Source organism: Corynebacterium sp. KPL4072, assembly GCF_037908395.1.
GTDB classification, from domain to species: domain Bacteria; phylum Actinomycetota; class Actinomycetes; order Mycobacteriales; family Mycobacteriaceae; genus Corynebacterium; species Corynebacterium kefirresidentii.
In genome coordinates this window covers 170,867-228,537 of the sequence record NZ_JBBMGE010000004.1, presented here as the reverse complement: position 1 = coordinate 228,537, position 57,671 = coordinate 170,867, and the positions used below count along the sequence as shown (strand labels likewise).

The 57,671-nt window shown below is 56.2% G+C and carries 50 protein-coding genes and 4 tRNA genes (1 of these 54 cut by a window edge); 18 read left to right on the top strand and 36 right to left on the bottom strand.

Annotated features, from left to right (window positions below):
* The 9 genes from pheT to uvrA all read right to left on the bottom strand — a co-directional run.
* Positions 1 to 1,357 carry the 5' portion of a phenylalanine--tRNA ligase subunit beta gene (gene pheT / locus WMP97_RS06050; RefSeq protein WP_340440035.1) on the bottom strand. Its footprint begins 1,157 nt before the window's first position, so only the first 1,357 of its 2,514 coding nucleotides appear in the window; it begins with the start codon at positions 1,355 to 1,357; its stop codon lies off the left edge, out of view.
* A gap of 23 nt (positions 1,358 to 1,380) precedes the next feature.
* On the bottom strand, positions 1,381 to 2,427 hold the full coding sequence (pheS, locus tag WMP97_RS06045; protein WP_340440034.1) for a phenylalanine--tRNA ligase subunit alpha: 1,047 nt from the start codon (positions 2,425 to 2,427) through the stop codon (positions 1,381 to 1,383).
* Positions 2,428 to 2,528: 101 nt separating this feature from the next.
* Positions 2,529 to 3,332, bottom strand: coding sequence for a TrmH family RNA methyltransferase (locus tag WMP97_RS06040; protein ID WP_034656460.1), 804 nt, complete (start codon positions 3,330 to 3,332; stop codon positions 2,529 to 2,531).
* 107 nt (positions 3,333 to 3,439) lie between these two features.
* The gene (locus WMP97_RS06035; protein WP_340440033.1) at positions 3,440 to 3,892 is read right to left on the bottom strand and encodes a TM2 domain-containing protein; all 453 of its coding nucleotides are present in this window, start codon (positions 3,890 to 3,892) and stop codon (positions 3,440 to 3,442) included.
* Positions 3,893 to 4,047: 155 nt separating this feature from the next.
* Positions 4,048 to 4,431, bottom strand: a complete 384-nt coding sequence (rplT, locus tag WMP97_RS06030) for a 50S ribosomal protein L20 (protein ID WP_005323264.1) — start codon at positions 4,429 to 4,431, stop codon at positions 4,048 to 4,050.
* A 55-nt stretch (positions 4,432 to 4,486) separates the two neighbouring features.
* Complete coding sequence (rpmI, locus tag WMP97_RS06025) at positions 4,487 to 4,681, bottom strand: 50S ribosomal protein L35 (protein ID WP_023021641.1); 195 nt, start codon at positions 4,679 to 4,681, stop codon at positions 4,487 to 4,489.
* Positions 4,682 to 4,717: 36 nt separating this feature from the next.
* Positions 4,718 to 5,239, bottom strand: a complete 522-nt coding sequence (gene infC / locus WMP97_RS06020; protein ID WP_080970442.1) for a translation initiation factor IF-3 — start codon at positions 5,237 to 5,239, stop codon at positions 4,718 to 4,720.
* 270 nt (positions 5,240 to 5,509) lie between these two features.
* Complete coding sequence (locus tag WMP97_RS06015; protein ID WP_239205582.1) at positions 5,510 to 6,358, bottom strand: hypothetical protein; 849 nt, start codon at positions 6,356 to 6,358, stop codon at positions 5,510 to 5,512.
* Positions 6,359 to 6,366: 8 nt separating this feature from the next.
* The gene (uvrA, locus tag WMP97_RS06010) at positions 6,367 to 9,207 is read right to left on the bottom strand and encodes an excinuclease ABC subunit UvrA (RefSeq protein WP_023021644.1); all 2,841 of its coding nucleotides are present in this window, start codon (positions 9,205 to 9,207) and stop codon (positions 6,367 to 6,369) included.
* 65 nt (positions 9,208 to 9,272) lie between these two features.
* Between uvrA and WMP97_RS06005 the strand changes: the two genes are divergently transcribed.
* From WMP97_RS06005 to WMP97_RS05990, 4 genes are all read left to right on the top strand, one after another.
* Positions 9,273 to 9,875, top strand: a complete 603-nt coding sequence (locus WMP97_RS06005) for an MBL fold metallo-hydrolase (protein ID WP_200287571.1) — start codon at positions 9,273 to 9,275, stop codon at positions 9,873 to 9,875.
* Between the two features lie 77 nt (positions 9,876 to 9,952).
* A complete protein-coding gene (locus WMP97_RS06000; protein ID WP_023021646.1) occupies positions 9,953 to 10,969 on the top strand; it encodes a DoxX family protein in 1,017 nt (338 codons plus the stop codon).
* Between the two features lie 157 nt (positions 10,970 to 11,126).
* Positions 11,127 to 13,352: a HelD family protein gene (locus WMP97_RS05995; RefSeq protein WP_340440032.1), complete on the top strand. Its 2,226-nt coding sequence runs from the start codon at positions 11,127 to 11,129 to the stop codon at positions 13,350 to 13,352.
* 20 nt (positions 13,353 to 13,372) lie between these two features.
* Positions 13,373 to 14,389: an App1 family protein gene (locus WMP97_RS05990; RefSeq protein ID WP_301716133.1), complete on the top strand. Its 1,017-nt coding sequence runs from the start codon at positions 13,373 to 13,375 to the stop codon at positions 14,387 to 14,389.
* Positions 14,390 to 14,456: 67 nt separating this feature from the next.
* Here the strand turns inward: WMP97_RS05990 and WMP97_RS05985 are convergent, their stop codons facing one another.
* From WMP97_RS05985 to rpsA, 7 genes are all read right to left on the bottom strand, one after another.
* Complete coding sequence (locus tag WMP97_RS05985; protein WP_005323273.1) at positions 14,457 to 14,897, bottom strand: universal stress protein; 441 nt, start codon at positions 14,895 to 14,897, stop codon at positions 14,457 to 14,459.
* 83 nt (positions 14,898 to 14,980) lie between these two features.
* Positions 14,981 to 15,433 (bottom strand): universal stress protein, encoded by a 453-nt coding sequence (locus tag WMP97_RS05980; protein ID WP_340440046.1) that lies wholly within the window; start codon positions 15,431 to 15,433, stop codon positions 14,981 to 14,983.
* A 131-nt stretch (positions 15,434 to 15,564) separates the two neighbouring features.
* Complete coding sequence (gene uvrB, locus WMP97_RS05975; protein WP_200287577.1) at positions 15,565 to 17,658, bottom strand: excinuclease ABC subunit UvrB; 2,094 nt, start codon at positions 17,656 to 17,658, stop codon at positions 15,565 to 15,567.
* 40 nt (positions 17,659 to 17,698) lie between these two features.
* Entirely contained in the window at positions 17,699 to 18,061 is a 363-nt protein-coding gene (locus WMP97_RS05970) for a DUF4259 domain-containing protein (RefSeq protein WP_051138343.1), read from the bottom strand.
* Positions 18,062 to 18,128: 67 nt separating this feature from the next.
* Positions 18,129 to 18,737 carry a dephospho-CoA kinase gene (coaE, locus tag WMP97_RS05965; protein ID WP_200287579.1) on the bottom strand — a complete coding sequence of 203 codons (609 nt, stop codon included), beginning with the start codon at positions 18,735 to 18,737 and terminating at the stop codon, positions 18,129 to 18,131.
* An 81-nt stretch (positions 18,738 to 18,818) separates the two neighbouring features.
* Positions 18,819 to 20,867 carry a glucose PTS transporter subunit IIA gene (locus WMP97_RS05960; protein WP_340440031.1) on the bottom strand — a complete coding sequence of 683 codons (2,049 nt, stop codon included), beginning with the start codon at positions 20,865 to 20,867 and terminating at the stop codon, positions 18,819 to 18,821.
* Positions 20,868 to 21,165: 298 nt separating this feature from the next.
* Entirely contained in the window at positions 21,166 to 22,626 is a 1,461-nt protein-coding gene (gene rpsA / locus WMP97_RS05955; RefSeq protein WP_023021654.1) for a 30S ribosomal protein S1, read from the bottom strand.
* Between the two features lie 249 nt (positions 22,627 to 22,875).
* On the opposite strand from rpsA, the gene WMP97_RS05950 reads away from it, so the two are divergent.
* Both WMP97_RS05950 and WMP97_RS05945 read left to right on the top strand, forming a co-directional pair.
* On the top strand, positions 22,876 to 23,607 hold the full coding sequence (locus tag WMP97_RS05950) for a class I SAM-dependent DNA methyltransferase (protein ID WP_340440030.1): 732 nt from the start codon (positions 22,876 to 22,878) through the stop codon (positions 23,605 to 23,607).
* 9 nt (positions 23,608 to 23,616) lie between these two features.
* A complete protein-coding gene (locus WMP97_RS05945) occupies positions 23,617 to 24,087 on the top strand; it encodes an RDD family protein (RefSeq protein WP_340440029.1) in 471 nt (156 codons plus the stop codon).
* On the opposite strand, the gene WMP97_RS05940 is transcribed toward WMP97_RS05945, so the two are convergent.
* The 3 genes from WMP97_RS05940 to polA form a co-directional block, all read right to left on the bottom strand.
* The gene (locus WMP97_RS05940) at positions 24,051 to 24,407 is read right to left on the bottom strand and encodes a hypothetical protein (protein WP_248100361.1); all 357 of its coding nucleotides are present in this window, start codon (positions 24,405 to 24,407) and stop codon (positions 24,051 to 24,053) included. The two genes, WMP97_RS05945 and WMP97_RS05940, sit on opposite strands and share 37 nt — an antisense overlap.
* Before the next feature lie 92 nt (positions 24,408 to 24,499).
* Positions 24,500 to 25,459: a DNA glycosylase AlkZ-like family protein gene (locus WMP97_RS05935; RefSeq protein WP_340440028.1), complete on the bottom strand. Its 960-nt coding sequence runs from the start codon at positions 25,457 to 25,459 to the stop codon at positions 24,500 to 24,502.
* Positions 25,443 to 28,091, bottom strand: coding sequence for a DNA polymerase I (gene polA, locus WMP97_RS05930; protein WP_340440045.1), 2,649 nt, complete (start codon positions 28,089 to 28,091; stop codon positions 25,443 to 25,445). Before polA ends, WMP97_RS05935 begins: the two co-directional genes overlap by 17 nt.
* A 149-nt stretch (positions 28,092 to 28,240) precedes the next feature.
* Between polA and WMP97_RS05925 the strand changes: the two genes are divergently transcribed.
* Positions 28,241 to 28,314, top strand: a tRNA-Leu gene (locus WMP97_RS05925).
* Positions 28,315 to 29,072: 758 nt separating this feature from the next.
* Positions 29,073 to 29,255 (top strand): hypothetical protein, encoded by a 183-nt coding sequence (locus tag WMP97_RS05920; protein WP_239208474.1) that lies wholly within the window; start codon positions 29,073 to 29,075, stop codon positions 29,253 to 29,255.
* Between the two features lie 106 nt (positions 29,256 to 29,361).
* Here the strand turns inward: WMP97_RS05920 and WMP97_RS05915 are convergent, their stop codons facing one another.
* Complete coding sequence (locus WMP97_RS05915) at positions 29,362 to 31,533, bottom strand: LamG-like jellyroll fold domain-containing protein (protein WP_340440027.1); 2,172 nt, start codon at positions 31,531 to 31,533, stop codon at positions 29,362 to 29,364.
* Positions 31,534 to 31,976: 443 nt separating this feature from the next.
* Between WMP97_RS05915 and WMP97_RS05910 the strand changes: the two genes are divergently transcribed.
* The 4 genes from WMP97_RS05910 to WMP97_RS05895 are packed head-to-tail and all read left to right on the top strand — an operon-like array spanning position 31,977 to position 35,410.
* The gene (locus tag WMP97_RS05910) at positions 31,977 to 32,813 is read left to right on the top strand and encodes a DUF368 domain-containing protein (RefSeq protein WP_248098845.1); all 837 of its coding nucleotides are present in this window, start codon (positions 31,977 to 31,979) and stop codon (positions 32,811 to 32,813) included.
* Positions 32,813 to 33,700 (top strand): ABC transporter substrate-binding protein, encoded by an 888-nt coding sequence (locus WMP97_RS05905; RefSeq protein WP_023021664.1) that lies wholly within the window; start codon positions 32,813 to 32,815, stop codon positions 33,698 to 33,700. Before WMP97_RS05910 ends, WMP97_RS05905 begins: the two co-directional genes overlap by 1 nt.
* On the top strand, positions 33,693 to 34,646 hold the full coding sequence (locus WMP97_RS05900; RefSeq protein ID WP_023021665.1) for an amino acid ABC transporter permease: 954 nt from the start codon (positions 33,693 to 33,695) through the stop codon (positions 34,644 to 34,646). The genes WMP97_RS05905 and WMP97_RS05900 overlap by 8 nt, the downstream gene beginning before the upstream one ends.
* Positions 34,646 to 35,410, top strand: coding sequence for an amino acid ABC transporter ATP-binding protein (locus tag WMP97_RS05895; RefSeq protein ID WP_275436463.1), 765 nt, complete (start codon positions 34,646 to 34,648; stop codon positions 35,408 to 35,410). The genes WMP97_RS05900 and WMP97_RS05895 overlap by 1 nt, the downstream gene beginning before the upstream one ends.
* An 84-nt stretch (positions 35,411 to 35,494) precedes the next feature.
* On the opposite strand, the gene WMP97_RS05890 is transcribed toward WMP97_RS05895, so the two are convergent.
* From WMP97_RS05890 to WMP97_RS05855, 8 genes are read right to left on the bottom strand one after another with little or no spacing between them, the layout of a single operon-like run.
* Positions 35,495 to 36,238 (bottom strand): sulfite exporter TauE/SafE family protein, encoded by a 744-nt coding sequence (locus tag WMP97_RS05890; RefSeq protein WP_023021667.1) that lies wholly within the window; start codon positions 36,236 to 36,238, stop codon positions 35,495 to 35,497.
* Positions 36,235 to 36,708, bottom strand: a complete 474-nt coding sequence (coaD, locus tag WMP97_RS05885; RefSeq protein ID WP_023021668.1) for a pantetheine-phosphate adenylyltransferase — start codon at positions 36,706 to 36,708, stop codon at positions 36,235 to 36,237. Before coaD ends, WMP97_RS05890 begins: the two co-directional genes overlap by 4 nt.
* Positions 36,709 to 36,737: 29 nt before the next feature.
* Positions 36,738 to 37,319 (bottom strand): 16S rRNA (guanine(966)-N(2))-methyltransferase RsmD, encoded by a 582-nt coding sequence (gene rsmD, locus WMP97_RS05880; protein WP_340440026.1) that lies wholly within the window; start codon positions 37,317 to 37,319, stop codon positions 36,738 to 36,740.
* Positions 37,320 to 37,532 carry an acetyl-CoA carboxylase biotin carboxyl carrier protein subunit gene (locus WMP97_RS05875; protein ID WP_340440025.1) on the bottom strand — a complete coding sequence of 71 codons (213 nt, stop codon included), beginning with the start codon at positions 37,530 to 37,532 and terminating at the stop codon, positions 37,320 to 37,322.
* 19 nt (positions 37,533 to 37,551) lie between these two features.
* Positions 37,552 to 39,684 carry an ATP-dependent DNA helicase RecG gene (locus WMP97_RS05870; protein WP_248098850.1) on the bottom strand — a complete coding sequence of 711 codons (2,133 nt, stop codon included), beginning with the start codon at positions 39,682 to 39,684 and terminating at the stop codon, positions 37,552 to 37,554.
* 2 nt (positions 39,685 to 39,686) lie between these two features.
* Positions 39,687 to 41,030 (bottom strand): DAK2 domain-containing protein, encoded by a 1,344-nt coding sequence (locus tag WMP97_RS05865; protein WP_340440024.1) that lies wholly within the window; start codon positions 41,028 to 41,030, stop codon positions 39,687 to 39,689.
* Between the two features lie 10 nt (positions 41,031 to 41,040).
* Positions 41,041 to 41,679 (bottom strand): uracil-DNA glycosylase, encoded by a 639-nt coding sequence (locus WMP97_RS05860; protein WP_023021673.1) that lies wholly within the window; start codon positions 41,677 to 41,679, stop codon positions 41,041 to 41,043.
* Between the two features lie 2 nt (positions 41,680 to 41,681).
* On the bottom strand, positions 41,682 to 42,719 hold the full coding sequence (locus tag WMP97_RS05855; protein ID WP_340440023.1) for a thiamine-phosphate kinase: 1,038 nt from the start codon (positions 42,717 to 42,719) through the stop codon (positions 41,682 to 41,684).
* Between WMP97_RS05855 and WMP97_RS05850 the strand changes: the two genes are divergently transcribed.
* Positions 42,667 to 43,566: a DUF3515 domain-containing protein gene (locus WMP97_RS05850; protein WP_023021675.1), complete on the top strand. Its 900-nt coding sequence runs from the start codon at positions 42,667 to 42,669 to the stop codon at positions 43,564 to 43,566. The genes WMP97_RS05855 and WMP97_RS05850 overlap by 53 nt on opposite strands.
* Positions 43,567 to 43,580: 14 nt before the next feature.
* Here the strand turns inward: WMP97_RS05850 and WMP97_RS05845 are convergent, their stop codons facing one another.
* The gene (locus WMP97_RS05845; RefSeq protein WP_340440022.1) at positions 43,581 to 44,642 is read right to left on the bottom strand and encodes a D-alanine--D-alanine ligase family protein; all 1,062 of its coding nucleotides are present in this window, start codon (positions 44,640 to 44,642) and stop codon (positions 43,581 to 43,583) included.
* Positions 44,643 to 44,664: 22 nt separating this feature from the next.
* Complete coding sequence (locus tag WMP97_RS05840; protein ID WP_340440021.1) at positions 44,665 to 45,663, bottom strand: NAD(P)H-dependent glycerol-3-phosphate dehydrogenase; 999 nt, start codon at positions 45,661 to 45,663, stop codon at positions 44,665 to 44,667.
* A 161-nt stretch (positions 45,664 to 45,824) separates the two neighbouring features.
* On the opposite strand from WMP97_RS05840, the gene WMP97_RS05835 reads away from it, so the two are divergent.
* Positions 45,825 to 46,823, top strand: a complete 999-nt coding sequence (locus WMP97_RS05835) for an NUDIX hydrolase (RefSeq protein ID WP_340440020.1) — start codon at positions 45,825 to 45,827, stop codon at positions 46,821 to 46,823.
* Between the two features lie 104 nt (positions 46,824 to 46,927).
* Here the strand turns inward: WMP97_RS05835 and WMP97_RS05830 are convergent, their stop codons facing one another.
* From WMP97_RS05830 to leuC, 3 genes are all read right to left on the bottom strand, one after another.
* Complete coding sequence (locus tag WMP97_RS05830) at positions 46,928 to 47,806, bottom strand: hypothetical protein (protein WP_340440019.1); 879 nt, start codon at positions 47,804 to 47,806, stop codon at positions 46,928 to 46,930.
* A 201-nt stretch (positions 47,807 to 48,007) separates the two neighbouring features.
* Positions 48,008 to 48,598, bottom strand: coding sequence for a 3-isopropylmalate dehydratase small subunit (leuD, locus tag WMP97_RS05825; RefSeq protein WP_340440018.1), 591 nt, complete (start codon positions 48,596 to 48,598; stop codon positions 48,008 to 48,010).
* 21 nt (positions 48,599 to 48,619) lie between these two features.
* Positions 48,620 to 50,041, bottom strand: coding sequence for a 3-isopropylmalate dehydratase large subunit (gene leuC, locus WMP97_RS05820; RefSeq protein WP_340440017.1), 1,422 nt, complete (start codon positions 50,039 to 50,041; stop codon positions 48,620 to 48,622).
* Between the two features lie 52 nt (positions 50,042 to 50,093).
* Between leuC and WMP97_RS05815 the strand changes: the two genes are divergently transcribed.
* The 4 genes from WMP97_RS05815 (at position 50,094) to WMP97_RS05800 (ending at position 56,340) form a co-directional block, all read left to right on the top strand.
* Positions 50,094 to 50,777 (top strand): IclR family transcriptional regulator, encoded by a 684-nt coding sequence (locus WMP97_RS05815; RefSeq protein ID WP_340440015.1) that lies wholly within the window; start codon positions 50,094 to 50,096, stop codon positions 50,775 to 50,777.
* A 190-nt stretch (positions 50,778 to 50,967) separates the two neighbouring features.
* On the top strand, positions 50,968 to 51,261 hold the full coding sequence (locus WMP97_RS05810; RefSeq protein WP_340440014.1) for a hypothetical protein: 294 nt from the start codon (positions 50,968 to 50,970) through the stop codon (positions 51,259 to 51,261).
* A gap of 216 nt (positions 51,262 to 51,477) precedes the next feature.
* Entirely contained in the window at positions 51,478 to 54,129 is a 2,652-nt protein-coding gene (locus WMP97_RS05805; protein ID WP_340440013.1) for a YhgE/Pip domain-containing protein, read from the top strand.
* A gap of 3 nt (positions 54,130 to 54,132) precedes the next feature.
* Positions 54,133 to 56,340: a YhgE/Pip domain-containing protein gene (locus tag WMP97_RS05800; RefSeq protein ID WP_340440011.1), complete on the top strand. Its 2,208-nt coding sequence runs from the start codon at positions 54,133 to 54,135 to the stop codon at positions 56,338 to 56,340.
* A gap of 290 nt (positions 56,341 to 56,630) precedes the next feature.
* Here the strand turns inward: WMP97_RS05800 and WMP97_RS05795 are convergent.
* From WMP97_RS05795 to WMP97_RS05785, 3 genes are all read right to left on the bottom strand, one after another.
* Positions 56,631 to 56,706, bottom strand: a tRNA-Glu gene (locus tag WMP97_RS05795).
* Positions 56,707 to 57,397: 691 nt separating this feature from the next.
* Positions 57,398 to 57,470, bottom strand: a tRNA-Glu gene (locus WMP97_RS05790).
* Positions 57,471 to 57,508: 38 nt separating this feature from the next.
* Positions 57,509 to 57,580, bottom strand: a tRNA-Gln gene (locus WMP97_RS05785).
* Positions 57,581 to 57,671: the final 91 nt, after the last annotated feature.

Here is a 57,671-nt window from a genome sequence, read left to right as displayed (position 1 = left end):
CGACTTCTTCAAGACGGGAAAGAACGGTATCACGGGAGTAGTCAACGCCGGCATATTCACTGGCTTTTGCGGTGCGCAGAGCAATGGGCTCGCGCTTGGCGACGTCCCCGATAAGCGTACGACCCTTTTCAATGGTGCCGCCTGCTAGCTGCTGGAGCAGCGCACATGCGGTGTCTAGGGCGACCTCTACGATCGCCGGATCTACGCCGCGCTCAAACCGGCGAGAGGATTCGGAAGACAACTTATGGCGGCGAGAGGTACGCGCGACGGTAATCGGATCCCAAATAGCAGATTCGAAGACAACGTCTGTGGTCTCCGCCGAGATTTCAGAGGTAGTCCCGCCCATCACGCCGGCCAAGGACTGGATGCCATTGTCATCACAGATGACCACGTCTTCTGCAGAAAGTTCTCGCTTTACATGATCCAGAGTCTCAAACTTCTCCTCCTCCGCTGCGTTACGGACAACAAGGTTCCCCTGAATCACGTTGGCGTCAAAGGCATGCATTGGTGCGCCCAAAAGCAACATCACATAATTAGTAATGTCCGTAGGCAGATTCACGCTGCGTTGGCCGCAGAGCATTAGCTCGCGTTCCAGCCAAAACGGGGTGCGTGCCTGCGGGTCAATGCCGCTGACCTTGCGGAGGCCAAAGCGCTGTGCCTTGGTTTCGGGGGCCACAGTGACGTCGATAAGCGAGCCCTGCGCCTCCGGCACAGCGGAGGTATCTATGCCAGCCACGGAAGGATCCTGGGCAATATCGGCAAACTCCAGATCAAAAGCGGAGGCAATCTCGCGGCTCAAACCGCGTGCGGAAAGTGCATAACCACGATCTGGGGTGATGTTGACGTCAAAGTCGGTATCGTGCAAGCCGATAATCGGGCGCGCATCCTCACCCACTTTATCGGCGACTTCATCGCCTAAGACGATGATGCCGTTGGCTTGCGCGCCCAAGCCGAGTTCAGCGCCGGAGCACATCATGCCATTAGAAATGTGATCGTAGGTCTCGCGTGCCGCGATCTTGAAGCCACCAGGAAGCTCCGAGCCGGGAAGCGCAACGACAACATAGTCATTCAGGCGAAAATTGCGAGCGCCACAAATGATGCCTTGCAGTTCGCCTGTGCCATTAGCCTGGCCTACATTCACCTGGCAGTAGCGAATGGGCTTTTTAAACTGAGTGAGCTCTTCAATCTCTACGACCTGGCCAATAACCAGCGGCCCCGTGCTCTCTGGAACAGCGGCGTATCCCTCGGTCTCAAAACCTACGCGCACGAATCCGGAATCCATATCGGCAGCGGAAACGCTCCAACCGGGGTTCTTAGCACCGAGGATGCGGGTAACCCAGTCTTGGGAAATAAGCATTAGTGTGTCTATCCTTTCTGGGTTTAGGCCTGTACGCCGAACGGTAGAGTAAAGCGAACATCGCCTTCGACCATATCGCGCATATCGGTCAATCCATTGCGGAACTGCAGTGTGCGTTCAAGGCCCATGCCAAAGGCAAAGCCCGTGTATTCCTCTGGATCTACGCCTACGGCGCGAAGAACATTGGGGTTGACCATGCCGCAGCCGCCCCACTCGATCCAGCCAGCGCCGCCCTTTTTATTGGGGAACCACACATCGACCTCGGCCGAGGGCTCAGTAAATGGGAAGTAGTTCACGCGCATACGCGTAGTAGTTTCCGGCCCAAAGAGTACTTTGGCCAAGTGCTCTAGTGTGCCGCGCAGGTGAGCCATGGTCAGGCCTTTATCAACGGCCAATCCTTCTACCTGGTGGAAAACCGGGGTATGGGTGGCATCCAGCTCATCTGTGCGGAATACGCGCCCCGGGCAGGCAATATAAAGCGGCACGTCGCGCTCCAACATGGTGCGCACCTGTACCGGGGAGGTATGGGTACGCAGCACCTGCCTAGAACCCTCGCCCGAGACGTGGAACGTATCCTGCAAGGTACGTGCTGGGTGGTCCGGCTTGAAGTTCAGAGCATCGAAGTTAAAGTACTCTGCCTCGATTTCTGGGCCGTCCGCAATTTCCCATCCCATGCCGACGAAAATATCAGCGATGCGCTCAGACAACGCGGTAATCGGGTGAAGGGCACCGGTCTGGGTACGGGTGGTAGGAATCGTGACATCTACGGTCTCGGCTCGCAACTGCTCCTCGCGAGCTTGTTGTTCCAAGACATCCTTGACCTGAGCAAAGCGCTTTTCCATTTTGCCGCGGGCCATGTTGACGACCTTGCCGGCGCTTTTGCGCTGGTCCTTGGGCAGCTGCCCCAGCGATTGGCGAGCCTGCGGAATATAGCCGCCGTCTCCTAGGTGCTCACGGCGGGCAGCAGCCAACTCATCTAGTGTTTCGGCCGCGTCGAAGGCTGCGATAGCCTTATCGGCCGCGGCCCCAAGAGCCTCTTCGGTCAATTCGATCTGCGGTGTATCGGACACGTATTTCGTACCTTCTTCTCGCGCGAAAACTAACGTGTGCAATCTTACTCTGTTGCGGCTAGCGCGACCGCGCCAGGGACCCCCTTTTCATTCGGGTCACACTAGTTATCCGCTTGCGCCTTAGCCGACTCATAAAGACAAATGCTTGCGGCAGTTGCGAGGTTAAGAGATTCTGCGCGTCCACGCAGTGGAATCCGCACCCGCATGTCTGCTTCCTCCAGCAGCTCGCCGAGCCCGTGTGCCTCATTGCCAAATAGCCACGCTGTTGGCTGGGACAGGTCTGCCTCCGCTAGGTCCACTTCACCGTCGGCAGCAGTTGCCACAATCTGCATGCCCGACTTACGCAGCTGACCCAGCACGTCTTTAATATTGGGGTCCCGCGCTACAGGTACGTGAAACAGCGAGCCGGCCGAAGCGCGCGCTACCTTGCAGCTAAGGGGATCAACGGTTTCACCTGCGAAGATGACACCATCGGCGCCCATTGCATCCGAGGTTCTAATCAAGGTGCCGGCATTGCCCGGCTCAGAAGTCAGCACGGGAACGGAAACGAGGCTTGGTTTGCCGTTCAGGATTTTGCCCGCGGACCAGAGCACCGGCTTGCAAAGCGCAAAGAGTCCCGTAGTCGTGGCTGTATCGGAAAGGTGCTTAGCCGCCTTATCGGTGATGGGATGGACGTACACTCCCATGTAGCCGCACGCAGTGATGATGTCGCCAAAACGCTCTGCCGCCTTCTCAGTAACAAAAACGTCGACTGCAGCGCCGGTAGATACCGCCGCGTCTACCGCATTCTCTCCCTCAATGAGGAATTGCTTCGCCTTCTTCCGGTTAGCCGCACGGTGCAGCTTAGCTGCGTTAACAATGCGCGGAGTGCGTTCAGTAAAGGCAGAGTCAAAATCCAAATTCATGGCTACTACCCTACCTGCCAATTTCTTCTTCTCAGACTCACCCCTGAGTCCCTTATAGGAACGAAAAATCCTGCTGCCGCACGGCAACAGGATCGTATAGGCGAGTTCTACTTAGCGAGCGGGACGCCGCGGGCGTCCTTGTCGTAATCACCGGCACCGGCGATGATCATGATGAACTCAATAAACACCCAAAGACCGAGGATGGCCCAGAAGGCGAATCCGAGCAAGAACCAGAAGGTAGCCCAGCCCAAGATATTGAGCACCAACTGTGACACGCCGAAAGTCGTACGGCCAGTGTAGAAGTTGTGTGCGCCGAAAGAGCCTAGGAAAAAGCACAATAGCAAGGTGGCGATCCACGACTTCTGCTGGCCCGGAGCCACATACTGTTGCTGCACCGGGTAAGCACCCATGTTGGGTTGCGGTGCATAGCCTTGGCCATACTGCGGCTGGTAGTTAGCTTGCTGGTTATAAGGGTTGTACTGCTGACCATGGTTATTGTAATCGGACGGGCCAGAGTACTCGCCATTATCAGGTTGGTAGTCTCCGTCTGGATTCGTCATAGGAAATGTTCTCCTGGGTCTCGGCTTTCACGGGGTCTGGGATAAATCTAGCATGTGAGGCCGAGCACCCTAGTTAAACAAAGGTAACGAAAACCAAAATGCCCGCATACCCCGGTTAACAAGGCCGGAGAATGCGGGCACAAAAGCTTTAATGATTAGGCAGCCTTAGGAGCGTTAACGTCCTCAGGCAGAGCAGCCTTGGCAGCCTCGCACAGTGCGGAGAATGCCTCGAAGTCATTAACAGCAAGCTCAGCGAGGATCTTGCGGTCAACCTCGATCTCAGCCAGGCGCAGGCCGTGGATGAGGCGGTTGTAGGTGATGTCGTTCATGCGGGCAGCAGCGTTGATGCGCTGGATCCACAGCTTACGGAACTCAGACTTACGGGCGCGACGATCGCGGTAAGCGTAAGTCATGGAGTGCAGCCACTGCTCCTTCGCCTTACGGTACAGGCGGGAACGCTGGCCGCGGTAGCCCTTAGCGGACTTCAGAATCGCGCGACGCTTCTTCTTGGCGTTAACTGAGCGCTTTACTCGTGCCACAGTGATACTTCCTTAATTCAGATTGTGATGGCGGATGTGGGTTGATTCGGCGCTACTAAGCGCGGCCGAGCAGACGCTTTACGCGCTTGGTGTCAGGCTTTGCGACTGCCTCGGTGCCCTTCAGGCGGCGGGTACGCTTGGACGGTTTGCCTTCCAGCAGGTGGCGGCGGCCAGCCTGCTCACGGCGCAGCTTGCCGGAACCGGTCACCTTGATACGCTTTGCGGTGCCCTTGTGGGTCTTCTGCTTCATGAGTATTAAGTCCTTAAATCCTACGTGGAATCTGGTCTACTTCTTGCCCTTGCGAACCGGACCCAAGACCATGGTCATATTGCGACCATCCTGCTTGGGGCGCGACTCAACGACGCCAACTTCGGCAACGTCATCAGCCAAACGCTCCAAGAGGCGGAAACCGAGCTCCGGGCGCGATTGCTCACGACCGCGGAACATGATGGTCACCTTGACCTTGGATCCCTTCTCGAGGAAGCGGACTACGTTACCCTTTTTGGTCTCATAATCGTGATCATCGATCTTTGGACGGAACTTCTGTTCCTTCACCACGGTTTGCTGCTGGTTCTTACGGGCCTCGCGAGCCTTCTGAGCCTGCTCGTACTTGAACTTGCCGTAGTCCATGATCTTGGCCACTGGGGGCTTTGCCTTCGGAGCTACCTCGACTAGGTCAAGGTCAGCCTCGTATGCAAGCTTGCGAGCATCATCGGTACGGACGATGCCCACCTGTTCACCACCGGGGCCTACCAAACGGACCTCGGGTACTCGGATACGCTCATTGATGCGAGCTTCAGCGCTGATTGTGGTTCTCCTCGATTAGGGGGTGTATGAGTAAGTAGTTCACCTACCGGGACCACAAACGAAGCAAACCCGGTCTGCCATAGACAGCCGGGAGTTCTCACAGTGCCAAGCATGAATGCTTGGTTACCTTTACCTTTATCCTACGAAGCGTGTTCGCGGCATCGGGTGGGAGAAACTCCGCTTGTGACCCACGAACCTCGACAAGGCGTCATGGGCGGTAGTGCCTTTGACAATAGCAGCTCCTCCCCCTCCTACCAAATTGCTACGTTCCTAGCGGGTTTTACAATGGGCGACTGCTTTAATGTCCCCTGCATCTACCCCAGTATCCACGATATCTACCAGCTGATGGGCGAGGTACTTAACCGCTGGTTCGGCATCGGCGTAGTCCTCCCCGTCCATCACGACAGATAGCGCTACTCCCACGCGCTTTCCATCCACCTCATGAACTCCAAACTGACGGTAGGTGTACTCGTTTTCTTCCTCATCCAGTCCCCAACCACTTTTCGCACGGGTTCGCGGCTGCGCAGACAAACCTACCCTTTGCCAGGACACAATGTCTTTGAGCACCTTGTGGACGTAGTCCGCTTCTGGAATGCACGGCAGTTCAGCGCCAAATACTGCTTGGTCCTTTAACGACCACGTGGAATATCCAAAAGCGGAGTCGTGAATATTTGCGTGTGATCCGTAGTCGTCGAGTAAAGCTTTGACCGCATTTTCTGCCGAGCCCTCGCGCCATTGCACCTGCGACCACAAGGCAAAAGCGGCATCATTATCAGATTCCTTGATAGCCAAGTCCACCAAGCTTTTATCCGCACCGTCTTTGAGCGCCGCAATGGCGATGGGCACCTTGATGGTGGACCACACTGGCCCCTCACCTTTATCGCCCGCCGCAAAAGTGTCTTCACCTGCAGAAATGGCGACCCCTACCTTTGCATGATACTTCTTTGCGGTTTTGTCCACCGCACGGTCAAGCTGAGCACGCACCTCAGCTGGATCCGGCACCGCAGAGGTAGTCGTTGACACTGGGGCATCTTCTATCTTGGGGTCGCTAGAGCAGGCACTCATGGTACACAGACCGAGAGCTGCGAGCAGGCTAACTACAAGGCGGATATTTTTCACGCTTTGCCCTACTTCAACATGCCCTTTAGGTAGCCACCGGTATAGGAGCCATCTACTTGCGCAACGTCTTCAGGGGTTCCCTGCGCCACAACGGTACCGCCGCCCGCACCGCCTTCCGGGCCCATATCAACAATCCAGTCCGCTGCCTTGATGACATCAAGGTTATGTTCAATAACAAGCACCGAATTACCCTTGTCCACCAAGCCTTGGATAACCAGCATCAGCTTGCGAATATCCTCAAAGTGCAGTCCAGTAGTCGGCTCATCCAGAATGTAAATCGTCCTACCGTTGGTACGCTTTTGCAGCTCGGAAGCTAGCTTGACGCGCTGCGCCTCGCCGCCGGAAAGCGTAGTAGCAGCTTGGCCGAGGCGTACATAACCCAAGCCGACGTCGACAAGCGTGGCAAGGTAGCGGTGAATGGAGTTGATGGGTTCAAAGAAGTCCGCTGCCTCAGAGATTGGCATGTCTAGAACCTCGGCAATGTTTTTGCCCTTGTAGTGCACCTCCAAGGTTTCGCGGTTATAGCGTGCTCCTTCACACACCTCACACGGCACATAAACATCTGGAAGGAAATTCATCTCGATCTTGATGGTGCCATCGCCCTGGCACGCCTCACAGCGCCCGCCCTTGACATTAAAGGAGAAGCGTCCAGCCTTGTAGCCGCGGACTTTTGCTTCCTGGGTTTCGGCAAAAAGGTTACGGATTTTGTCAAAGACACCCGTGTAGGTCGCCGGGTTAGAACGCGGGGTACGGCCAATCGGACTTTGGTCAACTTGCACCAGCTTATCTAGGTGCTCCACACCTTCGACGCGCTTGGCACGGCCGGGAACCTGGCGGGCGCGGTTAAGTTTATTGGCCAAAGTCTTAGCCAAAATCTCATTGACCACGGTGGATTTACCCGAGCCAGACACACCAGTAATACATACCAGCACTCCCAGCGGGATTTCCACGTTGATGCCCTTGAGATTATTCTCCCGAGCACCAACCACCTTTAGGGTGCGGTCCTTATCAATCTCTCGGCGCTGGTCCGGTACGGCGAGCACCTTCTTGCCGGAAAGGTATTGTCCGGTGAGGGACTCTTCTACCTGTTCGATTCCGGATGGTTCGCCTTGGTAGACCACTTCGCCGCCATATTCGCCCGCACGCGGGCCTACATCGACGAGCCAATCTGATTCACGGATGGTGTCCTCATCATGTTCGACCACAATGAGGGTGTTTCCGATATCGCGCAGCCGCTGCAGGGTTTTGATGAGTCGCTGGTTATCACGCTGGTGCAGACCAATGGATGGCTCATCGAGCACGTACAGAACCCCTGCCAAGCCGGAGCCAATCTGAGTAGCCAGACGGATACGTTGCGCCTCACCGCCGGAAAGCGTGGACGCGCCGCGATCGAGCGTGAGGTAATTCAACCCGACGTCCAGGAGGAAACGCAGGCGGGCTTGAGTCTCCTTAAGCACTGCCCCGGCAATGATTTCCTCACGGTGCCCCAGCACCAGGGAGTCTAGGAACTCAGAGGCGTCTTCAATAGAGAGCGCACAAAGCCCGGCAATGGACTGCTCACCGTGAGTCGTAGAGGCCAAGCGGACGGCCAAGATCTCCGGCTTCAGCCGGGTGCCCTTACAGGTGCTACACGGCACGCGGCGGGTATATTGCAGCAGGCGATCCTTTTGGGATTGAGAATCGGTAGTTTCCAGCTTGCGGTGAATAAACCCGGTAGCGCCTTCAAATGGGGCGGTCCAATTACGCTGGCGCCCGTAACGGTTCTTATATCGAACCTGGACTTCCTCATCGGTGCCATAGATCAGCGCGTGGCGCTGTTCCTCGGTTAATTCACTCACCGGAGTTTTGGGGTCAAACCCCATAGCCTTGCCTAAACCCTCTACTAACTTGACAAAGTAGCGGGAATTGGGGCTGGAGTGCCAGGGTTGAATGGCATCTACAGCTGGAGCATCTGGATCCGGAATGAGCAGATCAACATCAACTTCCAATTTGGTACCCAGGCCATCACACACCGGGCAGGAGCCAAACGGAGCATTGAAGGAAAAGGCACGGGGCTCGTATTCTTCAATGGTCAACGTGTGGCCATTCGGACAGGCCGCCTTCTCCGAATAGGTATGGGTGAGTTCTTCCCTATCCACGAACTCAATGGTGACTAGACCATCTGCCAAGCGCAGCGCTGTTTCCACCGAATCCGTTAAGCGTTGCTTTTGTGAGGCCTTTACCTGCAGGCGATCAACCACTACCTCAATATTGTGCTTGATCTGCTTCTTCAACTTGGGCGGATCGCTTAGCTGATAGGTCTCCCCGTCCACTCGGACGCGGGAATAGCCCTGAGCGGACAAATCCTGGAAGAGATCAACAAACTCGCCTTTGCGCTTGCGCACCACCGGTGCGAGCACCTGAAACTTCAGTTTCTCTTCCAGCGCCAGCACGGCATCGACGATTTGCTGTGGCGTTTGGCGCTCGATTACGGCATCACACTTTGGGCAGTGTGGCGTTCCGGCACGGGAGAAGAGCAAACGCAGGTAATCATAGATCTCCGTAATCGTGCCCACCGTAGAACGCGGATTATGGTTGGTGGACTTTTGATCGATAGACACTGCGGGTGACAGACCGTCAATAAACTCCACATTAGGCTTGTCCATCTGCCCCAAAAACATGCGGGCATAAGAACTCAAGGATTCTACGTAGCGGCGCTGGCCTTCTGCGAAGATGGTGTCAAAAGCCAGCGAAGATTTACCAGATCCGGAAAGACCAGTAAAAACAACCATTTTATCGCGAGGGATATCGATATCCACGCCCTTGAGGTTGTGCTCGCGGGCACCGCGCACCACCAAACGATCAGCCACTGTGCTCAGACCTCCAGTACTAGGGATTGCAATCTTCCCTCGAATGTACCCGTAGGCTGGGACACATGACTAACGAGCTTCAGTTACATCAGATTTCTGTGTCCGAGATGGACAATAACTGCTACCTTTTGCAGGCGGGCGAAGAAGGCTTGCTTGTCGACGCCGCCGATGACGCCCCCGCACTCCTCGACATGGCCCAGAAGGCCGGCGTTAAAATCACCGCGGTACTAACCACCCACCGCCACTGGGACCACGTACGCGCGCTCAAAGAGGTTCTCTCTGAGACCGGCGCTATCCACTACGCGTCCTTCCTTGATTCTCCGGCTATCCCAGCCGAGGTAGACGTTGAGCTCCGCGAAGGCGACTCCATCAAGTTCGCGGGCCTCGACCTCCCCATCATCATCTTGCGCGGCCACACCCCAGGCGGCGCCGCACTAGTTACAAACATCGATGGCGTAATTAATCTTTTCGTGGGCGATTCACTCTTCCCGGGCGGCTTGGGCAAGACCACCTCTGAAGGTGACTTCGTACGCCTGTATAAGGACGTCACCGCGCGCATCTTTGATGAGTTCCCGGACAATACGATCGTGCGCCCCGGTCACGGCAAGTCCACTACCTTGGGCGAGGAGCGCCCCAAGCTGGAAGACTGGTGGGAGCGCCGCTGGTGATCCAGTGGCCAATTTCCGCGTACAATGGTCTAGCACACGATAGGTCTAAAACAACGAGCTAAGGAGCTTTAAGGACTATGATTCGCAAGCTTGCCCGCCCCATGCTGGCATCTGTATTTGTATGGGAAGGCGTAGACAACCTGCGCAACGCGTCCGAGCATGTAAAGGAAACCGAAGGTTTCCTCAAGACCGTGCGCAAGGCCGTTCCTTCTGAGTACCAGGGCTATATTCCCAATGACCCGGAACTGGTTACCCGCGCTATTGGCGGCGCTAAGGTAGGCGCCGGCTCCACCTTGGCTCTGGGCAAGGCACCGCGCACCTCCGCTGCGGTTCTGGCCGCCGCAACTCTGCCCAACTTGATTGCTAAGAACAACTTCTGGGCTGCAGATAACAAGGAAGACAAGGAAACTCGCCGCAACGGCTTCCTTACCAATACCGCTTTGCTCGGCGCCTTGTTTATCGCTACCCAGGACACCGAGGGCAAGCCATCCCTTCGTTGGCGCGCACAAAAGGCTGGTCAGCGCACGAACAAGAAGATTCAGCAGGCGCTGCCTACCAAGTCTGAGTCCGAGCAGAAGCGCGAAGAGCTCTCCGCCCGTGCCAACGAGTTTTCCACCAAGGCCGGCGACTGGATCAACGAAACCTCTGCAAAGGCACAGGCATATGTAGATGACAACAAGGATGACTGGCAGTCCACCGGCCGCGGGTTGCTCGATACCGCAAAGTCTTACGTTGACGATGCCAAGACTTATGTTGAAGACAATAAGGACGATTGGCAAGAGTCTGGCCGCGATTTGCTGGGCAACGCAAAGTCCTTCATTGAGGACTCTGTCGATAACGCCAAGACCTATGTTGAAGACAACAAGGGTGACTGGCTTGAGTCCGCACAAGCCAATCGCGACACCGCCCGTACCGGTGCTGTAAAGGCCGCTACCAAGGCTCAGGCACGTGCAGATAAGGCCGTCGCCAAGCTGGATGGTGCGAAGTCCAAGCGCGCAAGCAAGAAGGCTTCCAAGCATGCTGAGAAGCTGCAAAAAGAGGCAAATAAGAAGATTGAGGCAGCAATCAAGAAGCTGGAAAAGCGCTCTAAGTAGCCACAACTTCTGCGGCCGAATAACTCGGCAGTGACACACGGCCCAGCCTTATGCTGGGCCGTTGTTCTTTGTCACGGCAGGGTCTAAACTCATCTCTCCCCTTGCCGGACAGCGTGCCCGGCCCATCCCCATCAACGTCCAATTACCAAGGAGTCACGTGAACTCAGCATCCAATAGGCACGCGGCGGCTGCAGGTTCCTCGGAGCGCACAGCCATCGCTACTGAGCAAGATTATGTGGACGGACTTTTTTCGCGCCTCGACGATGAGGTGGCGGCAGCCAATAGAAGGCTTAATGAGGTGCAGGCGGATGTAGATCCTTCCACGCCGGACGCGGACGCCTTGGTGCGCCGTGAAACCGAATACCACGGGCTGCAGGCAAAGCTTGATCGTCTCAATGTGGCCCAAATGGGCTTGGTCTTTGGCCGCATTGATATCGACGCCCCCGGCGATAATCCCACCCCCGAAGGCCTAGACCGCCGCTACATCGGCCGCATGGGACTAGATGCACGCGAAGATGACTATCGCACACTGCTTTTAGATTGGCGTGCCCCAATGGCGCGGCCTTTCTATCTCGCTACCACAGCCCAACCGGAAGGCGTCCACACCCGTCGCCAGATTCGCACCAAGGGACGCACCGTCACCGGAATACACGATGAGGTTCTTTCCGGCCCCGGTGTGCGAGAAGAAGAAGCAGGAGTCGCGAGCGAATCGGCGCTCTACCACGCCATGCAACGGGCACGTACCGGCCACATGGCGTCAATCGTGGAGACTATCCAGCGAGAGCAAGACGAGATTATCCGCGATAACACCCGCGGCGTCATGGTAGTAGAAGGCGGCCCAGGTACGGGTAAGACCGCTGTTGCTCTGCACCGTGTGGCTTACCTGCTCTATACCCACCGCGAACTACTTTCTGCCACGGGCGTCCTCATCGTGGGCCCTAATAGCAGCTTTTTGGACTATATTTCACGCGTGCTGCCAGAACTGGGCGAGACTGGCGTGGTGCTATCAACCATCGGCGGGCTCTTCCCCGGAATCGAACCAGAGCACGAGGAAGACCTCGTCGCTCGCGAAATCAAAGGTAGTGCCGCCATGGTGGAGATTCTCTCCACCGCGGTCAAGGACTATCAGCTTCTTCCTGCCGACCCACGCGAGCTGGCAATTGACGGACTCAGCTTAAGCGTTACGCCCAACATGGTGAAAAGAGCCCGCACCCGGGCCCGGCGCTCGCGAAAGCCACACAATGAGGCTCGCGGTGCCTTTATTGAGCACCTCGTAGAAGACCTTGCATTGCAGATGGCTGAAAAAGTCGGGGCCGATCCGCTCGGCGGGAAGAACCTCCTTTCGCGCGCCGATATCGATCAATTCCACGATGATCTTGCAGAAGATACGGCCGTTACTGCATTGATCGATGAGTTCTGGCCCGAGCTCCACCCCACCGACGTGCTTGCTGGCCTATTCTCCTCACCTGAGCGCATTGCCTCTGCTGCCCGCGGGTACGACGATGAAACTCAAGAGGCGCTCTACCGAGAACAAGGGCGAGCATGGACAGATTCGGATGCCGCCCTCCTAGATGAGCTAGCCGTCCTCATCGGCCTGCCCAACCCTGAGGAAAAGAAGGCAGCTGACGATGCTGCGTGGCGCGAACAAGTGGCAGAGGCAGAAGACGCTCTAGATATCTTGTCTTCTTCCGAGTCCACAGATAATGACGATGACATGTTTGAAGCGGAAATTCTTTCTGCCCATGATGTCATCGACGCCGAGACCTTGGCACACCGTCAGGAGGTACGCGATAAGCGCACCACTGCTCAACGCGCCCGCGAAGACCATACGTGGGCATATGGTCATATCATCGTGGACGAAGCCCAGGAATTAACTCCCATGGAATGGCGGATGCTCTTTCGTCGTTGCCCTTCGCGGTGGATGACCTTGGTGGGCGATACTTCCCAGACCGGCTCACCGGCGGGTGTTGATGATTGGGGCGAGGCCCTGAAGCCGTTCGTCGCGCAGCGCTTCCGCCACCATTTTCTCACCGTCAACTATCGCACCCCGCAGCCCATCACTGAGCTGGCTAATGGACTATTAGAGATGATTAACCCTGATGCCATCCCGGCTACAGGCATCCGTGATGGCGTGCAGGTGCGCCGACTTGCACAGGGCAGCTACACCCCTGGTGTACACAGGGAGGCAGACGGCAGGCTCACAGCAGTTATTGACGCCGCCACGGCAGAACGTTTCAAAGGCTTAGAGTTTGACCATGTGGTGGTACTCGATCCGAAGAGGATCGTCGATGCCTCCCCGCAGGGTTTGCAGAATCTCTATGTCTGCATCACTCGTGCTACCCAGTCGCTTACCCTCGTCGGTGACTGCGGCGAAGTTCTTTAGGCTCCCGTAAGCTTTAGGCCATGGCCTTATCTGACATTGCGCGCAAAACTGAAAGCTCGCTGAACACCTTTACTTTGAAGCGTTCTCTACGGCGGGGATGGAAGCCCCAGATTGTGGGCTATACCGGGTATGGCACCACCGAGCAAGTAAGGGTTTTTGGCCGCGTACTCATGCACGATCCTGATGAAGGCAAAAAGGATTCCTGGGGTGAACGCGGCTACCAGCAGTTTCTTACTATTCAGGTGGGAAACCACGACATTTCAGTGACTATTGGTGAAAAGACCGTCGCGGGCACAACCAATAGCAACGGGTACGTTGACATCCTCGTTCACGAACATGGGTTAGAACCTGGTTGGCATACGGCAACGATCGAGGCCGCCAACGCGCAAGCCGTGGAAGTCCAGGTGCTCATCGTGGATCCGAGCGCCAAGATTGGCATCATCAGCGATATTGATGACACGGTTTTAGTTACGTGGCTGCCACGTGCGTTGACAGCGGCGTGGAACTCTTGGGCTAAGCGCCCCAGCAAGCGACAGGCCGTTGCTGGAATGGCCGAGTTCTATGCTCAGCTGCAACAGCGATTCCCAAAGGCCCCAGTGTTCTATCTTTCTACGGGAGCATGGAATACTTTTGGCTCGCTGAAAAAATTCCTGTCCCATCATAATTTCCCCGCAGGCCCCATGCTGCTCACGGACTGGGGTCCGACCGAGACGGGCCTTTTCCGCAGCGGACAAGAACATAAGCGGGTTCAGCTACGCAATCTACTCATCGCTTACCCGGACATGCAATGGATCCTGATCGGCGATGACGGACAGCACGATCCATTGACTTACGGCGATGTGGCTAACGAGCACCCAGACCGGATTCACTCTGTGATCATCCGCAATCTAAGCCCGCAGGAGCAGCTGCTCTCGCATGGCTCCCTGAGCCCCCTGGCAGATGCCAATGAAGAGGGCCATTTCACAATCCCACTGATTCAGGGCGCAAACGGCAGTGCCCTTGCCGCAGCCTTCAACGCCGCGCACCCCACGGAGTAAGCAGCGCTTAACGACGAAACCCGCCTTGGCCTCTTTAACAAGACCAAGGCGGGTTCAATCACCACATTTAGCTGACAGTGTGAACGATCATCACGTCGCAGTCCGACTGGCGAGCAACGTCTGCAGGTACGGAGCCCAGCAGGCGGCCGGTCAGGGAGTTGATGCCGCGGTTACCCACGATGAGCAGGTCAGCATCGTTGTCATTGACGATGGACATCAGGGCCTGCACCGGAGTACCAGGGCGAACAGCGGTTTCGACCTTAGAAGCACCGAACTTCTCGGCGTGAGCCTTGGCGTCCTTCAGGTTAGCCTCGGCCTTCTCATCGCCCAAAATGGTAACGGAATCCTGGCGCAGGGTCTTGGAAGCCTGCTCCTGGTTCTCGTAGTAAGCACAACCGATGATCAGATTGGAATCGAATGCGGCGGCAATCTTTGCTGCTCGCTCTACAGCGAGGAGGGAAGACTTAGAACCGTCAGTACCGACAACGATCGAGTTGTAGTCGCTCATGATGACCTTTCTTTGTGGGAATGTACCCGGTGTGTTTATTTAGCCTACAGGGGCATTACTGCCAGTGTAACAACGAGAAACGATTAACGTTGCTCGGTGGTATTAACTACGACGACGTCTACCGTTGACTTGTGGGTTAGTTCCGTTGGCACAGAACCGAAGACTCGACCACGGACGGAATTCACGCCGCGGTTGCCCACAACGAACAGGTCCACATCATAGTCCTGGCCTACTTCTAACAAGGCTTTTACTGGGTCTCCAGATTTTCCTACGATTTCAATGTGCTCCGCACCTTCCGATTCGGCGATACGGGTGGCATTGGTCAAATAGGTCCCAGCCATGTCCTCACTTACAACGGGCAGACCGGCTTCGTCGCCCCTCGGAGCGCCAAGCATGGATCCAGCGTGGTTATAAAAGGCTGAGATAATAATTAGCTTGGCGTCGTACGCCCGTGCCATGGACGCCGCTGCGCGAACCGCGCGCAGGGAGGTTTCAGAGCCATCGGTGCCGACGGCAATGTTTTTATAGGTAAGCATCATTCTCCTTGCAGTTGAACCATTTCACAGTGACAACTAAACGGCGCTTCTGGCACCTATTCAGTATAACTAGCGCAGCCGTTTAGAGAAGCACCCGCAGAATCAATCAGCACACTTTTAGGGGGAGAAAACTAAATCCCCGCTTCTTTCAAGCCGCGCAACTCCTTCTTCAAATCGGCAATCTCATCGCGTAGGCGGCCGGCCAGCTCGAATTTGAGCTCACGCGCGGCTGCACCCATTTGGGCCGAGAGGTCGTCGATAAGCGCCTGCACCTCATCGGTAGCCATACTAGAAATATCCCGCTTTTCCACCATGGCGGAAGGATCGGAATTAGCCTCCTCGTCTCCGCCGTCTTCATAGACCTGGTCAAGGATATCCGCGATCTTTTTACGCAACGGCTGCGGATCAATGCCATGTTCCCGGTTATAGGCAATCTGCTTCTCACGGCGCCGTTCCGTCTCCTCAATTGCCTCTTGCATAGAGTCGGTGATTTTATCGGCATACATGATGACCTCGCCAGACACGTTACGGGCAGCACGGCCAATGGTCTGAATGAGCGAAGTTGTCGAGCGCAGGAAGCCTTCTTTGTCCGCATCCAAAATGGCAACGAGCGAGACCTCAGGAAGGTCAAGGCCCTCGCGCAGAAGGTTAATGCCCACGAGAACATCGAATTCTCCCAAGCGCAATTGCCGCAATAATTCGACGCGCTGCAAGGTATCGATATCCGAGTGCAGGTAGCGCACCTTTATCCCCTGCTCCAACAGATAGTCAGTAAGGTCCTCTGCCATACGCTTAGTCAGCGTGGTCACCAACACACGCTCTTGCTTCGATATGCGAGTGCGCACCTCATCAATGAGGTCATCAATCTGCCCTTTGGTGGGCTTGACAGTAACCTTCGGATCCACCAGACCAGTCGGGCGAATTACCTGCTCTACGTATTCGCCATCCGAGGACGTAAGCTCGAAATCGCCTGGGGTGGCGGACATGTATACGGTTTGTCCGACCCGCTGTTCAAACTCATCAAAGGTCAACGGGCGGTTATCCACTGCGGACGGCAAACGGAAACCGAATTCGACCAAGTTGCGCTTGCGCGACATATCGCCCTCGAACATGCCGCCAATCTGTGGAACTGTAACGTGTGACTCATCGATGATGGTGAGAAAATCCTCTGGGAAGTAATCGAGTAGCGTAGCCGGCGCTGAGCCAGCCGGACGACCATCGACGTGACGGGAGTAGTTCTCGATACCGGAGCAGAAACCTACCTGCTCGATCATCTCCAGATCGTATTCGGTGCGCATGCGCAGACGTTGCGCTTCAAGCAGCTTGCCGCGGTTTTCTAGATCCTCCAAGCGCTCAGCCAATTCCTCTTTAATCGCTGCCACGGCCTTTTCCATGCGTTCGGGCCCGGCCACGTAGTGCGTGGCCGGGAAGATGCGAACCTCATCTACTTCCTCTATGACATCGCCAGTCACGGGGTGAATGTAATACAGGGAATCGATATCGTCGCCGAAGAATTCAATGCGCACCGCACGTTCCTCGTAGGCCGGAATGATATCTACCGTATCGCCCTTGGCGCGGAAGGTGCCGCGGGTAAACCCCACGTCATTGCGTTCATATTGGATATCCACCAGCAGTCGCAGGAACCGATCGCGGTCCAGCTCCTCATCAACAGAAATGATTACCGAGCGATCCAGGTAAGACTGTGGAGTGCCCAAGCCATAAATGCAGGACACGGAAGAGACTACGACCACGTCCCTGCGAGACAATAGTGCCGACGTAGCCGAGTGGCGCAGGCGCTCTACGTCCTCATTGATGGAGGAATCCTTTTCAATATAGGTATCGGTCTGCGCAATATATGCTTCTGGCTGGTAGTAGTCGTAATAAGAAACGAAGTACTCTACTGCGTTATGCGGCAAGAGCTGGCGCAGCTCGTTCGCTAGCTGCGCAGCCAGGGTTTTATTGGGCGCCATCACCAACGTGGGCCGCTGCTGCTTTTCGATGAGCCACGCGGCGGTGGCAGATTTACCGGTACCGGTAGCACCCATCAGCACAACATCGCGCTCATCACGGTTGAGTCTGTCATTGAGCTCTGCGATGGCGGAGGGCTGGTCACCAGCCGGTTCATATTCAGAAACGACCTGAAACTCGCCCGGGGTGCGCTCGACCTCGCTGACAACGCGGTGCTCGGAATTTGGAATAAGGGGATGTTCAGCAGCAAAAGCCATACCCACTACTCTACTGTTTAGGTGGCGCGCCTAGCTACGTTCAGGGCAAGGAGTTCTGCGCGGTGCGAAGCCATTCTTCCAACTCGCCAGTGGTCTCCCACAGCGCATAAACGGAAGACGTCTCGGGCCGCATCGCACTATTGATGCGGCGGCGCAGCCAAGCCTTTGACTGCGGCGTGTACAGGGGCGCGAGATCCTCGCGCTCGATGCCTTCCGGCAGTGCATCAGCCTTTAATTTCAACAAGGCGCCGAGTGCAATCATAGTTTCTGCGTCATCCGAGTCGATAGGCTCTGTGGAACATGATTGCTGAAAGCTTTTGAGATCGAAGGAACCATCCCGCAAGCTTGCGAGTAGTTCTCGCGCCGCGTGATTATCAAAAGGCCCAGTATCCCACGTTCCCACGGCGGGTAGCTTAAGCTGCCCAGGTTAACAAGACTTCGAAATGGCGTAAACTTTAGCTACCCAATGGTTAAACCTTCGGTGACTCCGCTTCAATGCGGTCCAGGACCTCAGTCGTTCGCACACGTAGCTGGTCAAGCGTGCCGTTATTATCAATGACGTGCGTGGCCGCGGCAAGCCGCACCTCATCCGGTACCTGTGCCGCAATGCGACGGCGCGCATCTTCCTCTTCTATCCCTCGAAAAGCCACCAGCCGACGAACGCGCTCTTCAGGATCCACATCGACCACAATGACGTAGTCCATGTCTTTGTCCAGGCCATTATCCACCAACAGCGGCATATCATAAACGGCGAAGTCACAGCCATCTCCACGCGCCGTCGCAAATTGCCGCTGTGTCTCCTCTTGGATGCGTGGATGGGTAATAGAGTTCAGCAACTCAGTGTGCTCTTTGTCCGCAAAGGCCCGGCGTGCCAATTCCTTGCGGTTAAGGCTGCCATCCGACAGCAGGATTTCCTCTCCGAAAGCTGCGGCCAACTCGGATAAAGCAGGCTTCCCAGGCTTCACAACGTCGCGTGCAATGCCATCGGCGTCGACCACTCGCCACCCGCGTTCACGGCACAAGGATGCAACTGTTGACTTACCGCTGCCAATGCCACCTGTAAGGCCAATGAGTTTCATGGTCGCCACCCTACGCGAAAAGGAGCCCCACCATACGCGATGGTGGGGCTCTTCATTGCAATTCAGGAGAAAGCGTCTCTTTTACTCTGCGTCCTCCGCCTTTGGAGAAAGGTGCAGCAACACATCGCTCGAGGAAACCTGGCCAGGCTCGCCGGTGACAGTTCCAAACTTGGTGGCGTTAGTAACTACCACAGGGGTAATCAGGTTATAGCCTTTGGAGCGGATAAATTCCGGGTCAAAGGAAAACAATTTATCGCCTGCGGAAACGCGTTGCTTCTTTTCCACATGGACTTCAAAACCTTCGCCTCCCAGCTCCACGGTGTCGAGACCTACGTGAATGAGTAGCTGTACGCCGTTGTCCAAGCTCAGTCCTACCGCATGGCCAGACTTTTGAACGGTGAGCACCTTGCCGTCGGCAGGCGCAAAGACCGCATTGCCCGCCGGCTGGACCGCCATACCCGGGCCCAGCTTTGCCGCGGCGAAAATGGGATCCGGAACTTCCGATAGAGCGACCGCCTCGCCCTCGAGGGGAGATTCCAGCGCAATAGCATCTTTCCCAGCCTGCTTAGTGGCCACGCCGGCAGCAGCAGCGCCTGCGGAGCTGGCGGGAACGGCGCCGCCCTCGATCGCGGAGTCTGTACCATTGCCCTTAAGGAACTTCATCTCTGCGCGAGCAGCTGCATCGTCAACAGTCTCGCCTTGTTCGCGCGCAATGCGCTCCAAGTCAGCTTGCTTTTCTTCTGCCGTGCGGTAGCCGAAGAACAAGGTGAGCAAGAAAGAAGTAAGGAATGCAGTCGTAATACCAAGGACATAGCCCAAATGCGGGGTCATGGCACTGGTGGTCAACGCCGAGGTAAAGACGAAGGCTTCTGCACGGACGTCGAAAAGACCGATGATTGCGCCACCCAAGGCACAACCTGGCAGCAACCGATAGTAGCTGCGGCGGAAGCGCAACAAGATGCCGTACAGGGAAGGTTCCGACACGCCACCTAGGATGCCCGCTGCAAACGCACCGATGGAAACCTGGCGCATAGCATTGTTCTTCTCCTTGAAGGAGATGACCATGACCGCGCCGACGACGCCGAAACAGGCGAAGTTCCATGCGCCCATCGGTCCTTGAATGAAGTCGTAGCCGTAGGTGGCGATGTTCTGGATCATGATGACGTTCAGCGGCCAGTGCAAGCCCATGGGAACGAGGAACGGGTAAAGCAGCGGAACAACTATAGCCAAGATGAATGGAGAGAAATCATTGATTTGATAAAGGACCCAGGAAATGCCGTTGCCCACGCCAATGCCGAACGGGCCAAGGAGGAAGGCCGTTGCCGGAATCATAATTAGCAGGGAGAAAAATGGTACGAAAACCATTTGTACCGCACTTGGGATAATCTTCTTCAGTCCCTTTTCCACCCAGTACAGGCCGATTGCAGCCAGAATCGGGGGAAATACCTGGGAGCCATAGGAGTTAATAACCAACGGCAGGCCAAAGACATTAGCGGTATCTCCTGCTTCGCCCAGGGACAAAAACTCCGGGGTAAGAAGTGCCGCTGGGATAGCGGCGGAGACCCACATGTTCGCACCCAGCTTCTGAGCCGCGGTCGCACCCACCATTACCGGGAGGAAGTAAAAGACCGACTGGAACATGGCGTGAGCCAAACGGAAGCCTTCCGGCTGCTCATCCAGCGGCGCACGGAAGTCCTGAATACCAAAGGTGTCCGCCAAGATCAGCAGCATGATGATGAGCGAGGCGCCCAACAGTGCCCAGAGAACTGGGCGGAAGGTATCAGAAAGAAACTCGAAGCAGTAATCTACCCAGTCGTACTTGCCACGAACGCCGTCGTACTCCTTCTTGGAGGACGCCGTTTTCTCACCGGAAGCGTGTACACCGGGCTGCTTGATGATTTCGTTGTAGTAGTCAGCAACGCCGCCACCCATGACTACTTGGTAGCCGTGGGCGCCTTGTGGCACGGTGCCTAGCACCGCTGGGTCGCTGTCGAGCTTTCCTTTATCAACTTTCCCCGCATCAGCAAGTTGGAAACGCAAGCGCGTCGCACAGTGCGTCAGCGACGTAATATTGTCAGCGCCGCCGATACTTTCAACGATGTGGGCGGAAGTGTCCTTGGTAGATGCCACTTCTTACTCCTCAGTTCAAATACCACTTATAACCAGTGCAGCACTGGCTATAACGTCATAGTTGAGTATAAGAGGATTCCCACATGAACAAAAGCCCGTTTTGTGGGCTTGCCAGGAGATTTTTGCCTCCCCCTTCTTAACTGCGCTGGTCAGCCACTTAAAAACCTCAAATGGCTCAGCAAACGTTTGCAGGGCCTGTCTCAAAGATCACAAAAGCCGCGCCCACCCCGTCTATATGACGAAGTGAACGCGGCCTTGAAGCTTAGCTCTAAACTCAGCAGGGAACTAAGCGGAAGCTTTAGTTGCCAGCGAGCTTGTCGCGCAGTGCGGCGAGCTGCTCGTCGGAAGCCAGGGAGCCGCCAACCTCTGCCTGAGTCTCGGATGCCGGAGCTGCATCAGAGGAATCAGAGGAGTAGTTGGAGGACTCTGCAGACTCAGCAGCCTCAGCGGCTGCGGCGCGGTTGCGCTCGATCTGAGCAGTGTGCAGGTTGAAGCGACGCTCGGACTCTGCGTAACGTGCCTCCCAAGCCTGACGCTGCTCGTCGAAGCCTTCCTTCCACTCGTTGGTCTCAGGGTCGAAGCCCTCAGGGAAGACATAGTTGCCCTGCTCATCATAGGAGTCAGCCATGCCGTACTTGGACGGATCGAACTCTTCGGTGTAGTCCTCGTCTGCCTGCTTAACAGACAGGGAGATACGACGACGCTCGAGATCGATGTCGATGACCTTGACCATGACTTCCTGGCCAACGGTGACAACCTGGTCCGGAACCTCAACGTGGCGCTGAGCCAGCTCGGAAATGTGAACCAGACCCTCGATGCCCTCCTCGACGCGAACAAAGGCGCCGAATGGAACGAGCTTGGTGACCTTGCCCGGAACGATCTGGCCCACAGCGTGGGTGCGGGCGAATACGCGCCACGGATCTTCCTGGGTAGCCTTCAGGGACAGGGAAACGCGCTCACGATCCAGATCAACGTCGAGAACCTCAACGGTTACCTCGTCACCAACGGTGACAACCTCAGATGGGTGATCGATGTGCTTCCAGGACAGCTCGGAAACGTGAACCAGGCCGTCGACTCCGCCGAGATCGACGAAGGCACCGAAGTTGACGATGGAAGAAACAACGCCCTTGCGGACCTGACCCTTCTGCAGCTGGTGCAGGAACTCGGAACGAACCTCGGACTGGGTCTGCTCCAGGTATGCACGGCGGGACAGGACAACGTTGTTGCGCTGCTTGTCCAGCTCGATGATCTTTGCTTCCAGCTCCTGGCCGATGTACGGCTCCAGGTCGCGGACGCGACGCATCTCAACCAGAGATGCAGGCAGGAAGCCACGCAGGCCGATGTCCAGAATGAGGCCGCCCTTGACAACCTCGATAACGGTACCGGTGACAGGCTCTTCCTTGGCCTGCAGCTCCTCGATGGCGCCCCAAGCGCGCTCGTACTGCGCACGCTTCTTGGACAGGATCAAGCGACCTTCCTTGTCCTCCTTGGTGAGAACAAGTGCGTCAACCTCATCGCCGACCTCGACAACCTCATCTGGGTTGACGTCGTGCTTGATGGACAGCTCGCGAGAAGGGATAACGCCTTCGGTCTTGTATCCAATGTCCAGCAGTACCTCGTCGTGGTCAACCTTGACGACGGTACCCTCGACAATGTCACCATCGTTGAAGTACTTGATGGTGGCATCTACAGCTGCGAGGAAGTCCTCTGCGGTTCCGATATCGTTGATCGCAACCTGCGGGGTGTTAGAAGATGGCATATTAAGAAATGCTCCGAATAAATGTAGGAAATCGAAATTGGACAACTGCGCGTCTCTCGAAAAAAGCTTGCTAAGCTGCCCAAAGCAGCAAAAGAAAAGTATTCGATCCCGCCTCGTGATTGCTTAAAGCCTTCCTACAACGGCTTAGAACAACCCGTGGCATAGACACGCCCGTTCAACCCTACATCTGTCCAGCTTAAAGGGCAAATACAAGACGCAACTTTTTCTCCAAGGAGTTCTTCCCCCACTGTGATTTCCCCATCACAAGCAAATCAGGCCTACTGGGATGGCGACGCCGCTACCTACCATGCCGAGCACCCCGACTACCTTTCTTCCTTCTATTGGTGCCCAGAGATGCTCCATGAGGACCAAGTGCACTTGCTTGGCGACGTCTCGGATTCTTCCGTCCTGGAAATTGGCTGCGGGTCCGCACCGTGCACCGAGTGGCTCCAAACGCGTTCCCGCTTTGCCACTGGCTTCGATATCTCTCGCGGCATGCTCAACCACGCTGCTGGTGCACTTCCTTTGACGCAAGCCGATGCGCTGTCGCTCCCCTATGCCACAGAATCCTTCGACGCTGCTTTCTCTGCGTTCGGCGCTTTTCCCTTCCTCGCTAATCTCGACTTAGCTCTACAGGAGGTCTCCCGGGTCCTTAAACCAGGCGGTAGTTTTGTCCTCTCAGTCACCCATCCCATGCGCTGGATCTTCCCCGATGATCCTGCCGATTTAACGGCTGATATTAGTTACTTCGACCGCGCCTATCTGGAGCAAGACCGCGATGGCAACCTCACGTATGCTGAGTTCCATCGCACCATCGCCGACTGGTTCCAGGCCTTGCAGGGCAAAGGCCCGTTCCTTATCGAGGACATCATTGAACCCGAGTGGCCGCAAGACCTTAGGATCACCTGGGGCCAATGGTCTCCGGAGCGCGGCGAAATCTTTCCCGGCACGATTATTTTCGTCTGCCGCAATTCCCGCTAACCTATGAGCATGGTTTTGGACCGGATTGGCTTATTGATACGACGTGGCATTGCCTGGTGGATTGACAGTTTCCTAGCCGCTGCCATCGTCATGGTGGTGCGGTGGGTAGTGAATGCGGCAGCCGACCATCCGCTTACTGGAGAGACCTTAGAACTCTATAATGCCATTGCCGCCGCCGTGGTCTTTTACGTCTATCGAGTATGGATGGAAGCTACGAAATCCACCTCGCTAGGTAAGTGGTCCCTCCAGCTAGAAATCATTGCCACCCACCCAGGATTCTTCACCGCTTGCCTGCGAAATTCCTGGCTATTGCTCACAATGCTGACGCTGACAGGCTGGCCCGGAGTAATGCCGCTACTTTTAGCAGTTCTCAGCATAAGCATGCTCGCTTTTGGTCAAACCCCTTTCGACATGCTCGCCAATTGCCTAGTGGAGCGCCGGCCTCAGATAGACACGCCTTCTTTTCGTGGCCAGAGGTAATAAGCAAGTGCGAAAATAACCAACGCAGCAAACATCCACCCGGACGGAAAGAGAAACGCAAGCGCCGTGGATACGACCATCACCCCAACGGCCGTCAATCGCCTGACCTTAGGGTTTGGCGCCACGCGCGCCATGATCATGGCCATCAAAAAGTAACACCCGGCTAAAACCGGGTACGAAATTGCAGAAACCTTATATTCTTCAAGGAATTGGGCTAGCCCGAGTTCATTAATATCGGCTGCAGGAAGATTCACTTGAATTGCCCACAGGCTTTCAAAAGAGCGGAGATTCCATTTATTTATTTTCTCTTCCGGAGTCACTGTGCGCTTTTCCTTTCTGTCTGAATGTCTATCGGTGTTCTAAGAACCGTATATCCATAACTTTTCTACAATGAACAGGCTATCTAAAAAACTTAACGCGCATTCCGCCAAAGTTTCTGAACCTTCCGCTCTGCGTAGCCGGGTATACCCAGATCCTCGATAGCTTGTTTATTCCACGTCCCACGAACTTGGCCGTCCACCACAACAGCGCGGCGAAATACACCACGGTTTCCAGGGGCAAGTATCTCGTGAACTTCTGAAGTCATTGCAAATGACCGATCTCGGTATCCCAGGATGTACTCGTCGAAAGCTCCCAATAAGAGCACCGAACGCTTTCTTCGCGCCTCGGCCATATCCATTACAACTTTCGAGACAAAGTCCTGGGACTCTTCTCCACACCGCTCGATGTCCGGCGGAAGGCTGTCAGCTGCTGGCCTAATTAGTCTTTGCGGTAGCTTTGTCCACCACGCAAAGTCCCGCAGCGTCGCTGGGCCGTGAGTGCGGAAATATCGGACCATTAGGTCAGCGGTAGCTGCGACCTGGTCTCCATTGAAGGCTTCGTCTAATCCCGGCAACTCAACCGGTGTGATGAGTTGTTCGACTCCGGAGTAGACGGCGTGTCCGCTTTCCATTGCTACACGCACAACATGCCAGAAGGGCACCTCGGGCAACGCTGCGGCAGCCCGCTCCTTAAGCTCGACACGGGAAAGCGGACGATCAATGAGCTTGTCTACCTTTGCCACTAACTCTGCGTCGCCCTTGCGCCGTTTAGCACAGAGTTCAGTTATCCAGCCTATGTCCTTGATAGAGGCCGTAAAAAGCGTATGGCGCATGGGATACCCACGCACAATATTTCCGGCATCTGAGTGGTCTTGTGCCCGCAAGGCCAGCGATCGGCGCACAGAGTGCAGGTCCTGGCCTTGCATAACGCCGAAAGCCCGGATCACTTCCTCCGCACTCTCCCACCGCTGAACGCTTAGGCCTTGCGAGGCGAGCCTAAGGCGCGCCTTTTCCCGGCGAGAGAAAGAAGCCGCGCTAGTGGGCTGCGGCATCCCAATCCTTGCCTGCACCAGCCGAGACCTCCAACGGGACGTTGAGCTCGATGGCGGAGTCCATTTCTCGTTCGAGAATTTCACGGACCTGGTCAGCCTCGCCATGGGCGACCTCGACTACCAATTCATCGTGGACCTGTAGCAGCACGCGGGACTTCATGCCCTGCAATGCGCGGTCCACGCGAATCATTGCCACCTTGATAATGTCTGCCGCGGTACCTTGAATCGGTGCATTTAATGCGGCTCGCTCTGCGTTCTCGCGCGCTAGGCGGTTATCGGAGTTGAGCTCTGGCAAGTAGCGGCGGCGGCCGAAGAGGGTGGCTGTATACCCATCCTTACGTGCCTGGACCACAACTTCATCGAGGTATTTCTTTACCCCGCCAAAACGCTCGAAGTAGCTTTCCATGATGGACTTCGCTTCCCCAGCCGGGATGCCCAATTGCTGGGATAGGCCGAATGCGGACAGGCCATAGACCAAACCATAAGACATGGCCTTAACGCGGCGGCGCAGCTCCGGCGTGACTTGGTCGACGGGGACGTCGAAGACTCGGGAGCCGACGTAGTTATGCAGGTCTTCGCCGTCCTTATAGGCCTCGATAAGCCCGGGATCTGCCGAGAGGTGCGCCATCACACGCATCTCAATCTGCGAATAGTCCGCGGTCATGAGTTCTTCGTAGCCCTCGCCTACGACAAACGCGGAGCGAATCTGTCGCCCAGCCTCGGTCCGCACCGGAATATTCTGCAGATTTGGCTCCGTCGAGGACAAGCGGCCAGTCGACGTCACCGTCTGATTAAACGTGGTGTGGATTCGTCCATCCGGCTGCACGGTCTTGATTAGACCTTCGAGGGTGGTTTTCATCTTTTGGTACTCACGGTGAGCCAAAAGGTGGTCTAAGAACGGGTGGGGATTCTTAACCGCGAGTTGTTCAATCTCCTTGGCCGCGGTGGAAAAGCCGGTCTTTGTCTTCTTGGTCTTGGGCAGATCAAAAGTCTCAAAGAGTACGGTTTGTAGCTGCTTGGGTGAGTTGAGGTTGAGCTTATCGTCACCGGCAAGCTCGCGGGCGGCACGTTCTTGTTCGGCGACCTGCTCTACGAAGGCATCCTTTTGTGTTTCGAGAATGTCTACGTCAACAGCAATGCCGGTAGCTTCCATGCGCGCCAAGATGGTCACAAGTGGCAGCTCCAAGTCGGTATAAAGTTCGAAAGAATCAATCTCCTGCAGCTCCGCGGTCAACCTTTCCGCCAATTCCATAATGGCTGCGGCTTGATCTACCAAGGTGGAATCATCCAGCAAGGAAAGCTGCTCCGTGGCGGCGCCGAGGGTCTTTTGGAGGTGGCGCTGGTAGACGTCGGCAAGCGCGTAAGTGCGCTGACCAGGGCGCAGCAAGTAGGCGGCAATGGCCGTGTCATGGGCAATACCCGCCAGCTCAATGCCGCGGCCGGCGAGCATATGGAACGCGGCCTTGGCCTCGTGGAAATACTTCGGCGCATCGGAGGCCAACCACTGCGCTAGGGCCTTATCGTCCTCGACAGAAAGGTCGCCCAGCTCCACTTGCAGGCCGTGGCGTTCCTGGTCTACGAAGGCAATCGCCGATGCATCACCCTGTCCAGGGTTTCCCTCGCCTTGGACATAGACCGCAACATGCTCTCGACCAGGCAGCCACTGGGACAATGGCTCATCATCGATGACTGTCTCTAGCTCTTGGACCTCCTCGGTCTGCTCCGCTGCCTCAGCGCCGTCATTGGGAATGGCGGCCAGGACGCGATCGCGCAGGTTGGTGCCAAACTCGAGGTCATCGAATTTAGCAGCAACGTCCGCAACCTTCGCCTCCTTGAAAGCCAGATCGTCAGGGCCAACCTCTAGGTCCATATCCGTGATCATTTGGGTGAGCTTGCGATTCATCTGCACCTGATCGATGCGCTCGCGGAAGTTATTGCCCACCACGCCCTTGATTTCTTCGGCGTGCTCAACCAGTGATGCCAAGTCTCCGTATTTAACAATCCACTTAGTCGCCGTCTTCTCGCCCACCTTGGGAATGCCCGGCAAATTATCGGACGGATCACCGCGCAATGCAGCAAAATCTGGGTACTGCGCAGGTGTGAGACCATACTTCTCTTCCACCGCGGCGGGCGTAAAACGGTGGAGAGTGGATACGCCCTTCATGGGATAGAGCACCGTCGTGGAATCGTTTACCAATTGCAGGTAATCGCGGTCACCGGTGACGATGAGGGTCTCATAAGCCTGCGCCTCGGTCGCCAGCGTGGCGAGGATGTCGTCGGCCTCGAAGTTCTCGCGGGAGAGGGTGGTAATCCCCAGCACCTCGAGCACCTCGCGGATGATGTCAACTTGGCCCTTAAATTCCTCCGGCGCGGCTTCACGCTGCGCCTTGTAGTCCGGGAACATTTCGGTGCGGAAGGTCTTTCGCCCTACATCGAATGCCACCGCGATGGCATCGGGCTTCTCCTCCGCCACGATATTGGAAAGCATCGATAAAAAGCCATATACGGCATTGGTGTGCTGGCCGCCCGAGGTAGAAAAGTTATCCACCGGCAGGGCGTAGAAGGCACGAAAGGCCATAGAGTGGCCGTCAATGAGCAGAATTCGAGGCTGTTTAGTAGTCACCTGCCCCATCCTAGAGAAGCGAGCCGACATACGAACACCCCGGTGCACATTTATTGGATGACGTGGGCATTCCCCCGCTTCCCCTACCCAATTAGGAATTCCCCTAGTCCCTGCGCTACTATTTTCACAGTCAAAGGCAGCAAGCCTTGGCACTGTGCGCCCCTGTAGCCCAATTGGCAGAGGCAACGGATTCAAAACCCGTCCAGTGTGAGTTCGAGTCTCACCAGGGGCACAGATAGAAAAGACCTCGCATGTACGGTAAATCGGAATGCGGGGTCTTTTTCATGTTCGCCCCTCCTACCGACGTGTAGTTGAACGGGTAGAAGCTTGCCAGGATTTCAAGCTCTGGAAGCATAGATAGGCCGTCAAAAAGCCGCAAATACTAGCCTGTGTGACCCGTATGGCTTCCAAGCTCGCCAGCTCCGCCCTCAACGCGAGATAGCCAAAGCCGCAGGCAGAGGCGATGGAGTACACCCCCATTAACAGAAATCTCTTTCTAGTCGCCTTAGCTAACGTCTTTTTAAGGTGGAAAAAGGATGTAACCCACGAAAGGGCTGCTAGGGAGCGAATCAGTAGAAGTACACCCATTATCCACCGCCTCACGCGTGCATCCTCGATTCCGTCGAATGAACTGCGGTGAATAACGACAAAAGCGTCGACATAATCGTCGAACCGAACTATGCACAGAACTAAGCCAAGTACGGAAAGCATGAGAACGAACGCAACAACCGCCAGGAACATTCCTTCGACCTTATCCCCTAGGTTGTCCCCGGACTTCTGTGTTTGATCACTAGACATTTCCCAAACCTCACATCTCGCCGCCTTGTGCTCGAGGCGCCTTTCAGCCGCCAGCGAAACAATCTAGGACATCGATTCCAAAATTTAAGCACATTTCACGTTACATACCGTAAACTATCATTGACACTCTGACAAGCGACTCCTATTTTGGGCTTTGTAAATTTGGCATACCTTCCACATTGAGGAGATTTCATGAACCGATTGCGAATGGAAAGAATTAAAGCGATAGTTTTCACTGCTTTGACGCTTATTACATTGTTGGCAATGATGGCCGTGCAATCCCCTTCCCTAGCCTGGATACCCGTCGTGTTGGGTGGAGCCTCCGCTTGGTTTTGGTGGAAGGTGGATTATCTCTCCAAGCAGGGCGAAGATTAAAACCAAAACGCGCTTAGGTTCTCTCCCCTTATGGCGAAGAACCTAAGCGCTTTGGTGCAGCTAAAGCTTTAAAGCCTGATACTGCAAAATCCCTCTACCCAGTGCTTTAGCCCAACTCGGGCAGAGTCGGGAGGTGATACTTACGCAGGAGCGCGTTAATCTGCGGGATGGAAGCCTTCAGTTGCGGCAGTGCTAGTCCAATGAGGCCAGCCACCCCTGCGATGCCAAGGATTGCTCCTAAGATGGCAGGCTTCGAACTCGTACTAGAGCTCAACGCGGAGCCATCCGTGGCAGGTTGCGCGGTAGCGGCCGGCTTGCCATCGTTGTGTGCACGGGCGGTAAGCCACTGGTCCTTGCCCAGGACGCCCTGAGTCAGGCGGGTCTCGCCGATCCAGCCATACCACGGGTCTTGTGGGCGCTGGTTGTCAAAGCCACCACCCATGACCCACTGCAGGTCGCGCGGGAGGAGCCCCTCGGCGCCTACGGCATTGCGCAGGATGGGCGCGCCGTTGATGAACATTTCGACGCTATCGCGTTCGGGATCATTGACCACGGCGATATGCATCCACTCGTCTTTGGGAACCTCGTGGGACCACACGGTAGAGCCGCTTCCCTGCTTCGGCTCCGCCCACCAGCGCAGCTCGCGGAGGTTAGAGATACCGAACATGACGGTTGGGTCCGTGTCCTCGGAGCCGTCTACCAGTTTATTGATGGCAGAGTCACGGCTGAGCGCACTTCCCCAACCATGCTGTGCGCCGTTGAAATCCTCCGGAATCTTGACAAAGGATTCGAAGGTATATCCCTTGGTGGTATCGACGCTATTGGCAGCCGCGCCCTTATCGGTACGGAACTCGGCATTGCCAACTTTGCCGGCAGGGTCAGACCAGAAGAGGGAGCCGGCATCAGAGGACAACGGGTGATGGTCGGTGCTATAGGTCACCCTGTCTCCGAGCATGGCGCCAGCGCGATGCAGGTCGCTGCCAGAATCGCTGGCAATATCGGGGATGGTGGTGCCACGGCCGGCAACCGCGCCATCGACAAGCGCATGCCCATCCTTGTCCCGCGCTTCGCCCGGGCGCCAGTGGAATACCGTGTGGTCGTTTGTGGCAAAATCGTCCGCACCCTTAGGAAGCTCGTCCTCCGCAATGGTGTAGGGCCTATAGCCCTCAGCGGCGATGTCGCGGGCGCGTTGCGCTAGGTCCGGCTGGTGCCCCTCACCCACGGTGAATTCCGGCGCGAAAGAGGAAAAACGCTGTTCAAAATCGAACGGAATGCTATAGCTATCGCCCTTATCATCCAAGGTGAGCTTATCGAACTGCGTGAGCCCCTCATGCGGCTTTTGCGCCACCCACGGCGAAAGCGCGGTCATCTCCAGCTGCTTGCCCGTAAGGTCAAACTCGAGCACGCCCAATAAGCCATTGCCACCCTGGTAGGCCATCTGATAGTCCTGCAAGATGGAAACGACGTCATGTCCGGCATCGTTCTTGTCTACGCGGTACCCGGCGCCGTGGTGGTGGCCGCCCATCACAAGAAAGATCTGGTCATTGCTTTTGATGAACTTATCCCACAATCCCTTGCCATAGTCATCGGAATAGAAGACGTTTCCTTCACCATCGATATTGAGCGCCTCATGAGTGGTCACAATGACCGGAAGGTCTGGATGCTTATCAATGATGCCTTGCGCCCAGGCAATAGCCTTCTCATCAGCGCGCCAGCCCAGGGCTAGATTGAGATATTTCTGGCCTTCAGCTTCAAAGATATGTGCCTCGGAATCATTATTGACCGCGGTGTAGCGCTCTTGAAAAGTCTCCGGGTTGGCGGCCTTAGCGCGGTCGGCGCTAAACCACTTGTCATACGGGTGGGCTTCCGCACCTTCCACGTCCATATCGTGGTTGCCTGGCAGGATCGAATAGTTCAAGTCCGAATCGTCGAGGACCTGCATGGCCTTATCAGCCACCTGCCATTCGCCCTCCACGTTCCACTGGTCTACAACATCACCCAGGTGGGTGACGAAGTCCATGTTCAACTCGTCTTGATGGTCCACTAACCATTGGGTTTGCGCCAAGTAGGGTTCGCTGCCGTAGCGAGCTTGGGCCAGGTTGCCGGTCTCTGGGGTGGAATAGCGCGAATAGAACTGGGTATCCGGCAGTACACCGATGCTAAAACGAGAGCCTTCGCTTGGCGACGCCCCCTCCGCAGCACTTGCTGCCGGCACAAAAATGAGGTTTCCCACCACCGCGGTGACAGTCACCGCGGGCAGGACAAAACGATTCTTCATAGAGAGTCCTTGGTCACTGAAAAGGAATGTTTGCACGGGAGAAAGACGGGAATACGCAGGAAATAGTAGGCAGTCAATCTTTCAGTTAGTTGACACCTACGTAAACACCAGACTGAATAATGGGAAACTTATAGTTTCTTCCATATAGAACAGCCCTGACTGCGGGAGGCCGCGCCTACCATGCCCCAAACTGCATAGTTGCACTGAAGTGTATTATTCTGACAGAATATTCATGAACGAGGATTCGCCTCAATGATTGTTTCACCTCTACGGTCAGAGAAATCACGTCCCTTTCCGTGACGGATAACCAATCGCCTTTCAATGAAAGATATGCATCACTATTAACAGCGGTCCACATGGCCACCACCGGGAAGCACTTTCTCCCCGCCCGCCTAGGCCAGTCGCCCGCCACTCCAGCCCTCTCCCAGGTAGATTTTAAATTTATGCAATACATTTTGAACGCTATCCGCGGTGCCCTCATCGGCATGGCCGAACTTGTGCCCGGAATCTCCGGTGGCACCGTGGCGCTCATCGTGGGTATTTATGAACGCGCAGTCCACAATGCCAATGACCTCATCTCTGGTCGCTTCAAGAGAGTCGAGTGGAGCTTCCTTGTCTCCGTAGCAGTCGGCATGTTTATCGCAGTCTTCGCAATGTCCACCGTGCTATCTAACTTCGTGGAAAATCACGTATCCGCGTCCGGGGCACTATTTTTGGGCATGGTCGCCGTGTCTATTTTCGTACCACTGTCTATGCTGTCCAAGCAGGAGCGGTTGCGCCCTTCTTCCATCATTGCGTTTGTGATCGCCACTATTGCCATCTTCTTTATCACCGGCTTTACTTCCGAGCCGCATGAGAATCCCAGCCTTATCGTGGTTTTCTTTGCCGCCGCCATTGCTGTGTGCGCACTCATCCTGCCGGGCATTTCCGGCTCGCTCATCTTGTTGACCATGGGGCTGTACCAACCCATCATCGGCGCTGTATCGGATCGAGATCTTGGCACCATAGCCGTCTTTGCGCTGGGTGCCTTGTGCGGCCTCGCCGCGTTTATCAAGGTCTTGAACTTCTTACTGGATCATCACCGAGCCCCTACGCTGATGGCCATGGCAGGTTTCATGCTCGGTTCTTTGCGTGCACTGTGGCCGTGGGGTGCTGACCAGGATGCCTCCAGCGGCATTATCATCGGCATGTTCATCCTCGGCGCTCTTATCGTTTCCGCGTTCATTTTCATTGACCTGAAGAAAGCTCGCGCCATAGATGAAAGGACGGCGCAGAAATAATGCCGCGCACGTTTTCTCGCCGCGCTACAATTGCCGCGGTCCTTATCCCAACTTTGGGTTTAAGCGCTTGCGTCACCAACGAGGAAGATTCCACTCCAGAGGGCTGGGAAGAACCCCACACCTCTGTAGTACCGGAGATTGCCGCCATGTATGACGACAATGATGGCGTCCTCACCGCTGGCACTAACCCGCCCTACGCGCCATTTCAGCTTAAGGATTCCCACGGAGCCCTCCAAGGCGTCGAGCTTGACCTAGCCCGCGCTGTAGCAGGTGTCTTGGGCCTCGACTTCCAGCCCTTGGAGCAGGACTTCTCCATGATCTTGCCGGCCGTGCAATCGGGCCAGATCGATATGGGTGTCTCCGGTTTTACGGATAACCCAGACCGCCGGAATGAATTCGACTTTGTAGACCACCTCTACGCCGGTATCCAGTGGGCCGAGCGCGTGGACGGGCCTAGGAAGGTCGACCCCGATAACCCCTGCGGATTGACAGTCGCAGTGCAGCGCACAACGGTCTCCGAAACCGATGATGTTCGCCCTAAGCAAGAAGCTTGTAATGGCGATCTCACCGTCTTGTCTTATGACACCGGGGATAACGCCGCGCTGGCCGTCCTGATGGGGCGCGCGGATGCCCTGTCTGCGGACTCCCCGGTCACAGCGTGGGCGGTCAATCGCTCTGAGGGAAAAATGCAGCAGGTAGGCGATATGTTCCAAGCCTCGCCGTATGGCTTCGCAGTTCCTAAAGATTCCGATTTGGGCAAGGCATCGGCCGCAGCGCTGCAGCACCTCATCGAAACCGGCGAGTATGCAGAAATTTTGTCCCGCTGGGGCATCGAGGATGGATTAATAGACCAGGCAATGATTAATGAAAGGCCGATCAATGGTTAATGAGAATGCGGCGACGCCGGCTACGGCCAAGCCTAAAGAAGAACCCGCGCAGATCGAGGCCCGCCCGCTGCGCCATCCATGGCGCTGGGTCTTCGCTGGTCTACTCATCGTGCTGGGAGTGTGGTTCATCATTGCCTCCGCCCGCAACGAGGCTTTTGGCTGGGGAACCTATTTCCAGTACCTCTTTGATAAGCGCATCGCGCTCGCTTCCCTGCACACCATCGCCATCACTATTTTGTCGATGATCATCGGCGTTATCGGTGGTGCCGTGCTTGCGGTCATGCGCATGTCACCTAACCCGGTGCTGCGCGCCGTGTCCTGGATTTTCCTCTGGGTATTCCGTGGCACGCCGATTTATGTCCAGCTGGTGTTTTGGGGTCTGCTCTCTGCCATCTACCAGTCCATCAACCTAGGCTTTACCGAGGTGTCTTTGCAGACCATCCTCACCAACGCCTTCTTCCTTGCGGTGATGGGCCTAGGACTTAATGAAGCGGCCTATATGGCTGAGATTGTGCGCTCGGGCATCACTTCCGTTCCAGAGGGCCAAAAGGAGGCCTCCAAGGCACTCGGCATGTCGTGGTGGATGACCATGCGCCGCACCGTCCTTCCGCAGGCCATGCGCATTATCATTCCGCCTACGGGCAATGAGTTTATTTCCTTGCTCAAGACCTCTTCCCTCGTGGTGGCCATTCCTTATACAGAGGAGATCTTCGGCCGTACCACGGATATTTCCGCCGCCCTTTTCCAGCCCATCCCGCTACTATTAGTCGCGGCTTCTTGGTACCTCGTGGTTACTTCCCTACTTATGGTGGGTCAGTACTTCTTGGAGCGCCGCTTTGAGCGCGGTGCAACCCGCGAACTCACCGGCCGCCAGCTTGCTGCTCTTGCCGATGCTGAAGGAACCATTCCCCGCAACGTATCCGTGATTTCGGAGGCTCAAAAATAATGGCTACTCCCATGATTTCTGCCCAGAACGTCCACAAGTCCTTCGGGCAGCTTGAAGTCCTCAAAGGCATTAACCTCGAGGTCCAAGCCGGCGAGGTGGCCTGCCTATTAGGACCTTCGGGGTCCGGCAAGTCTACCTTCCTGCGCTGCGTTAACCACTTGGACAAAGCAACGGCCGGGCGCTTATACGTCGACGGCGAGCTGATTGGCTACCGCGAGAAAAACGGCACCCTCTATGAGATCAGCGAAAAGGAAGCCGCCGAGCAGCGCTCCGATATCGGCATGGTCTTTCAATCCTTCAATCTCTTCCCCCACCGGACGGTGATTGAAAACATCATTGAGGCACCGGTGCAGGTGAAGAAAATCCCAGAGGAAACCGCCCGCGCCCGCGCCATGGAGTTGCTCGAGGATGTTGGCTTAGCCTCCAAGGCCAATAATTACCCCGTACAGCTCTCCGGCGGCCAGCAGCAGCGCGTTGCCATCGCTCGTGCGGTAGCCATGGATCCTAAGCTCATGCTTTTCGACGAACCCACGTCAGCCCTTGACCCAGAGCTTGTCGGCGAAGTACTACACGTAATGAAGGATCTCGCGGCCGAGGGCATGACCATGCTCGTAGTCACCCATGAGATGGGTTTTGCCCGCGAGGTGGCAGATAAAGTCTTCTTCATGGACGGCGGCGTGGTCATCGAGTCTGGTAGCCCCGCTGAAGTGCTGGATAATCCGCAACAGCCACGTACCAAGGACTTTTTGGCCAATCTACTCTAAGCCCATAGCACATGATTGACTGTGCAAAGACCCGTCAGCTTCTGTCTCTGCAGAGGCGACGGGCCTTGTTCATGGTGGAGGTGTTTAACCGAGGCTCACCAGGCCGCGAACCAATGCGCTCGCTGCGCCCAGTCCGGCAACACTAAGCGAGAGCACGCGGGCTTTCTCCCGGGGCACACGCTGCGCGATGCGGGTGCCGGCCCAAATCCCGACGAACATTCCCATAACTCCGGCGGGCCACATTACCCAGGGCAAACCATCAAAGTGTGCCGCCCCCGTAAGCGTCTTTGTCATGACAGAAAAGAATCCGCCTACGACAAAAATGGGTTGCAGCGTAGCTGCGTACACTTGCTGAGGCCACTTTGCCGCTTGCGCGTAGACGGTAATAACTGGGCCTGCCACACCGGCCAAGGTATTGGTAAAGCCGCCGAGGATGCCCGCGGAAATAGCTGGGCCTTTGCCTTCCATTGCCGGGACAAACTTCTTGCCAAAGGTCACTACCGTCAGCGCGGCCAAAAGCGCAAGGCCCACAACGACCATAAGACCTGCTGTATCCATGCGCCTAATGAGCAGCGCCGCGGCCAAGGAACCAATCACCATGACCGGGGCTATGAGTCCAAATTTCTTCCAGCTGACATTCTCGCGCACGGAATAAGTGGTCAGCACCGCATTAATGCAGGCTAAAACGTTGATGACCAAGATTCCTTCTACCGGGCCCATAATCAGCATGAGAATAGGACCGCCGATGAGACCGAGGCCCATTCCAGATACTCGCTGGAGGGTCGAGCCTACGACCACAACGAGAAAAATGACCAGTGCTAGGCTCACTTTCGGTATTTCTCCTTTACCGCACGGCCTACGGCTTCAGGAAACATGCCGGTCACGTCCCCGCCAAACTTCGCCACCTGCTTACACAGTGAGGAACTGATATAGCCGTATTTTTCGTCCGTGAGCAGAAAGACGGTATCAATGCCGGAAAGGCGCCGATTCATCTGCGCCATAGGCAGCTCATATTCATAATCTAGGGAGCTGCGCAGCCCTTTCACCAAAACATCCACCCCATGCTCAGTGGTGTAGTCCACCAAAAGCCCAGAGCAGTAGTCCACCTTGATGGAGGAATCCACGCTCTGGCGAATTAGTTCCATACGCTCATCCACGCTAAAGAGCCCGGAGGGTTTGTCAGGATTACCGGTTACCAATACGGTGACCTCATCAAACATTTGCTTAGCGCGGTTAATGATGTCGACGTGACCTAAGGTCACGGGGTCGAATGATCCTGGGCACACGGCCTTAGTCATGCTTTTGTCGCTTCCTTTTCTTCAGGGGTTTAGTCTTCGGGTTCCTCGCTGCCAGGGCGGGTATAGACCGCCATATCCATGCGCGCGATGCCAAAGGTACGCTTCTTCAGTTTCTGACCAGTGGGCTCAAAACCTGCAGGCCACGCAGTTGCCGCGGAATCAACGTGGCGCTCAATGACTACCATGGCGTGATCGCAGAGCACCGGTTCAATAGCGGCGATGAGCTCATCTACCTCATCAAAAGCATAGGGCGGGTCCGCCAACACCAGATCGAAGTGCCGCCGCGGGGCACTTCCCAGGTAGGTGCCTACCTTCATCTCTTGCACGCGCACGCCGGGGTGCTTGACGACGCCCATGTTATGCCGAATGATCTTCACCGCATCCGCCGAAGATTCCACTAGTACAATTTCTTCTGCTCCACGGCTAGCTGCCTCAAGGCCGAGTGCGCCGGAACCAGCAAATAGGTCGAGAACCGAAGAACCGGCAAAGCCCCACCGTGCCGCGAGGGATGAAAAAAGCCCTTCACGGGCACGGTCTGCAGTAGGCCGGGTTCCTTCGGCAGGCACCTTAATGGTGCGGCCGCGGGCCTCGCCGGCAATAATGCGCGTCATTTATTTTTCTCCAATCTCCATCAAAAGGTCTCCGGCTACCACGTCCCTCAAGCCAGCGACCACAATGCGGTATGCCTTGTTTAGTCCTGGGCTCGCTACGGAAGCAACTAGTTCCGTGGCGTCGACGATCGCGGGCGCGACGCCGATACCAACGGTGCCTCCCCCATTCACCTGGCAGCGGAAGATGCCTGCAAAGGGGGCAAGGACGTTCATGCTTCTAGGTTAACCTGTCTTAGTTCTTCTCCAAGTATTCCTGTTCGCTTTCACTCAAGTTGCGCGTGAGTTCCTCGGCCAACTCGGGATTGCGCATCACCATTGCGCGGGCATCCGTATGGGTGCGTTCCACAATGTCTTGGTCATCCGCCAGATTTAATAGCCGCAGCGTACGGTGTGTTCCGGACTGCATGGTGCCCAAAATGTCTCCCTCTTGGCGCTGACGCAAGTCGAGCTCGGCCAGCTCAAATCCGGACGAGGTTTGGGCAATCTGATTGATGCGGCGGAAGGACGGAGTGTTATCGCCTGCCATAGTGTGCAGAAGACAGATAGAGGCATTGCCGCCTCGTCCCACACGCCCACGCAGCTGGTGCAACTGGGAGACGCCGAAATGCTCGGCCTCACGGATGAGCATCACCGTGGCATTGGGAACATCCACACCCACCTCGATAACCGTGGTAGAGACCAAGACATCGATCTCTCCCCTAGCAAATGACGTCATAACCTCGTCTTTATTAGGCATCTTTCCATGCAAAATTGCTATGCGCAGCCCCTTAAACGGCCCGTTTTCTAGCTGCTCCGCAAGCTCTAGCACTCCGCCTTTTCCCTCAATGCGCGGGCAGACGATATAAGCCTGGTGGCCGTGTGCCACTTCCTCGCGAATCCGCTCGAGGGCACGCAATACCCAGGTAGGGCGCCACTCAGCTACCACCGCTGACTGAATAGGTTTGCGGCCACCAGGCAGCTCAGTAAGGGTCGATACGGCAAGGTCGCCGAAGACGGTCATCGCGATGGTCCGAGGAATCGGCGTAGCCGTCATCACCAGTACGTGGGGACTTAGTCCCTCGTTAGCCTTCAGTCTCAGGCTATCGCGCTGCTCTACGCCGAACCGGTGCTGCTCATCTACTACCACTAGCCCAAGGTTGAAGAACTCCACTGTGTCTTGGATGATGGCATGGGTTCCAATAATGATGTCTGCATCTCCGGAAACGATATCCAGCAATGCCTGCCGTTTATCCGCAGTGCGCATCGAGCCGGTGAGAAGTACCACCGTGACGCCTTCAGGAACTGCGGTTCCGATGGAGGCAGCGTGCTGGGAAGCCAGCACCTCAGTAGGCGCTAGCAACGCCGCTTGGGTGCCTGCGTCAACAGCCTGCAGCATAGCGCAGGTAGCCACCATGGTTTTGCCCGAGCCGACCTCGCCTTGCAGCAAACGCATCATGGGCAATGGGCGGGCTAGGTCATCTTCAATCTCACTGATAACACGCCGCTGCCCTTGGGTGAGCTCGAAAGGCAAATGGCTTAGCAGTTCTTCGCGGAAGCCGCCTAAGGTTGCCGGCATGGTCGGAGCGGTTCGAGCTTCCGCATCGCGCTGGCGCAATGCCATCACCAAGCCAATTGACAAAGCCTCGTTATATTTAAGCCTTTGGATAGCACGATAAGGCCCTGCCTTACCAGGCTCGTGAATTTCCCGCACCGCTTTATCCAGGCTGATTATCATTTGATAATCCAGTGGCTCTTCGATGGGCGGGGTCTTTGATAGGACGTAGTGAATAGCCCCCATGATGTACCAGGAGGTCACCTTGGACGTGGCTGGGTACACCGGGATCCATTCTCGTTCCAAAAGGAGCTGGTCGAGCCTCCCAAACTGTGAGAGGTTCCGCAATGAGCCGGTGGCCTTGGGCCGATTCTTCTTTCCAGATTCGGCCGCCGGCTGGCGGTAGCCATCCACTTCACCATCGGGACGGCCGAACGCATCGATTTCCACAAAGTCTGGCTGTTGCAGCTGCGGTTGGTTGCGGAAGAATTTGAGCTTGCCGCTCATCATGACGCGCTGTCCGCGATGCAGCATGCGCATGACGTAATTGGCATTGAAAAAAGTCGCCATAATGCTGTCATCGAGCTGCACATTGATGATGGTGGTCTTGCCCCTGTCATGCCGGTTGAAGCCGGTAATAGTCCCGGTAACGGTGACGATATCGCCCTCCGCAGCGTCTCCTAGGCCAACGTCCTTGTTGTGGCGAATATAGTCTCGCGGATAGTGAGCCAAAAGCTCACCGCAGGTCTCATACCCCAACGCCTTGGTAATCTTCGCGGCGTCTTTCGCCGCAAGAACCTCCGTCAACGGTCGGTTGTCCTGCCAGCCGAGCATTGCTACTCCACTCCGATTTCGGTTGCAATATCCGGAACGTTAAGCGCCACCACATCCACATGTAGCTGTTGGCCCAAATCCTCCTCATCTACGTCAAGGGCACTTAAGATGGTGACCTGCTCCCCGCCTTCTGCCAAGAGATCGCGACAGGTGGCGCTGATTGACGCAAGGGTTTCCTGGCTGGGATGAGCTACGCGCATGGAATTGGCTGCATCGCGCATAGCAGCGACCACAGCACCGGTATCTGGGTTATTAGGTTCATTGACAGAGATAGCGGCCAAGGCAGCAACTAGCGACTGTGCAGGCACTACTCGCCCGGCACCAGTCTGCGAACTCAGCCCCGTAACTAGGACAATATCCTCATCTTCGGCCGCAATGGGTTTCTCCGGTGGCACAACGGTAACGCCCGCAGATTCCAAAAGATCGGTAATAGGCCCGGCCGGCGCGGCTGCGTATACTCGGCGAGCAACCGATTCTTCGGCGGCGGGTTCGGTGGGAGCCGGCAGCACCTCAAGGTGCAAATTGGTCACCTTTCCTTTAGCAAAGGCGATTTCAATGACGGCGCCCGCCTGCGGAGAGTGGATATGCACATTAGCGCTGTCCTCGGTAGCGCGAACGATGACCAAGCTATCTCCCATCGGTGCAATTGCCGCCTGCAGCGCGTCGATATCTCCTTCATAGAAAAAGACCACTTCCAGCACGGTGACCTCCTCTGGGGCGGGTAGTCCTGCATGCCCAGTAGTGCCTTCAATCTCCGCGAGAAGGGACTCTAAGAGAATCACGAGGCCGGCCCCGCCAGCATCCACTACTCCAGCCTCCTGCAAGGCTGGCAATTGCGATGGGGTGCGCTCTAGAGCAGTCCGAGCGGCCGAGATTGCGGCGCTGACGATGCCGTGCAAGGTCGCGCCAGGACGCGCCGCGGAGTCGTCGGCGGCTTCCGCTGCTGCACGCAAAACCGTAATAACCGTGCCTTCCACTGGCTCGGCGATGGCTCGGTCTACCAACTCCACGGCCTGCTGCAAAGAACGGGCAAAAACGGAGCCGTCGATAACTGAGTCCACTGTGGACTCCGCTACGCCGCGCAGAACCTGAGACAGTACCATGCCCGAATTTCCGCGTGCCCCACGCACCGCCCCACGCGCGAGGGAATCAGCTACATCGCCACCATTGTCGAGCTCCGCAACCGCTGCTTCCATGGTGTGCGCCATATTTGAACCAGTATCCGAATCTGGTACGGGAAACACATTGAGGGCGTTAATTTCCTCGCGGCGATGGGTTAATTCCCCCACGGCGCGGGTAGCCCAATTGCGCAGACCGCAGGAATCCAGCGTGCTGGGATATGACATGCGCAATAGTTTACAAGCGCCAGTCTATTTCCTGCGCGCCTTGGTCCCGCAAAAGGGCGTTTGCCCGGGAAAAGGGCCTAGAACCGAAAAAGCCACGGCTGGCAGAAAGCGGTGAGGGGTGTGGAGACTTGATGCACGGGACGTCGGGAAGAAAGCGCTCACACGCTTGCGCATCGCGGCCCCAGAGGATCGCCACCATGGGGCTGCGGTTGAGCGCGCGGATGGCAGCCTCGGTGATTTCTTCCCATCCGATGCGACGGTGCGAGCCTGCTTGGCCTGGGGCTACGGTCAGCACCCTGTTAAGTAGCAATACGCCTTGGTCAGCCCAAGCACTCAAATCGCCGTCCTCTCGGCCGTTGATCCCCACATCATCGTGAAGTTCACGGTAAATATTGACCAAAGAACGCGGGGGCTTCACGCCGGGGCGAGTAGAAAAGGCCATGCCCATGGCATGCCCTGGGGTGGGATACGGGTCTTGGCCCACGATGAGCACACGGACCTCATCCAGTGGCATGCGCAGCGCGCGACAAACATCCTCAGCTGGGGGCAGATATTCCTGGCCCTCAAGGGCGTGAGAAATCCGTGGCCATTGCTCTTCTATTACCGGCGCCAGCACCGGCTCCCATGAAGGGTGATAGGTGGGGTGCATATTTAAAAGCTTCGCCAGCCTTTCTGATAGTTCGGTGTCTTTCCTCCCACCGTAACCCCGCAGCCCCGAGTTACGGTGCCAATTTTCCGGAATCCGGAGGGGGTGTCTTTCGCGGTCGTGCCTATTAATGTGTGGTCTTCACCGCCGCTTAGCACCCATTCCCACGGGTCACGGTCCACAAGGTCTGCGGCCTGGCACAGCAAATCTTCTGGCTGCAAAGCCTGCGGATCCAAATCCATATGCACGCAAGAGTGTTCAGACATCGTGGTGCAGTCTTGGATCAAGCCGTCGGAGTTATCCGTCATGGCGGTAACCCCAGCGGCGCGGGCAATGACACCGCGGCCGGGATTGAGCCAGGGTGCGCAATGGGCGTCAATAAGCGGCTGGAGGTGCTCGTACCCAGCGGGGAGCTGTCGGCCGAAGCGCTCTAACAAGGCCAAGCCGGCGGCCGAGTGGCCAATCTTGCCATGCGCTACCACGTGCTGGCCTGCCCGCGCACCGTCCAAGGTCAGGGCAGGAAGGCTGCCGCCGAGGAAACCCACGGCCGAAATGTTGATGACCAAAAGATCAGACTTCGTGAGGTCACCGCCCACCAACTCGGCATTATAGAAAGAGCTATGCTCCGCAATGCCCTCAGCGATGCCCCGCACAAAGGACACTGGGGTATCACCTGGCGCGGCGATGGCTAAAAGGGCAGCAACGGGTCGCGCCCCCATGGCTTCAACATCGGCGAAGTTGCGCAAGATAGCTTTCTTACCAATCTCGCGCGGGGTAGACCACTCGCGCAGGAAATGACGCCCCTCCACCATCAAATCCGTGGCTGCCACGGTGCGGGAATTCGGTGGTGCGCTAGGCAATACCGCCGCGTCATCTCCGTTGAGCCTGCTCGAGGCCACAGAGGTAATTTCCCGAATGGCGTTGCGTTCTCCCACCTCTGCGAGAGTCTGAGTTAAGTTCACCAGCGTCCTTTCGATACTATGAGCCCTTATGACATCCCAATTTAACCGCACCGCGATCTTCATTTCACTTGGGTTGTCCATAGTGATGGTTCTGGCGGTCCTCTTCGGCGCAAAGTACGTATTCAATAACATCGCCAAAGCACCCGTGGCGGTCTCCCCCGTGGAATCCAAGGAAGCAGATTCACAAGCCTGCCATAGCTTTATCGACTCCCTGCCGGATAAAGTCATGGATAAGCCGCGCGCAGACATTGCCGAGCCTGTGCCCTCCGGTGTCGCTGCATGGGCAGCTAACTCTGAGGATAAGGTCACCGTGCGCTGCGGCGTGGACATGCCTTTCCAGTACACCGAGTATGCCCAGACCCAAGACCTAGAGGGAGAAAAGTGGTACAAAGTGCGCGATGCCACGCCGGGATCCAACCTAACCACCTGGTATGCGGCGCAGCGCTTCCCTATCGTCGCCGTTACTGCCCCCACCGACGCCGAGCCGGGCGAGCTTAACGACGCCCTCTCAGCACTCAAAGAAAAGCCTGCCCCCGCTCATAAGGCTCCGCTCAAGGAGCTCAAGGCGGGCGATGACCAAAGGTGCGCCGATATAGAAAAGGCCCTGCCTGATTCGGTGGCCGAAGGCTACCACCGCCGCGAGGTTGCGGAGAAGAATACCTTTGTGTGGAGCGCCGATGGCCGCGAAGACATCGTGGCCCGTTGCGGTGTGGCCAAGCCCGAAAACTATCGTGCTGGGGTCAAGCTGCAGCAAGTCAACGAGATTCCGTGGTTCGAGGACACCACCTTGGCCCATGGCACCACAGCCGGCACGTGGTTCGCCCTGGGCCGCGACAACTACCTAGCACTGCACGCCCCACAGGATGCCGCGCAAGCGGCACTGGTGGAGATTGGCGGTGTGCTTGCCAAGCACACCGCTGAAAAGTAGAAAGTACTCCGTCCCTACTTTGCTAGCGCCTGCTCAATGAGAGCCTCAAGCAAAGCGGGGTACTCCACACCCGAAGCGGCGAGCACCTGGGGATACATCGAAATCGGGGTAAAGCCCGGCAGAGTATTGATTTCATTGATGTACACGGAATCTTCGGTAACGAAGAAATCCACCCGGGATAGGCCCTCACAATTTAGGGCCTCGAATGCGCGAACAGCCATGTCGCGCAGCTTCTCGGTCAACTCAGGCGTGAAAGGCGCAGGGATTTCCGCGGTAACCACATTATCGAGGTACTTTGTGTCAAAGCCATAAAAGCCCTCGTCAGAATCATCAATGCCCGCCAGCAGTGCTGGAGCAGACGCCAACAGTGTGCCGTCGGCATAGTGCAAAACACCGATTTCTACCTCTTGGCCTACGATTTCTGGCTCCACCAGGATTTTCTCGTCGTCTTCTAGAGCAAGGTCAACGGCTGCGGGGAATTCTTCCCAGCTATTCACTTTGGATACGCCGATTGATGATCCGCCCCGGGCGGGCTTTACAAAGACGGGCAACCCTAGGTGCTGCTTTTCTTCCTCGCTGAGCTCGGTACGACCCTTCAGAATGACCTCGGGCGCTACGGGCAGGCCTGCCGCTGCCAGCACCTTTTTGGTAAATTCCTTATCCATGCCCACCGAGGAAGCCAATACGCCCGGCCCGACATAGGGCAGGCCGGAGAGCTCAAAGAGACCTTGGACGGTGCCGTCTTCACCAAAGGGCCCGTGCAGGATGGGAAATACCACATCAACCTCAGCAAAGAGCGTGCCATCGGTGACGTTATGGAACTGGCCCCTGGCATTAGGATCCAGGGAAAGCGTTAGTTCCGCCCCTCGCCTGACTTCTGGCATGACACCATTGACAATCTCTAGTCCCTCAGTGGTGCCGGGCGTCCACGTGCCATCGCGGGTGATGCCGATAGGCACCACCTCGAATCTTTCAGGATCGAGGTGATTCATGATCGCACCTGCAGAGACGCAGGATACGGAGTGCTCGGTGCTACGGCCGCCGTAGACAACGGCCACGCGGGTCTTTTCAGTCATGCCCGCAGATTTTACCCTTGACCTACTCCGACTTCTTGGACCGACCCATCAGAGCGATGATCATATCTTCCACCGCCATGCCCTCGTAGCAGACACCATAAACCGCGTGGGTAATCGGCATCTCTACGTCTGCCTGCTGGGCTAGGCGGTAGATAGAATCACAGGAGTAGACGCCCTCCGCAACCTGCCCGTTAGTGGCGGCCTTGGCCTCTTCAATGGTGCCGCCTTGGCCCAAGCGATAGCCAAAAGTACGGTTGCGCGACAATGTCGAGGTACATGTTGCCACCAAGTCACCCAAGCCAGCCAAGCCGGAGAAGGTAAATGGATCCGCCCCCAACTCCACGCCGAGGCGGGTAATTTCTGCCAAACCGCGGGTAATGATGGTGGCCATGGTGTTATTGCCTAATCCCTTGCCAGAGGCGATACCGCAGGCTAATGCGATGACGTTTTTGCAGGCGCCGCCGATTTCCGCACCAATAACATCGGTATTGGTATACGGGCGCAAGTACGGCGCGGCCACCGCCGCCTGGACGCGCTTTGCGCGATCTTCATCTGGGCAGGCGATTACTGTGGCGGCCACTTGGCCTGAGGCAATCTCTTTAGCCAGGTTCGGGCCAGAAAGTACCGCCACGCGGTCAGCTGGCACTCCCGCCGCATCCATGATGACCTCGCTCATGCGCTTGAGCGTGGTGGTCTCCACACCCTTGGAAATGGAGACCAAGGTCGCGTTTTGAGGCAGATGCGGGGCCCACTTTTCCACGTTGCCGCGCAAGGTTTGGGAGGGAACGCCGAATACGACGACCTCGGCACATGACAATGCTTCCACTTCATCGTGAGTCGCCCGCACAGCCGCCGGTAGGCGGGTATCCGGCAAGTAGTCCGGATTAGTGTGGGTCTCGTTGATAGCCTGCGCCAACTCTGCGCGGCGGGCCCACAGGCGGACATCATTTCCGGCATCCGCAAAGACCTTGGCCAAGGTAGTGCCCCAAGAACCGGCACCCATCACCGCAACATTAACCATGGTGTCTCCTCCAAACGTGCAAAGCTATAACCTCAACTTTAAAGCATGTCTGTCCGACCGTGTGGCAGGGATGCACACCGCGCCTAACCCGTGGGACAATGGGCGCTTAGACGTTGTTTAAAGAAGCCAATTACTGTGGAAAGGCCCCGTGGAGGCAGACGATGCCCAATATTAAAAAGATGCACGAAACCGACAAGGATCAACAGCACGAGGAATTCATTTCCGGTCGCCATCAAGAAATCCCGGTAGATCCAGCCAAAGAATTCCACCGCACTACCCTTGCCGCCGGCGCCGTTATCTGGCGTGGTTCTCCGCAGGAACCGGAAATCGCGCTAATCCACCGTCCCCATTACGATGATTGGTCCCTGCCCAAAGGCAAGGTCGATCCCGGTGAGTCGCTGCCCACCACAGCAGCACGGGAAATCCTGGAAGAGACCGGATTCAGCGTCCGGCTAGGCAAGCTCATTGGCAAGGTAACCTATCCGGTCCAGGGGCGGACCAAGGTCGTCTACTACTGGGTCGCTAAGTATTTGGGCGGCACCTATTCCGCCAATAGTGAGACCGATGAGTTGCGCTGGCTGCCTATCGACGAGGCGCAAAATCTCTTGTCCTACGACGTAGATACCGCAGTGGTGGCTAAAGCCGCCAAACGCCTGCGCATCGCACCGGCCACGCGCGTTCTTTATGTCCGCCACGCCCACGCGCATGAAAGCGCCAGCTGGGAAGGCGATGATAACCTGCGGCCGCTCGATAAGAAGGGGCGTCGCCAAGCAGAGATGCTGGTGCCGATGCTGAGTGCCTTCCACCCCACCGCGATTTACTCGGCCTTGCCCCAGCGCTGCCAGCAGACGGCTGCCCCGCTTGCCGACGAACTGGGCAAGGACATCTCCATCAATAAGAACTTTGGCGACGAGGCTTGGGAAAACGACCCAGAAGCAGCCAAGAAAGCCTTCCGCCGCGTGGTAAACGAAGGCGGGGTGCCCGTTATTGTCAGCCAAGGCGGCACCATCCCCGGCATCATCGAGGACCTCGCCCCAAAGTTCCTCAAAAAGCCGGTGGACAAGCTGAAGTTCAAGAAGTCTTCTGTTTGGGTCCTGTCTTTCAACAATGGCGAGCTCACCGGCGCCGATTATCTGGCTAGCCCACTGCCGGTGCGCTAGTTTCCTGGTTCCTCGCCGACCAACAATTAAGGCCCTGCCTTCCATCTCATGCGGTGGACGAGCAGGGCCTTATTTGCGCAACTATCGTGCGGCTGCGGGGTTTTCTAACCGCGCAAGCCGAGCGTGCGACGGACGAAGAGGACCAAAATGAGGGTGTTCAGTGCTGGGTACACAAACATGCCGACTAGGGTAAAGCTCAACACTGCGTACAGGACGGCACTCAGGACGACTACCAAGATGGTCACTCCGACATTCTTCTTCGCTACCTCGATGGAAGCCCCAAAGGTCTCGCCAACGGATAGCTCAGGACGTACGGCCTTAACAGCCGGCATCCAAGTAAAGAAGAAGGCGGCGAAGAGTCCCGGAATAATCAGGAGAACGAAGCCCAGGGAAATAACCAGCCACGAAAGCACATTCACCGCCATGAGACCGGCGACATTTTTAAAGCTCAGAAAGTCCTTTATCTCCAGCATCCCGGTATCAACCTGTTTATTAGCAGCCTTGTACCAGGTGCTAATGGACCAAATAAACACTAGGAACATGGCGATAATAGCTAAGAACATTACCGCAATTAACCCACCAGTAAGTGCGGCATCGGAACCCGAGCCACTATTGGCTAGGGCATCAATGGATGTACCGCTGCCTGCTAGGACGAGGGTCAACAGCAAATAGAGAATGGAGACAATTACGATCTGCACCAGTGGACCGAAAATCCACTGCGCCCAACCGCGGCCGAAGTAGCGGAAGCTATCCGCGAGTACCTGAATGGCGTCTACGTCACGACCAAAAAGGGAATCTTCTCCGTGGTCGGTGCTTCCGGCGTATCCGGGTTGCCCGAACTGTTGCTGACCGTACTGCTGCCCGTAGCCTGGTTGGCCGTTCGCGCCGTTTCCGTACGGCGCAGATTCACTGGCAGGTCCGGGAGTACCTGGACCATTGTTTCCTGAATTAAAGGAATCATTATTCGAATAGGGATTGCTCATAGTTCTAAAGCTAGGGGCATACCCTGTTACAGGAAACTGGAGCTGGCGATTGTTACCCTTACGTTACCAATCTGTACCCCCACGGCTCCCCCAAGGTTTGTACTCAAGACTCATACCCAAACGCACGGCACCCCCACCGCCCCTTCTTTAAAAAGGACTGTAGGGGTGTTGGCGCAAGTTCATCCCCAACCGCGCTCCCATTTATGGGGCGATAACAGAGGGCTTAAAGCCGGGGCGTCGCTTTTCATAGTCAGCAATATCGTCCTCGTTACGGAGGGTGATACCAATGTCATCGAGTCCCTCCATCAACCGCCAACGGGTGTAGTCATCGATATCAAAGCGGTAGGTATTTTCTCCCACCGTGACCGTTCGCGCCTCCAAGTCAACGGTGACCTGGGTTTCTCCTGACTCCAGCTGCTTCCAGATAAGCTCGATGTCCTCTTGTTCCATCAAACCGGTAAGAAGGCCGGACTTTCCTGCGTTACCGCGGAAGATATCTGCAAAGCGGGAAGAAAACACGGCACGGAATCCATATTCACTCAACGCCCATACTGCATGTTCCCGGGAGGAACCGGTGCCAAAGTCTCTTCCTGCAAAAAGCACCGACCCATTTTTAAATTGCTCTTGGTTAAGCACGAAGCTTTCTTCGGAGCGCCAATTAGAAAACAGCCCTTCAGAAAAGCCTGTACGCTTAACCGACTTCAGGTAGCGCGCCGGAATGATTTGATCAGTATCCACGTTAGTAACGCGCAGCGGTACGCCAGTTCCGGTATGGGTTATAAATTTCTCCATTATCAATGCCTTTCTTAGCGCTTAATTTAAGTCAGCAGGGCTAGACAGGTATCCGGTCACGGCTGTAGCGGCAGCCACCTGGGGCGAGACTAGGTGTGTGCGCCCACCTGGGCCTTGTCGGCCTTCGAAATTGCGGTTGGAGGTTGAAGCTGAGCGCTCTCCCGGCGCTAGTTGGTCTGGATTCATTCCTAGGCACATCGAGCAACCAGCGGTACGCCATTCGGCGCCGAACTGGCGGAAGATCTCATCTAAGCCTTCTTCCTCTGCTTGGGCCTTGACAGCTGCTGAAGACGGCACTACCAGCATCCGCGTATCTTCGGCGATGGTGCGGCCCTTGACCACACCGGCAGCGGCGCGCAAATCTTCAATGCGAGCGTTGGTGCATGAGCCGACGAATACGGTATCTATTTTGATATCGCGCAGCGGAGTCCCCGGCTGCAGGTCCATATACTGGAGGGCCTTTTCTACAGTGGCCTTTTCATTGTCGTCACCGCAGTCTTCTGGATCTGGAACACTCTCCCCTAATGGCAGACCTTGTCCAGGATTGGTTCCCCACGTAACAAACGGGGTCAAGGCAGAACCATCAATCTCAACGACGGTATCGAATTCCGCCCCCTCGTCGGTGGGAAGCGTCTTCCAATAGTGAACCGCAGCATCCCAGTCCGCCCCGCTGGGAGCAAACTCGCGTCCCTTCACATAATCAAAAGTTGTCTCATCTGGGGCGACCATGCCGGCGCGGGCTCCTGCCTCAATAGACATATTGCAGATGGTCATGCGCTCTTCCATGGACATCTTGCGGATCGCCTCACCCCGGTACTCAATGATGTGACCTTGCCCGCCGCCGGTACCAATTTTGGCGATTATGGCCAAGATGAGATCTTTGGCGGAGACTCCCTCTTGCAATTCGCCCGTCACCTCAATCGCCATCGTTTTAAAAGGCTTCAAGGAAAGCGTCTGCGTGGCCATGACGTGCTCCACCTCAGAGGTGCCGATGCCCATTGCGATTGAGCCAAAGGCACCATGGGTGGAGGTATGCGAGTCGCCGCAGACAATGGTCATACCTGGCTGGGTGATACCCAATTGTGGGCCAACTGTATGGACAATGCCTTGCTGTGCATCTCCCATGGAATGCAAGCGCACGCCAAATTCCTCGCAGTTCTTACGCAGGGTCGATACCTGGGTGCGAGAAACCTCATCCTTGATTTCCAAGAGGTTGCCAGACTTAATGCCTTGCGTGGGCACGTTATGGTCCTCGGTTGCCAAGTGCAGTTCAGGGTGGCGCAGTGTGCGCCCAGCCAGCCGCAGACCATCAAAGGCCTGTGGACTGGTAACTTCATGTAGTAGCTGAAAGTCAATAAAGATGAGGTCTGGTGCCCCAGCATCACCGCGTTGGACGACGTGATCGCGCCACACTTTTTCCGCCAATGTCAGCTTCTGGTTCATAAACATCTCTCCACACTTGAAATCTCATAATTTGGGACGTAGATTTCATTGTATGGGAGAGTATAACGCAGTTTCCGGAATTAAAGTGTTGGATCGAGCAATGGCCATCATGATGGCCGCCGCCAACCACCCCTCCACCCTCAACGAACTATGTGAAACCACGGGCCTACCTCGGGCGACGGCACACCGGCTAGCCACCGCACTGGAAGCGCACCGCATCCTCGTTCGCACCCCCGAAGGAAAGTGGAAGGCCGGTCCAGCCCTCCCTGGCAACCGTGACCACCTACTGGAAGTGGCGGGTCCAATTATGGAGAAGCTGCGCGAAGACACCGGCGAGTCCATCCAACTTTACGAAGTCACTGGAAATACCCGCACCTGTATTGCCACTAGGGAACCCGAGTCTGGCCTTCATAATGTCGTCCCCGTCGGACGCCAGCTACCACTTAGCTCCGGCTCCGCAGCGCGCATCATTGCCGCCTATGTAGATGTCAATATCGAAGACGCCTCGTTTACTCTCCAGGACATCGAAGCAGCAAGAAGCCAAGGGTATTCGGAGTCCATTGAAGAACGCGAAGCCGGGCTAGCCTCTATTTCTGCACCGGTTTTCGACGAAGCCGGAACTTTCCTGGCAGTTTTGTCCATTTCCGGATCTGTCGAGCGCTTCCAGCCATCACCCGCCCAAAAGTACGCGGATACCCTCACGGCAGCCGCTCGCGAATTGAGCAGCCAGCTTTAAGCTGCCCCTCGCCCCCACCATGCCCGTCTCTACCCAATCCTTGCAGAGACGGGCATTGCCTTTTTCTACTCATTTAAAAAAATTTGAGGAAACTCGCCGCCAGCTATTGAAACCAAACTGAAAATACGATTTAATGAAAATACGTTGAAAACAACGGGGGGCTAATCCCCGCCAGAAAGGACCAGTCATCATGACCCACACCACCCACGAGAACCACACCCACACCCACGGCGCCGATTGCGGCCACGTATCCTTCCCACACGGCGACCACACCGACTACCTCCACGAAGGTCATATCCACCGTGAGCACGATGGCCACTGGGACGAGTGCGAGACCACCGAGCACGTAGAAGCCGAGGCTCACACCGACCACACTCATGGTGAAGGCTGCGGCCACGTAGCAATCCCGCACGGCGACCATGTGGACTACCTGCACGACGGCCACCGCCACGCCGCACACGGCGATCACTACGACGAGCACTAGTTGCAGCTCGAGGCTTAGCCCCTCATTATGCGCCGCCTCGGCCCTTCACCTTGTGGGTCCCGGCGGCCATTTCTATGTCTACCCTTCCGCTAAAGAGCGCCCCGAAATTCACACCAGAAACATATCTGCGAGCTCGACAGGACACACTCTCTCATTTCTGTTAAAACTGACAGTCAGACTATTAGTTCTTTCCGGTTGGGTGCTACGGTTCTTCGAGTGATTACTAGTTGGAAGATTTTTCTCCAAGATTTTGTCCGCTTGTGGCGGACCCCGCAGGTCTGGGTGATCCTTATTGGTTTGATGATCACCCCAGCCCTGTATTCCTGGGTAAACATCTCCGGTTTCTGGGATCCCTACGGAAACACAGAACACATCAAGGTCGCCGTTGTAAATGAGGACAAGGGCGCCACCTCGGAGATGACCGGCCACTTAGACGTCGGCGGACAAATGATTGACAAGCTGCATGATAACGACAGGCTTGGCTGGCAATTCATGGACAGGCAAGAAGCCGAGGACGCCGTTAAGAAGGGCGACGTATTCGCCTCGGTAATAGTGCCCGAGGACTTCTCGGCCGATTTCGTCAGCCTGTTTAAAGGTACGTATTCTCAGCCCACGCTCGAATACCACGTTAACGAAAAGCTCAATGCAATCGCGCCGAAGATTACTGATACCGGTGCTTCGACTCTGGATACCACTATTAGCACTACTTTCAATGAGCAAGTGGCGGATTCAGTGGCGACGGAGCTTAAAAATTCCGGTGGTGATTTAAGCCAGAAGATTAACCGTACCGCGGGCGATACCGCGGATTCTTTTTCGGAAACCGCAGACACTGTAGCCAACTCGCGCAGCCAGTTGGCCGACGTTCACGCCACCATCGATGACGCACGCCCGACTATCGCGCAAGCCCGCGAATCACTCGGCACGGTCCAACAGACCGTCGATGACGCGCAGACCGCGTTGAACGAAGTTAATTCCATTACCGCTGAGGTCCAGCGCGAGGTCACTTCCTTCTCCGATGACGCCACGGCCGCTTATGTGGAAGGAACGACCGCGTTGGCAGACGGCACTGCTTCTGCCAACGCTACCGTGGGCTCGGTATCTGGCAAGCTACGCGGTGCCCTCACTCGCGTCGATGCCGCTTCTGCTGGCGCAGCAGGCATCGTTGGTGAAGCGGATCGGGCTATTGACCAGCTCGATAAGCTCGCCTCATCTCCAGCCCTGCCCCCGCAGGTTTCCCAGCAGATTAAAGATCAGGTGGGAGATTTGCGTGAACGCAATAATCAGAACCGCGCAGTCCTCGGTGACTTGGACTCTCTCAACAGCGATACCAACGACACCATCGATTCGCTCAATAAGACAACGAGCTTGCTGGATAAGATGGCTGCCCAAACGCGCGATGACTCCCACGCGCTGCGCGATAATGTAGCCGAGGGCATGCCCAAGCTCAATGCCGCGCTTTCCGACGTCACAGCTACCACCGGAAAACTTTCCGCCTCGCTCGAAAGCCAAAAGGCACTGGTGGGCCAGACCGATGGGCTCTTAGGCGGCGTCGACAAGCAGCTCAACCAAGCCCAACAGGTGGTCGAGCGCTTTTCTGTAGACCTCGATGGCATTGAACAGGGACTCCGGGCCTCCCGCAGCGATGTGCTGGCGTTGAGTAATACCGCCAATAACAATTCCATCCTGCAGTCAGTCAAGGGCCTCAATACCGACGAGGTTTCCTCCTTCCTTGCCTCCCCTGCGGAGATGGAAAGCCACGCAGTCTTCCCGGTGAAGCACTATGGCTCCGGCATGTCCTCCCTATTTATCAACCTCACGTTGTGGATCGGCGCTTTCATGCTGCTCATCATCTTCCGCGCTGAGGTAGACCCGCAGGGCCGCAAGAACCTCACCATCACCAAGGCGTACTTTGCCCGCTTCCTTCTACTCTCCTTCTTTGCCATCGCCCAGGCGCTCATCGTGTCCATCGGCAACCTTGCGATTGGAGTAGAGCATGCCAATGCAGTGGCTTATGTCGGTACCGCAGTCATCATCGGCCTGTGCTATCTGAGCATTACCTATAGCTTGGTGTCTACGTTTGGCCACGTGGGCCGAGGCATCGCGGTGGTCTTTGCCTTCATCCAGATTCCTGGCGCTTCCGGCCTCTACCCGATTGAGATGACGCCAGATTTCTTCCGTGCGGTACACCCGTTCCTCCCCTTTACATACGGCATTGACGCCATGCGAGAAACCGTCGGAGGTTTCTACGGTAACCATTACGCACATGACCTCTGCGCCCTCATCGGCATGGCTGCGATTGCTTACCTCGTCGGTTCGGTGATGCGCCGCGGCTTGTCCAACGTCAACATGTTGGTCAACGACGAACTGCGCAAGGGGGGTTTGGTTATCAACGAACAGGTCCACCTTGTAGGAAGCCGCTACCGTTTCACCGATCTCCTCTATGCCTTGAACGACCGCGAGGCTTATCAACAAAGCCTTGAGAATAAGTGGGGCATGGCGCGCAGGAACTACTCTCAGTTGATGAAAATCACCGTGGCGGTGGGCCTGGCGCTGGTTGTCGCTTTGGGTATCTACTCACGCATTAACCCTGGAGAAAAGGCCATCATCTTCGGCCTGGCCTGCCTGGTTACGCTCATCGCGGTGGGTGTTATCTGTTCCCTCGAGTACGTCAAGCAGAGCATCGCACATGATAACCGCCTGGCGGATCTTAGCGACGAGGAAATCCAGGAGCACCTCGAGCACCAGCAGGAACATCCAAACCGCTACCTCCTGGAAGATTTGGACGAGGAATCCGCACCTGCTGATACCACCGAGACCAAAGAAATACCCGCCGTTGAAGGCGATGACTCCGGAAAGGGCGGCGAGTAAGTCATGAAAAACATTCTGACCATCCTCCGCGATGACCTCCACGCCATTCGCACCAATGTAATGACCGCAGTCATTATCTTCGGTCTTGCTATCATTCCGTTGCTTTTTACCTCCTTCAACGTGCTGGCCAGCTGGGATCCTTTTGCCAATACCAACCAGCTCAAGATTGCTGTTGCCAGCGAAGATGAGGGACACGAAAGCGACCTAGCCTCATTGAAGCTTAATTTGGGCGATGAGGTGCTCTCGCAGCTCAGCCGCAATCACGATATTGATTGGGTCATTACCGACAGCGCCGATGCGGTCGAGGGAACAAAATCCGGTGAATACTATGCTGGCATCGTCCTGCCAAAGGACTTCAGCGCAGATCTGCTTACCTTTTATGTAGAAGGAACCGAGCCCAGCAAGCTCAATCTCTATACCAATGAGAAGAAGAACGCGCTGTCTACCAACATCACACAAAAGAGTGCGGACGGCGTCATTCAAAAAATCGACGAGTCCTTCACCCGCGTGGTATCTAACGTTGGTCTCGGCGTCGTATCCGATTTAGATAAATACCTCAACGAGGACGACACCCAGACGGCACTCAATAACCTTCACAACCGCATCAATAACGTCAGCACTCGCCTCGATGCGGCTTCAGGCACTGTAGGTGCCCTAAGCAATCTTGTCGATTCCACCCTCCCGCTTACGCAGGCAGCGGATAATATCCTCGCCGAGGCCGGCCGCCAGGCCACGGAGACGGACAATGCCCAAGGCGAGAACCCCATCGACATTCTGCGCTCCACCCTCAATGACTCTGCAGGTTCACTAGACGCTTCCTTGGCGGCTACAACACAAAGCTACGATGCGCTTTCTGCCCAGATGGATGAGTTGCTCAATAACGCAAGTAACGCCACCGCACAAACGGCGCAGACCTACCGCAGCGCAGCTGAACGTGTAGATGAGCAAACGAGCGCCTTTGAGGGCGTACGCGCTTCCATCAAGGAGCAAGCCGATAAAGCGGCGCTGCCGGCTCCAGTCGCTGGCGGCTATAAGGCGTTGATGGGCCAGATTGATGCTTCTATCGCCCAGAGCAACGCGCTACATGATTCGTTGGTTTCGACCGCCGATGATATTGAGCAGGGCCGTGGTACCTCGCAAGAATCGCGCCAGCGCACCAAGGATGCCATCGCCAATGCGAAGCACGCCGCAGAGAAGGCGCGCACTTCCTATAACGAGAACCTCAAGCCCCAGCTGGATCAGCTCAACCAAAGCGTCTCTGTAGTGGCCGGCGATATTGATGCTGTTAAGCAGGACATAGCTGGTATTCGCGACTCGGTTTCTCAAGATAACGAGTCCCCACAGCAAAGCCTAGCCCGCGCCCGCGATACTACTGCTAGCCTTGCCGGCACCCTGCGAGAGCAAAGCGGCCGTTTCGCGGACATGGGACGCAAGATCGACGAGGTTCGCCATGGCGGCGACCTAAGCAAACTGGCCGATATCGTTGGCTCTGACCCAGAGCTACTCGCCTCCCGCATTGCTGCTCCTGTGGCTGTGGACCGTGAACCGGTCTATCCTGTGGCCGCCTTCGGCGTAGGCATGACACCGTTCTACCTCACCTTGTCGCTGTGGGTAGGTGCCCTCCTAGCGTGCGTGCTGGTCCATACCAACGCCGAACGCAAGTACTTGCGAAAAGACGAGAACGGCAAGTACGACGAAAGCGATTTCACCCGTGGCCAGGCATTCTTCGGTCGCTTTGCCACGCTCGCGTTGGTCGGTCTGGCTCAAGCCACCTTGGTGGTGCTTAGCCTCATTTTCTTCGTCCAAATCGAGCCTGCACACCCGTTCATGCTCATGTTCGCAGCATGGGTAGTCTCGCTAGTATTCATGTTGATCATTTACTCACTGGTCATCACACTCGATAGTGCCGGCAAGGCCTTGGCGGTATTGTTGCTTGTGATACAAGTGTCTGGTTCCGGCGGCGCCTACCCGTTGCCATTGCTGACTGAATGGTTCCAGAACGTCAGCCCTTGGCTGCCAGCTACTTATGCTATCGATGCCTTCCGCAGCGCCATTGCGGGCATCTACCATGGCGATATTTGGCGTGAGCTGGGCATGCTGCTGCTGTTTACCATCCCGGCATTGCTCGTCGGGCTCCTTATCCGCCGCGCCATGGACGCCTATCATAAGCGCCTACAAAAGGCGATTAAGAAGACGAAGGTGATGGCATAGCCAGCGCTTGGCGACGCCCTCCTTACACAGCCCAGCGAGCCGTTTCACGGCCCGTTGGGCTTCTTCCTTGCTGCGGTCTAGCGCAGGGCGCAGCTGACCACTCAGAACTCACTGTAGGGAGGTGCAACGCCGCCTGCTGCACTGTTTAGGGCGCTCGACGAGAATCGAGCGAGAATTGAAGAATGCAGGCGCCTGAAAGGCCGACTTATATGCCCCAACAGTCTCAAGGAATGCGCTTTGGGAACTAGGGAAAACAAAAGCTGCGAGCCATGAGGCTCGCAGCTTGGTAGTGGTACCCCGTACGGGATTTGAACCCGTGTTACCGGCGTGAGAGGCCGGCGTCCTAGGCCGCTAGACGAACGGGGCGCGTTCGCAGCAAGCACACACTGTGCGTTGCGGACTTGTTAAGAGTAAACGATGGGTTAACCGAGCACAAATCGCACGCTTAGGGGCGGTTTTGAGGGCGGAGGCTAGGAAAACGAAAAGGGTCCCGAGTCTTTACTGCAGTGAGGGTTCTTCGTGGCCGGGGTGCGGATCGAATCAGTGGTTATTCCGCAAGCAATCTGTGGATAGTCCGTGGCCGAGAACGCTGTGCTAGTAGGACTCGGGATGGCGCTGTGCGTCGAAGTGCATATACTGCAGGCTCCTATACTTCGTACAAATGTTAGTGGGAAGGAAGTTGTGGATTATAGCGTTACTACCTGGCTATGCTTTCGGCCTGTGCGCCTTCGCTGTGGTGCGTTTCGATTTCTGTCACCCGCTCTCCTTTCTGTCTGTTTTCTGCTGTACTTGCAGTCTATGCCTGTACTTGCAGGACTGGAAGGGGTTCGCGCAAGTTCGCAGTGGTCTTAACCCTGGTCTTACCGGCGGCGCGTCGCTGCCTGCGCGAAAGCTACCAATGGTCCGGGGTTAGGTTATATCCAGTCCCCCATGCTTGACCACATCTCCACGTGGCCTTTAGACGACACCTCACAATCGATACCTCCCCCCCTTTAAGCCCCGATAAGATACCGCCTCGGATATGAAAAATCCTCCAGCACTAAGCTGGAGGTCTTTGTACCCCGTACGGGATTTGAACCCGTGTTACCGGCGTGAGAGGCCGGCGTCCTAGGCCGCTAGACGAACGGGGCATAGAACTAGTGAGCCTGCCATTAAAGCATTTTCACTGCTGGCCTACCAGGACTCGAACCTAGAATGGCGGTACCAGAAACCGCTGTGTTGCCAATTACACCATAGGCCATTTGCTGACTCGCTAGGGAAGCTAACTGCCTTTCAGCCGTTCTCCCTTGCTCGCTGCAACGTGTAATAACTATAATGATCTTCGCGTAAAC

Coding starts and splice junctions, on each gene's coding strand:
- WMP97_RS06040 (WP_034656460.1), bottom strand. CDS start 3,332: ATGAATTTGGATTTTGACTCTGCCTTTACTGAACGCACTCCGCGCATT.
- WMP97_RS06035 (WP_340440033.1), bottom strand. CDS start 3,892: ATGACGAATCCAGACGGAGACTACCAACCTGATAATGGCGAGTACTCT.
- rpmI (WP_023021641.1), bottom strand. CDS start 4,681: ATGAAGCAGAAGACCCACAAGGGCACCGCAAAGCGTATCAAGGTGACC.
- WMP97_RS06005 (WP_200287571.1), top strand. CDS start 9,273: ATGACTAACGAGCTTCAGTTACATCAGATTTCTGTGTCCGAGATGGAC.
- WMP97_RS06000 (WP_023021646.1), top strand. CDS start 9,953: ATGATTCGCAAGCTTGCCCGCCCCATGCTGGCATCTGTATTTGTATGG.
- WMP97_RS05990 (WP_301716133.1), top strand. CDS start 13,373: ATGGCCTTATCTGACATTGCGCGCAAAACTGAAAGCTCGCTGAACACC.
- WMP97_RS05985 (WP_005323273.1), bottom strand. CDS start 14,897: ATGAGCGACTACAACTCGATCGTTGTCGGTACTGACGGTTCTAAGTCT.
- WMP97_RS05980 (WP_340440046.1), bottom strand. CDS start 15,433: ATGCTTACCTATAAAAACATTGCCGTCGGCACCGATGGCTCTGAAACC.
- uvrB (WP_200287577.1), bottom strand. CDS start 17,658: ATGGCTTTTGCTGCTGAACATCCCCTTATTCCAAATTCCGAGCACCGC.
- coaE (WP_200287579.1), bottom strand. CDS start 18,737: ATGAAACTCATTGGCCTTACAGGTGGCATTGGCAGCGGTAAGTCAACA.
- rpsA (WP_023021654.1), bottom strand. CDS start 22,626: ATGCCATCTTCTAACACCCCGCAGGTTGCGATCAACGATATCGGAACC.
- WMP97_RS05945 (WP_340440029.1), top strand. CDS start 23,617: ATGGTTTTGGACCGGATTGGCTTATTGATACGACGTGGCATTGCCTGG.
- WMP97_RS05935 (WP_340440028.1), bottom strand. CDS start 25,459: ATGCCGCAGCCCACTAGCGCGGCTTCTTTCTCTCGCCGGGAAAAGGCG.
- polA (WP_340440045.1), bottom strand. CDS start 28,091: ATGGGGCAGGTGACTACTAAACAGCCTCGAATTCTGCTCATTGACGGC.
- WMP97_RS05920 (WP_239208474.1), top strand. CDS start 29,073: ATGAACCGATTGCGAATGGAAAGAATTAAAGCGATAGTTTTCACTGCT.
- WMP97_RS05915 (WP_340440027.1), bottom strand. CDS start 31,533: ATGAAGAATCGTTTTGTCCTGCCCGCGGTGACTGTCACCGCGGTGGTG.
- WMP97_RS05910 (WP_248098845.1), top strand. CDS start 31,977: ATGCAATACATTTTGAACGCTATCCGCGGTGCCCTCATCGGCATGGCC.
- WMP97_RS05905 (WP_023021664.1), top strand. CDS start 32,813: ATGCCGCGCACGTTTTCTCGCCGCGCTACAATTGCCGCGGTCCTTATC.
- WMP97_RS05900 (WP_023021665.1), top strand. CDS start 33,693: ATGGTTAATGAGAATGCGGCGACGCCGGCTACGGCCAAGCCTAAAGAA.
- WMP97_RS05895 (WP_275436463.1), top strand. CDS start 34,646: ATGGCTACTCCCATGATTTCTGCCCAGAACGTCCACAAGTCCTTCGGG.
- coaD (WP_023021668.1), bottom strand. CDS start 36,708: ATGACTAAGGCCGTGTGCCCAGGATCATTCGACCCCGTGACCTTAGGT.
- rsmD (WP_340440026.1), bottom strand. CDS start 37,319: ATGACGCGCATTATTGCCGGCGAGGCCCGCGGCCGCACCATTAAGGTG.
- WMP97_RS05875 (WP_340440025.1), bottom strand. CDS start 37,532: ATGAACGTCCTTGCCCCCTTTGCAGGCATCTTCCGCTGCCAGGTGAAT.
- WMP97_RS05870 (WP_248098850.1), bottom strand. CDS start 39,684: ATGCTCGGCTGGCAGGACAACCGACCGTTGACGGAGGTTCTTGCGGCG.
- WMP97_RS05865 (WP_340440024.1), bottom strand. CDS start 41,030: ATGTCATATCCCAGCACGCTGGATTCCTGCGGTCTGCGCAATTGGGCT.
- WMP97_RS05860 (WP_023021673.1), bottom strand. CDS start 41,679: ATGCACCCCACCTATCACCCTTCATGGGAGCCGGTGCTGGCGCCGGTA.
- WMP97_RS05850 (WP_023021675.1), top strand. CDS start 42,667: ATGACATCCCAATTTAACCGCACCGCGATCTTCATTTCACTTGGGTTG.
- WMP97_RS05855 (WP_340440023.1), bottom strand. CDS start 42,719: ATGGACAACCCAAGTGAAATGAAGATCGCGGTGCGGTTAAATTGGGAT.
- WMP97_RS05845 (WP_340440022.1), bottom strand. CDS start 44,642: ATGACTGAAAAGACCCGCGTGGCCGTTGTCTACGGCGGCCGTAGCACC.
- WMP97_RS05840 (WP_340440021.1), bottom strand. CDS start 45,663: ATGGTTAATGTTGCGGTGATGGGTGCCGGTTCTTGGGGCACTACCTTG.
- WMP97_RS05835 (WP_340440020.1), top strand. CDS start 45,825: ATGCCCAATATTAAAAAGATGCACGAAACCGACAAGGATCAACAGCAC.
- WMP97_RS05830 (WP_340440019.1), bottom strand. CDS start 47,806: ATGAGCAATCCCTATTCGAATAATGATTCCTTTAATTCAGGAAACAAT.
- leuD (WP_340440018.1), bottom strand. CDS start 48,598: ATGGAGAAATTTATAACCCATACCGGAACTGGCGTACCGCTGCGCGTT.
- leuC (WP_340440017.1), bottom strand. CDS start 50,041: ATGAACCAGAAGCTGACATTGGCGGAAAAAGTGTGGCGCGATCACGTC.
- WMP97_RS05815 (WP_340440015.1), top strand. CDS start 50,094: ATGGGAGAGTATAACGCAGTTTCCGGAATTAAAGTGTTGGATCGAGCA.
- WMP97_RS05810 (WP_340440014.1), top strand. CDS start 50,968: ATGACCCACACCACCCACGAGAACCACACCCACACCCACGGCGCCGAT.
- WMP97_RS05800 (WP_340440011.1), top strand. CDS start 54,133: ATGAAAAACATTCTGACCATCCTCCGCGATGACCTCCACGCCATTCGC.